Genomic DNA, 57,671 nt, shown 5'->3' on the forward strand with positions numbered 1-57,671 from the left:
AGCACGTAAGCGTCCGAGTCGAGCTCGGGCACGGTCTCACAGCGCTCGACGGCAAAGCCGTGGCAGGTGGTGCCGGGTACCAGCAGCGCGGCGGCAGCGGCGCGCGGGTCGGTTGAGGTGGTGGGCATATGCAGTCTCCTTTGACGCCCCAGCGGGGGCGAATCGAGTCGAATCCTCGAGAGTATACCCATATGGGGCCGCGGCTCTGCGGCGAACTGAAGACGATGCCGGCGGAATGGGTAAAGGCCCCGCGTGACCGCCGCGCGAGCGTGGAAATTCGGACACACGCCAAACGAGAGTGGATATTCGGACGGACGAGCGAGGATTTCCGGATACCTATCGAACGAGAGTGGATATTTGGACGGAATTTGCTGCAAAAGCCCCAAAAACCGTCCAAATATCCACTCTCGATATCCGACCGTCCGAAAATCCTCGCTCGTCCATCACTCGCGTATCTCTCGTCCCTCATTCGTCTCTAATATGAGAGATGACAGGAAGATGAGAGAAAAATATGAGAGATAACTGAGCAGCAAAGAGACAGGCAATCATGGTATTGTCTCAATACCAATTGTTCTACCAGCAAAAATATGTATAAATGAAGCAAATGGTAGACATTCCATCTCTATCTATCCCTTATCTCTAAGCCGAGAGATAGAGAGATAGATGAGAGATAATTTCGAGAGATAACTGAGAGACGAGGGAAATCTATCCGCGGCATTCTCCGCAGAACCGAGCGAAAGGACGTGCAGATGAACGAAAACGAACTGACCGGTCTGCTCGAGTCTTTAAGGCGCATGGGCTCGGACGATTTTAACGTCGAGGTCAAGGAGAGCGCCACGACGCTTTCCCGCGACGTATGGGAAACGGTCAGCGCTTTCGCAAACACCGCCGGCGGCATCATCGTACTCGGAGTGAGCGAGCGCGCGGGTTTTGTCCCAGTTGCAAACTTTGAGACCGAGAAAGTGCTCAACCAATTCGTGGCGGGCATGGGCGATGCCGGCGGTCGCGGAAAGCTGGCCAATCCGCCCAAATACACCATTGAGCGCGTGGAGCTCCAGGGCACCGTGGTTCTGGTCATCACGATTGAGGAGCTCGACCCGTCGAGCAAGCCTTGCTATGTCATAGAGCGGGGCGCTCAAGGTGGCAGCTACAAACGCATCGATGACAAAGATGTTCCGCTTTCGTCGACCGAGGTTTTGGCACTGTCGTCATATGAACGGACGAGTCCTAGCGATCGCGATGCGGTGCCCGGCACGAGTGCGGGCGATCTCGACGAGTCGCTGGTCGACCGCACGATAGAGCGTGCCTATTCGTTGACGCCTCGAGCGATGCGCGGTGCGGCGGACAAGAAGACAAAGATGGAGCGTCTGAATTTCCTCGACTTCCGGGGCAATGTCACCAAGGCTGGACTCCTGGTTGTGGGCACCTACCCTCAGCAGTTCTATCCCAAGCTCTTCATTGACGTGGCTGTCCATGCGGGAACTCAGAAGGGCATGGCGGGGTCGCTGAGGTTCATGGACCGCACAATCTGTGAGGGAACGTTGGGCGAGATGATCTCGGATGCCGTCGCAGCCGTCGCCAAGAATTTGCGGCGAACCTCGACCGTCCAAGGCGTCTCGCGTGTCGACTCGCTTGAGATTCCCGAGGAGGTTCTGCGCGAAGCAATCGCCAACGCCGTAATCCATCGAGAATACGGGGATCGGTTCTGTGGACAATCGATCGCCGTCGACGTCTTTGACGATCGTGTCGAGGTGACGAATCCTGGCGGCCTTTACGGGGGAAAGACTCGCGAGAACTTGTTTGACGGCAGCTCCCGATGCCGTAACGCGACGCTTGTGAAGCTCATGTCGATTGTCCCGCTGCCGGATGGCGCAGGTTCGCCGGCTGAGGGCAATGGCTCGGGCATCCCGATGATGATCGATGCCATGCGCGCGCATGGTCTGGCCGAGCCCCTGTTCTGCCCGGGGTTCGATCGGTTCAAGGTCGTACTTTACCGTTCAAAGATCGAGCCGGTCGATCATGGCGGGGGCTTAATTGTGACGGCACTCAAACACTACGGCGAGCTGGGGACGCGTGAGCTGGCAGAACGCACGGGGCTTACAATTTCCCAGGTTAGGTCGCGCGTCAACGCGCTCATTGCTCAAGGCGAGCTTGAGCCCACGGCGCCGGCGACGAGCCGCAACCGCAAGTATCGACTGTCAGAGCGCGTGGAATAAATGCGTTAGTGGACGAGGCGACCCAACAATCGACCCTCAATTGGCGCCCACTAAGGTAAAGCGGTTGTTGCTCAGTCGACGGTGATGCTGAAGACTCGGCTTACGCCGGCATGGCCCCGAACCCGTCCATCAAGAACAGCCTAAGAACCAGCTTGATGACATATCCCGGTTTGACTTCTGCCGCGTCAAAGACGTGGCGCTCGGCGAGTTCGCTGCGGTATGCATAGATGTCGCGGATAAGGTCCGCGCCCGAAAGCGTAAACATGTAGCCTGCGTTCGAAAGCGCATTGGGTGCGGCGGGCAACTTGGCCATGCGGCAGAACGTTTGCAGGTCGGGCGCCATAACATTCTGGTAGTCGAGGTGGCCGTTGGCATCCTGTTCGGCAAGCTCCAATTGGCGCACAAAATCCAGCGCCGCTGCTAACACAAAGCTCGGTGTAGGCGCATTGACGTCCTGAGTGGTCGCCACAAGCCTGCCCGCCGCCTGCGTGACAAGCCAAGCGACCTCGCGCTGGCAGCGCACGGCCTTGCGCGTAACCGGCTTGATGGACGAAGAAGAAACGCTCCCCTTAGGCGGATTCGAAGCAGCCATAAGACCCTCCCATGAACAATCCGGCCCAACAAGCCCGGATGAAACACGTGTTACATCAGTATACAGGGGAGTTGGATGGCGGGGTACAAGCGCGCCAGCGGCAAACCGAGAGCATCAACGATGTGCCGATCGCGGAATGAGATCTCGTAATAATTGACTCTCGGCCATATTATTGAGGGGTATGACTCGTGTTCGTATGGTTGTAGGTGCTGGCGATGAACGACATTGACCTTGCTGTTCCGTTGATGGATGGACCAAGCTATGACCGTGCCTGCAGTCTCGTTCCTTCTGAATACGTTGAGGCATGGGAGTGGTTTCTGGGTGAGGAGCAGCGCGGCGGCGTTTGGGCCAGCCTTCCGCACCACACCAAGGAAGATAGCCCTCAGTATCAGTATCGTTTGAGAATTGGCTCGGACTTCTTTCCCGTAACGCGGGATTCAGGGATCTTCTGGCCGGGCCAGGATCGGGTGAAGCAAGATCCCAATAAGATCTTTGCGCTTTCGGTCCATAACTCTAAAAAGAGCTTCTACACCGATGTGCCTCCGCTCTATTTGGACGATGGTACGTGGGTCATTAAGTACTCGGTTCAAGCGCCGGGTACCGTTGGTTTTCGAGACCAGAATTACAACCGTAAAATGCTCAACTGCATGGAATGTGGCGTTCCAGTCGGAGTCATATTTGCAACCGAGGTGGGCTATAAGGTGCTCGGCCTTGCGTTTGTTGAGCGGTTCGAGCCCGAAAACGGATGGTTTGTTCTGCACGGTCCTGTTCATAAAGGCGGACCGGACCCTCGTTTTGCGCCCGACATGAGTTATCTGAAGCACATGCCCGTCGATATTGAGTTTGCCGGACAGGGTACGACCGACGACGAAAAGGTCCGCTATGCGTTAAGGCGCGAGCGATTGGGGCAGCAATGGTTCCGCAAACAGCTCGTTGCCGCCTATGATGGCCGTTGCGCGGTGTCGGACTGCGGCGTCAGCGAAGCTCTGGAGGCTGCACATATCGAGAATTACTCGGGACCCAAATCGCAGGTTGCCAGCAACGGCATTCTGCTTCGGCGCGATCTTCATTCCCTATTTGATGCTCACCTGATTTCGTTTGAGCCTGTTTGCGGCGAATATCGGCTGTGCGGATCGTACCTGCTGGATAAGACCGACTACGTTTCCTTTGCGGGTGCGACGCTAAGGCAGCCGAATGAGCGTCAGTGGCGACCCAATACGGTGTTTCTTGAGGCCTATCGCATTGAGTTCGATCGCTCGGAAAAGAAGCGTGAAAAGGCGGGGCTTCTGCCGTATTAGCGTATTTGGCTTTGGCATTCTTTGACAATCGTGTTGTTTGATCGGATCGCGTGGCGATGCAATATCGCGCCCACCCGCCGGTGCATGCTCTTCCTGATTTGTATAGCGAGAGGGGAGCGTGTATGAGCTGGCGAGGCGATATTGCGATGGGGAAGTACGGAAAACTGCCGTGTGCCCTTATAGACAACAATATGTTTCCGAGCGTAGAGGTTGATTGCGGGTCGTTTGTCGTCACCTGCCCTTGCTGCGGCTCGCAAATACCGTGTCTCGACATTCGGTTCATCGATGCGCGCGACAGACTCAGCGACGAAGTGAGAAAACGGACAGGCGTTCATATGCCGGTGTATCCGGAGAAATGCCCTGTTTGTGGCCTCGATATCGTGTACGACGCCGGCGACGAGGGATAGGTGATGCGGAGGAGTTGGCTGTGAGTGTCTTTTGCCTCTACAAATAAATCCCCTCACCGAGCTGCTTGTGGAACTCGGCGTGATGGTCGCGTGCCCAGGTAAAGAGCGCCTGGTTAAAGTCGGTATGCGTGGCCGGGACGCCAAAGACGCCGGCAACTTCGACGCGCACAAACTCCAGTGCCGGCAGCTTGTTGATGGCAGTGAGGGCAAACGGGGACGAGGGCTCCTCGAACAGATAGCGGCTGCCTTGCAGCGCGTCGCAACTGGTGCACGTGTTGCCGAGTGACGGGGCTTTGGAGGTTCGCGCGCCTACGGGCTTGTAGCCGCAGCGCTTATAAAGATAGTCGCGGATCTCGCCTGGCACGCAGCCAAGAGCGGGCACGATGGCGAGTGCGTTGGCGTTGGCCGTGTCGATGGCAATGTGCCCGGCTTCGTTGGACGCGTGCGCGATGGCGATGCTCTCGTCGTTATCGGCTCGATAGGGAATGCCGAAGGCCGCGACCGAGGTCTCTTTGTGACACTTCCAGCACTCGCGCTTGCCCAGTACTAGATATATATACGGCGCTGAGGGGTCGGATCGGTCAACACCGGGCAGCCACTCGGCAAAAGGCTCGGGGTTGACGCCGCTGGGTACATACCAGATCTTCTTGATCCGGTCCCATTTGGCGCCCAGCGCCTTGGCTTCTTCTTTGTGCGAAAAGGGGACATCGAGCTCGGTGCGCATGGCGGCTCCTTGGTGCTGCAGGTGCAAGTGGCTCAAGGATACCGCAGGGCACAGACATCGCGGCGTTTTGCCGAGAAGTTGCGGTGCGGACTGATTGGTTATGCCGATGGATAGATCGGCAAGTAGATGGTCGGCTTTTGGCTGGTTGGACGGTTGGAACTGCCGGCGGATTTGGCGACATAAAACAAAACAGCCCAGAGGCATAGCCTCTGGGCTGCGAACATTTGGTGGGCGTTAGAAGATTTGAACTTCTGACCTCTTCCGTGTCAGGGAAGCGCTCTCCCCCTGAGCTAAACGCCCGATCAAGGGTGCGCAAGTGCGCAAGGGATAATATAACGGAGCTTGAACTCGGTGGCAAGAATATTTTTTAAAATCGCTAACGTTGTGGAATCAAAGGGCTTTGTCGCGCCCATTTTAAAAGAGCTCGCTGCCGCGATTTGGCTATCGCATAATGCAAAGCCGTTGCGATGCCGAACCATGGAAGAGACGTCTGCGGAATTGTCCTACCGATAAGCGGACAAGCCCCCAGCTGGCGCCTTCGCCGTGGTAAGGTAAGCCGAATTGTTTCCAGGCTGTTTCGGGGGAGTGGAATGAGCAAAGAGTGTGTCGAGCGGGTCGAAGGCGCAGGGGCTTCGGTGCCGATGACCGATATATCGAACATAGATGTGCCCGAGGGCACCGATGAGCTCAGCCGCAACACCCGTCGCGCATGGCGCGACCGCCTGAACAGCGCTTCGACGCGCAAGATGATCACGGGCGTCTTGGCTACGCTGGTGGGCGGTTCGTTTTGGGGCTTCTCGGGCACCAGCGCGAGCTTTCTGTTCGATACCTACCACGTCGACACCTTGTGGCTTATGAGCGTGCGTCAGATTCTCGCCGGTCTACTCTTTATGGCCGTGGTTGTTACGCGCGACCGCGAGCGCCTGATTAAGCTCTGGACCACACCCGCCGATCGCAAGCAGCTGCTGCTCTTTACCGCCTTTGGTCTGCTGTTCAACCAGTTTTGCTATCTTTCGGCCGTGCGCCTGACGAACGCCGGAACCGCGACGGTGCTCCAGTGCCTGCAGCTCGTTATCATCATGGGCTACACCTGCGTGATCGATCGCCGCATGCCGCGTACTCGCGAAGTCATCGGCATTGGCCTGGCTCTGGGTGGAACCTTTTTAATCGCCACCGGCGGCGACCCCACCAGCCTGAATATCTCGCCGCTTGGCCTGGCAGCAGGTCTTATGTGTGCGGTCAGCGCCGCGTGTATGGCGGTGATTCCCGCCAAGATCCTGCCCGAATACGGCAGCCCCATCGTCACGGGCTCGGCAATGCTCACGGCGGGCGTGATCTCATGTGTCTTCGTGCAGCCCTGGGCGCATATGCCGGCACTCGACGCTGCCGGCGTCGAGGCGCTCGCGGTGTTCGTGGTTATCGGCTCGTTTTTTGCTTACATGCTCTATATGCAGGGCGTTAAGGACATCGGCTCGGTGCGTGCGAGTCTCATCGGAACCGTGGAGCCCGTCTCGGCGACCATCACCAGCGCCGTTATGCTGGGCACGGTGTTTTTGCCGACCGACCTTATCGGCTTTGTCATGATCATCGTGATGATGTTCCTCACGGTGTAGCTGGCGCCGCCACCAAGACAGAAAAGGTGTTGTGCCGCATTTTCGCCAATTGATGTCCGTGTCTGGAGTTTAGCTGTCGATGCTCAAAATGCCATAAACTAGTAACGTTATGGACTTTTTCATTGCGACTCAATTGCGAGGATTTCTTTATGGCTGGTAATCACTTTAAGGGTAGCGATAGCGGCCGCCCTGCAGTTCCGCCGCGTCCGAACGGGGCTGGTAAGGCCGGCACGCCGGGCGGCGCTGGACAGGGCGGTTCCGGTAAGCGCGTGTCCCCGGGCGAGACGGCGATGTTTACCGCTCTGTACGAGCAGTCTCAAAAGGCAAAAAAGACCGGCCGTGCAAGAGGGAATGTCTTTGCGGGCGGTGCAACCTCCACGTCGCAGCCGAGCGGGGCTCCTTCGGTACCCGCGAACAACGCAGGTGCTGCCAACGCCGCGAATGGCGCCGGCAACGTTAATGCCGGCAAGGCCGCCAACAATACTCCCTCTGCCGGTGGCGCGGGGCTTACGGGTAACCTTGGCACGATTTACACCGGCGCCTCCGAGACTGGCACGTTCGCCCGCCTGGATGATAGCTGTGCCGAGTTTGCGGGCTCGGGTTCCAAGGAAGATTATTACGATTTTGGCTTGAACTACGGTAGCGACGCTTCGTCGAGTTCGACCTCTGACGGTCTGGTCCGTCATCGCCATCGCAAGGGCGAGCGCAAAAAGCGTCACACCGGCGCCATTATTGCCGCTGTAGTCGCGGTGCTTCTCGTTGCGCTTGGCGCAAGCGGCTTTATGCTGCTTAACTCGGCAAAGACCGTAAAGAGTGAAGCGAAGGAGGCTGTCGAGATCGTCGGTGGCCTTAAGGACAAGGTCACGTCGGGCGATTTTTCGACGCTGCCTGACGACGCGAAGAAGATCGATGAGCTCTGCGACAGCATGAAGGCGGAGACCTCGAGCTCGCTGTGGACGGCGGCATCGTTTATCCCGGTGTATGGCAGTGACATCAACGCAGCCCGCACCATGATTGATGCCCTGTCCGATGTCTCGAGCAACGCGCTGGTTCCCATGGCCGATAACCTCTCGCAGGCCACGCCCGGCAAGCTGTTCCAGGACGGCATGATTAACGTGTCCGCGCTACAGGCGGTCGCCGATTCGCTTTCCAGCAGCTCGAAGGTGTTCAAGAGCGCCAACGAGAAGGTCCAGGGCATTGGCGATACTCATATTTCCCAGGTGACCGAGCTGGTCGATAAGGCCAAGGACGGCTTTGCCACCCTCAACGGTGCGGTTGACGCGGCGGAGAAGGTCGCCCCCGTCCTTCCCCAGATGCTCGGCGCCAACGGCCAGACGCGCAACTACCTTATGTACGCCATGAACAACGTCGAGATTCGTGCTTGCGGCGGCTTTGGCGGTTCGCAGGGCCTGATTTCGGTCACTGACGGCCAGATGTCGATTGGCGAGTTTGTTCCCCGCATTGGACTCAGCGAGGATGAGGCAGTCGAGAGCGTCGACGAAGAGGATGAGGCGCTGTTCGGCAACCACAGTAACCTGTACAACTCGGGCAATACCTATTCGCCTGATTGGCCCCGCAACTCGCAGCGTGTCGCCGCGCTGTGGAAGTCCCAGTATGGACAGGACGTTGATGGCGTCATCGGTATCGACCCGGTGTTCCTGCAGTATCTGCTGGGCCTGGTCGGTAATGTCTCGCTGCCCGACGGAACGGTTGTCGACGGCACCAACGCCGCAAAGGTCCTCATGCACGATGTGTACTGGAACTATCCGGTCGAGGAGTCGGACGGCATCTTTGCATCCGTCGCCAGCGCTGCCTTCGACAAGATCCTTGGCGGTATCGGCGATGTCGATGTTACGAAGCTTGTCAGCGCCGTTGAGCGCGGTGCCGAAGAGGGCCGTCTGATCGCGTGGATGAGAAACGATGATGAGCAGAATGCCATCAAAGAGACGGGCATTGACGCTTCGCTGCTCGATCCGGATGACCCGAGTGCCGATCCTGTTGCCGGCGTTTACTTTAACAACCTGAGCTTCTCCAAGCTCGACTGGTACCTGAACGCCGATACGCAGATTGGCCAGGGCATCAAGAACGGTGACGGCACGTGCTCCTATCGCATCACCGTTACCCTGACGAACATCATGACGCAGGAGGAGGCTGGCAAGCTGCCCGACTACGTTGCGGCGAGCGCACCCGATGCCGCGCGTGACGACGAGCGTCTGAATGTCTCGTTGTTTGCCCCGACGGGCGGCAACATTACTGATCTGACCGTCGAGGGCACCCAGTTTGGTCTTGGCGCCGCCACGTGGCATGGAATCCCCTTCTATTCGGGCACCGTTGACCTGCATGCTGGCGAGACGACGACGATCACGTATACGCTGACCACGTCGGCCGAGGCGGGGGACAAGCCGCTTACGCTGCGTCAGACTCCTACATGCCAGGCGGCTCGCGACAGCGCGTCGGCGTAGGGTTTTTCTGGTAGCGCAGATAATCGAGTACCATTTTGGGGCGGACAGGCAATCTGTTCGCCCCTCTTTTGTAAGGAGAGCGCATGAAGTACTTTGGCACCGACGGCTTTCGCGGTGAGGCCAACGTTGGGCTGACGGTAGAGCACGCTTATAAGATTGGCCGTTTTGTGGGCTGGTATTACGGCGCCAACCGCGAGCGCAAGGCACGCGTGATCGTGGGCAAGGACACGCGTCGCTCGAGTTATATGTTCGAGGCGGCGCTGGTGAGCGGCCTGGTCGCGAGCGGTGCGGACGCCTATATGCTGCACGTGATCCCCACGCCGGGCGTAGCGCATCAGACTGTGGAAGGCTGCTTCGATTGCGGCATCATGATCAGCGCGAGCCACAACCCGTTTTGCGATAACGGCATTAAGCTCGTCAACAGCGACGGCTTTAAGATGGACGAGGACGTGCTGGAGCTCATCGAGGACTACATCGATGGCAAGAGCGAAGTTCCGCTGGCCACGGGCAACCACATCGGTGCCACGGTGGACTACATGCAGGGCCGCAACCGCTACATTGCTTCGCTCATTGCAAGTGCGAACTTTTCGCTGCAGGGCGTCAAGATCGGTATCGACTGCGCCAACGGCTCGGCTTCTTCGGTGGCCAAGCCGGTGTTTGACGCGCTCGGTGCCGACGTGCGCGTGATCAACGCCGCGCCCGATGGCTTTAACATCAACGTTGACTGCGGCTCCACGCATATGGAGCGCCTGCAGCGCCATGTGGTGGAGCAGGGCCTGGACGTGGGTTTTGCCTACGATGGCGATGCCGACCGCTGCCTGGCCGTGGATGAGCGCGGTCGCGTGGTAGACGGCGACCAGATCCTGTACGTGTGCGGCGTGTATCTGAACAAGCACGGTCGCCTTTCGGGCGGTACCGTGGTGCCGACGATTGCCAGCAACTTTGGCCTGGTCAAGTCGCTGGAGCTTGCCGGTCTGAGCGCCGTGACCAGTGGCGTGGGCGACCGTCACGTGTATGCCAAGATGCGCGAGGGCGGTTACAGCTTGGGCGGCGAGCAGACGGGCCATACGATCTTTGGCGATATCGAGCGCACGGGCGACGGCATTATGACTTCGCTGCGCGTGATGGAAGTGATTCGTGCCGAGCGCGAGACGCTCTCGCAGCTCACGGCTCCGTGCAAGCTGCTGCCGCAGGCGCAGGTGGCCGTGCACGTGGCGGACAAGGACGCCGCGCTCGAGAACATGGGCGTGCAGAACGCCATCGCCGAGGCCGAGGCTGCGCTGGCAGGCGAGGGCCGCGTGCTCGTGCGCAAGAGCGGAACCGAGTCGGTTATCCGCGTGCTGGCCGAAGCCCCCGACCAAGCCGCCGCCGACGCCGCCATGAAGCGCATCGCCAACGCGCTCGAGGCTTTATAGCTACGCGGTTTTACCAAACCGCGTAGCTGCTCGACGCTGCAAACGGCCCCAAGCGGCAATCTGACGTTCAATTTCAAGGGCGCGACCAGAAGGTCAGCGCCCTTTCATTTCACGTCACCTTGCTCGCTTGGGGCCGTTTTCGCTGACGTTGCCAAGACATTAGCGTCAACGAACTAGTCATTGGGTACCTAGTTATTGGGTGAAAAAAGGGGACGCTGCGGATTGGTTCCGCGGCGTCCCCTTTGCGTTGGCGTGTCGGTTATGCCTTACAGCTCGTAGAGCGTGGTGAACTTGTCCTGCAGGTAGCTGCAGTAGTAGCGGGCATCGAACGCCATGCCGCACGCGCCCTTGATGAGCTCCGGCGCGTCCTTGGCGCGGCCCCACTGCCAAATGTGCTCGCCCAGCCAGGCCCGGACGGGCGCCAGATCGCCGCTCGCGCAGGCACCGGTAAGGTCGATGCCGTCGCGGCACATGGCCGGCACGAACATGGCGTCGTAGGCGCTGCCCAGTGCATAGGTGGGGAAGTAACCAAACGAGCCACCGCTCCAGTGTGTATCCTGCAGGCAGCCGCGCGTGTCGTCGGGAACGGGAATGCCCAGGTACTCGTTCATAAAGCGATTCCAAAGTGCGGGGATGTCCTTGGCCGTGGCCTCGCCGGCAAACAGCATGCGCTCAATCTCGTAGCGCACCATAACGTGCAGCGGATAGGTGAGCTCGTCGGCCTCGGTGCGGATCAGCGAAGGCTGCGCGATGTTCACGGCGTGGTAGAGCGTGTCCTCGTCGACGTCGCCGTAGACCTCGGGTGCGTGGCGGCGCAGTACCTCGAGCAGCGGTCCCATAAAGGCGCGGCTGCGACCCACGGTGTTCTCAAAGAAGCGGCTCTGGCTCTCGTGGATGCCCATGGAGGTGCCACCTTCCAGGCACGTGCGCGCATAGGCGGGATTGACGCCCAGCTCGTACATGGCGTGACCTGCCTCGTGGATGATGCTGAAGACGTTGGAGATACAGTCGTTCTCGTAGATGTGCGTCGCGATGCGCGCATCGCCCACGGCAAAGCCCTCGCTAAACGGATGCTCGGTAAAGGCAAGCGTGGTGTTGTCCAGGTTCAGGCCGACGAGCTTCATCAGGTCGAAGCTCATGGCGCGCTGGGCGGCCTCGGGCACGCGGGCGTGCAAAAAGTCGGCATCGGGCTGCTGGCCGCGCTCGCCGATGGCGTGCACGAGCGGCACGACCGTCGCCTTGACCTCATCGCAAAACGCATCGAAGCTCTTGGCGGAAAGGCCACGCTCGTACTGGTCGAGCCAAACGTCGTATGGGTCGCGCTTGGGGTCCATGAGCTCGGCCTGATGCTTAAGTTGGGCGACGATTCTATCCACATAGGGCTCAAAGCTCGCCCAGTCATTGGCCGTCTTGGCCTTGTGCCACACGGCGTCGGCCTCGCAGGTGAGCCTGGTCCAGGCCTCGGCCTCCTCGGTAGGAATAACGCTTGCCTCGCGCTGGTCGCGGCCGAGCACGCGAATCTCGTCGAGCAGCTGCGGGTCGTCTACGTGTCCGCCTGCAACCGTCTCGCGCGCTAACGAGCGTACGAGCTCAACGGACTTCTCGCTGGTCAGTAGCTTGTGATGTTCGCCGGCAAGTGTGCCCATGGCGTCGGCACGGGCGGTAGCGCCGTTGGCAGGAGCAATCGTCGCACCGTCAAACTCGGCAATCTTGAGCAAGTACTCGCGAGTCCACAGCTTGCCCTCGAGTTTGCGGAACTTTTTGACGGCCTTGTCGACTTTGGCGGCCTTGACGCTCTTGGCAGCCTTTGCCACGGCGGCCTTGGCCTTCTTATCGAGTTTCTTTCCCATACCGCATCCTTAATCTCGCAGGCCGAGCGCCGCAGGCGGGTGCACGGCCAGTTTGCACAGCTACCTGCCTTGTACCCAGCGCGAACAAAACGGAACGCGGCGATGTGCTCGCGAAATGTGTTATCCTATAGCCCAATGCGTTGACGGAGAGGGTTTTGCCCGCCGTGTCGCCGGCAAGAGAGGGAAGGTCATGGGCTGCAAGCCTTCCTGCGGTGGCAAGGGCCAAGCGTTCACTCCCGAGCAGCGACCTCAACGGGCGCGCGGCCAGTGGCAGCAAAGCCTTAGTAGGGAAGCCGTGAGCCTCGCGACAAGAGGCGCAGAGTGGGCGCGGCGGGCCAGACATCCGCCGGGTCAAACAAGGTGGTACCGCGGAATTTAACCGTCCTTGGGCAATGCACATGCCCGAGGACGGTTTTTTGTTACCGAACCGGGCCGCGCATCCGCAGCATCGGGCAGCGTCAGCCGTCCCGGAGCGCGGATGCGCGAGAGACGAAAGGGAAGACATGAGTCTGATTGATGATCTGGTCAAACTCGAGGAAGAGGCCAAGGAGCTCGTCACTAGCGCCGACGACGCCGCCAAGCTCGAGGCTGCGCGCGTTGAGCTGCTCGGTCGCAAGGGCCGTATCACCGGCCTGATGCGCATGATGGGCAAGCTCGCCCCCGAGGATCGTCCCATGATGGGCAAACGCGCCAACGAGATGCGCCAGCTGATTGAGGGTATGCTCGACGAGCGCACCACCGAGATGAAGGCTGCCGCCCTCAAGCACACGCTCGAGCACGAGGCCGTCGACATCACGCTGCCGGGCATCCGTCCGCAGATCGGTCACCAGCACCTGATCAAGCAGATCATCGAGGAGGCCGAGGACATCTTCTGCGGTATCGGCTACACCGTCGAGTCCGGCCCCATGGTCGATACCTCCTACTACAACTTCACCGCGCTCAACGCGCCCATGGATCACCCGAGCCGCTCGGCTCGCGACACGTTCTATGTGGTCGACAACAACCCCGGCAGCGTCGCGCATCCCGAGGCTCACGCTCACGGCGAGTCCGACGTGCTGCTGCGCACCCAGACCTCGGGCGTGCAGATCCACACCATGGAGTCGCAGAAGCCGCCCATTTACATGATCTGCCCGGGCACCGTCTATCGTCCCGACACGGCCGACGCCTGCCACCTGCCGCAGTTCAACCAGATCGAAGGCCTGGTCGTCGACGAGGGCATCACCTTTGGCGATCTTAAGGGCACGCTCGACTACTTTGTTAAGTGCATGTTTGGCGAGGACCGCAAGACGCGTTATCGCCCGCACTTCTTCCCCTTCACCGAGCCTTCCTGCGAGGTGGACGTGAGCTGCCACGTCTGCGGCGGCAAGGGCTGCAACTTCTGCAAGCACAGCGGCTGGATCGAGATCTTGGGCTGCGGCATGGTCGACCCCAACGTCCTGATCAACTGCGGCATCGACCCCGAGAAGTACACCGGCTTCGCCTTTGGCATTGGCGCCGAGCGCGTCGCTGCCCTGCGCTACGACCTGCCCGACCTCAGAACGCTCATGACAGGCGATATGCGTTTCCTGAATCAGTTTTAAGCTGACCTGTCCCGGCGGCTTCCCGAGCCACCGCACCTTGCCCCTCAAACCGTCGCTTGCGTACCCAAGTACGCGGCGCTCCTCTTTCGGGGCAATCTGCGGCACCTCGGAAACCCGTCTCCGTAGCTGGAGTTTTCCGTCTGTTTATTGCAGACGTTACAGATGAAAGGAGACCAGTTAGATGCGTGTTTCTTACGACTGGCTCAAGACCATGATCGATATTCCGGAGGATCCCAAGACCCTTTCGGACGAATATATCCGTACCGGCACCGAGGTCGAGGCGATCGACACCGTGGGCGAGTCCTTCGACCACGTGGTAACCGCCAAGGTGCTTACCAAGACCCCGCACCCCGATAGCGACCATATGTATGTGTGCTCGGTCGACGTGGGTGACAAGAACCTCGACGCCGACGGCAACCCCGCTCCGCTGCAGATCGTCTGCGGCGCGCAGAACTTTGAGGCCGGCGACCACATCGTCACGGCCATGATCGGCGCCGTGCTTCCCGGTGACGTCAAGATCAAGAAGAGCAAGCTTCGCGGCGTCGTGTCCATGGGCATGAACTGCTCCGCGCGCGAGCTCGGCCTGGGTGGCGACCACTCCGGCATCATGATCCTGCCCGAGGATACGCCCTGCGGCATGCCGTTTGCCGAGTATGTGGGCTCGAGTGATACCGTGCTCGACTGCGAGATCACGCCCAACCGCCCCGACTGCCTGTCCATGATCGGCATGGCCCGTGAGACCGGCGCCATCTTCGACCGCGATTTCCACGTTGAGCTGCCCGCCATCAAGGCGGAGACCGGCCGCGCGACCGACGACGAGCTTTCGGTCGAGATTGCCGACGAGGGCCTGTGCGACCGCTACGTCGCCCGCATCGTGCGCAACGTGAAGGTCGGCCCCTCGCCCGACTGGATGGTCAAGCGCCTCAACGCCCTGGGTGTGCGCCCGCACAACAACATCGTCGACATCACCAACTATGTGATGATGCTCACCGGTCAGCCGCTGCACGCCTTTGACCTGGACACCTTTGCCGAGCGCGATGGCCATCGTCGCGTGGTGGTTCGCGCCGCCCAGCAGGACGAGAAGTTCACGACGCTCGACGGCGAGGAGCGCGTGCTCGACGCCGGCATGGGCCTCATCACCGACGGCGAGCGCCCCGTGGCGTTGGCCGGCGTTATGGGCGGCATGGATTCCGAGATTGAGGACGATACCGTCGATGTGATGGTTGAGAGCGCCTGCTTCAACGCCGGTCGCACCTCGCACACCAGCCGCGACCTGTCGCTGATTTCCGACGCCTCCATCCGCTTTGAGCGCCAGGTCGACGAGACCGGCTGCGTGGATGTCGCCAACGTTACCTGCGCGCTCATCGAGGAGATCGCCGGCGGCGAGGTCGCTCCCGGCTACGTTGATGTGTTCCCCGCGCCCAAGACCATCGACAGCATTAAGCTGCGCCTGGCCCGCGTGCATGCCATCTGCGGTGCCGACATCGAGCCCGACTTTATCGAGCGTTCGCTCACCCGTCTGGGCTGCACCGTCGAGCGCGACGGCGAGGACTTTATGGTCACTCCGCCGAGCTTCCGCCCCGACCTGCCGCGCGAGATCGATCTGATCGAGGAGGTCCTGCGCCTGTGGGGCATGGGCCGTGTGACGGCGACCATCCCGGCTGCCAAGAACCACATCGGCGGCCTGACCCGCGAGCAGAAGCTCACCCGCAAGGTCGGCGAGATCCTGCGCGCCTGCGGCCTCAACGAGACCACGACCTTTGGCTTTGCCGCCCCGGGCGACCTGGAGAAGATCGGCATGTCCACCGAGGGCCGCGGCTGCCCCGTGGTGCTCATGAACCCGCTGGTAGCCGAGCAGACCGAGATGCGTCGTTCGCTGCTGCCGGGCCTGCTGCAGTCCGTGGCCTACAACGAGGCGCACGGTACGCCCAACGTGCACCTGTACGAGGTCGGCAGCCTGTTCCACGGTCGCGAGAACGCCAGCCTGCCCAAGGAGACCAAGTCCGTGGCGGGCGTGCTCTCGGGCCAGTGGAGCGAGCAGTCCTGGAACATGAAGTACCGCAAGCTGCGCTTCTTCTTTGGCAAGGGCATTGTCGAGGAGCTGCTCGCCCAGCTGCGCATCGAGAAGGTTCGCTTCCGTCCCGTCGAGGGCGAGGGCTACGCTTTCTTGCAGCCGGGTCGTGCGGCCGAGGTTCTGTCCGGCGGCACCGTGCTGGGCTGGGTCGGCGAGATTCACCCCGAGGCGCGCGAGGCGATGGGCATCGATGAGGTCGTCGTTGCCTTTGAGCTCGATTTGGACAAGCTGATCAAGGGCGCCCGCAATCAGGAGAACTACCGCGAGTTCTCGCAGTACCCGGCTGTTGAGCACGACCTGGCTATCGTGGTCGACAACTCCGTGACCTGCGAGGACCTTGAGCGCCGCATTACCAGTGCCGGCGGCAAGCTACTCGAGGGCGTGCGCCTGTTCGACGTCTACCGCGATCCCATCCGCATCGGAGCGGGCAAGAAGTCCATGGCCTTTGCGCTTACGTATCGCTCCGACGACCACACGCTCACCAGTGAAGAGGTCGAAAAAGCGCACCAGAAGATCGTCACCAAGGTGTGCAAGGGCGTAAACGGCGAGGTCCGCGGCTAGGATTTGCGCCGGGTATAGGCCAGCGGTGGCTGCCGCCGAGTCCTACGTGACTGCTATGCTCGATATAAGGCGCTGCTGAGCCTGCATATATGACACGCGCATTACATAACGGCGTGCTGCTTTGTCGGCAGTGCGCCGTTTTGCTATGATAGCCCGCGGCGTGTTACGAATCTGACATTACGTAACACTGGAAAGGTGATTCAAGCGGCGTTGCAATTCCGTGCGCCGATAACCGGGAGGCGTACATGCACATTCCAGATAATTATCTGTCCCCGCAGACCGATGCCGTCATGGCAGTGGCGATGGTGCCCGTTTGGATCCACTGCATCAAGAAAGTGCGCGCCACGCTCGATCGCGAGCACATGGCTTTCCTGGGCATCTGCGCCGCGTTCTCCTTCCTGCTTATGATGTTCAATGTGCCGCTGCCCGGCGGTACCACAGGTCACGCCGTCGGCGGCGCGCTCATTGCACTGCTGCTAGGCCCCGAGGCCGCGGCTATCGCTGTCTCGGTTGCGCTGGCGCTGCAGGCGCTGCTGTTTGGCGACGGCGGCGTTCTGTCCTTTGGCGCTAACTGCTTTAACATGGCCTTCGTGCTGCCGTTTGCCGCTGCTGTCGTGTTCCGTGCGCTCAACAGCCGTTTGCACGACAAGAGCTGGGGCACCTCGGTTTCGGCCATCGTAAGCGGCTGGGTCGGCCTGTGCCTGGCGGCCCTGTGCGCGGCAATCGAGTTTGGTATTCAGCCGATGCTCTTTACCAACGCTTCGGGTGCGCCACTGTACTGTCCCTTCCCGCTGTCTATTGCTATCCCTGCCATGATGATTCCGCATATGCTGGTTGCCGGCGTGGTCGAGGGCGTGGCGACGGCCGCCATCTACGGTTTCATTAAGAAGACGGCGCCGAGCATTATTGTCGGGCCCGAGGCCGTCGATGGCCAGCTTGCTGCCGAGGGCACTGCCGCCAAGAAGACTTCCCTGATTCCCACGATCATTCTGGTCGCCGTGCTTGTCGTGGCTACGCCGCTCGGCTTGCTTGCCACAGGTGACGCCTGGGGCGAGTGGGACGCTGAGGGCGCCGCGACTGCCGTTCAGGAGGCTGGTGACGACAGTCTGCAGGCTTCGGTCGGCCTCGATAATCCGACCTTTGCCGACGCTCTGCCTACGGGTGATTACCTGCAGGCCTATTCCGAGGAACAGGGTCTTGGCTTTGCCGGTCAGGCTGCCATGTATATTCTGTCCGGCGTGATTGGCGTGGCGGTGCTCACCATCGCATTCCGTCTGATCTCGCTGACGGTTAAGGAAAGCGGTGCTCATGGCAATAGCCGAGCTGCCTAGCTGGCTTGCGGTCGAGCAGCGTTACGAGCCCGTGGGGGCTCGGCATCGTGTAATGCAACAGAATGTCCTGCACCTGGCGAGCCTGCTTGAGCGGGTTCGCCTTGGTGGGGGCGCGCACGAGGGCGGGTCGATGGTCGACCGCGCCCTTTCTTGCGTTTCGGCTCCGGTGCGCTTGGTGGGGATGTTCGTCTGCGTCCTGTGCGTGTGTCTGACACAGAGCCCGCTGTACCTCATGTTGATGGCGGCTATCGCGCTGGTGCTCGTTGCCGTGCGCCCTGTACGCGGGCTGCGCGCGACCTTTGTGCCGGCGCTTGGCGCTGCGGGGCTCGCAGTGGTCCTGGCGCTGCCTGCCCTGCTGCTGGGCGCTTCCGCTACGGGTGCCATGCTCAAAATTGCGCTTAAGACGTTCATTAACGTGTCGCTCGTGCTGGGTGTTTCGTGGACGCTCACCTGGAACCGCATGTCGGCGGCGCTCAAGACGCTACATCTGCCCGACGAGGTCATCTTTACGTTTGATATGGCGCTCAAGCACATCGAGGTGCTGGGCCGAACGGCGCACGATCTGACCGAATCGGTCATGCTGCGCAGTGTGGGTCGCGCGCCTGAGGGGTTTTCGCGCACCGACTCGGTCGCGGGTATCATGGGCATGACCTTTATCAAGGCGATGGAATGCAGTCATGCGATGGACGAGGCCATGCTCTGCCGTGGGTTTGCCGGCGTGTATCCGGCGCCTGCACGGAGCGGTTTTGGCTGGCGCGATGCGGTTTACGCGGCCGGCGTGGCGCTGCTGGCAGTGTTGTGCGCCGTGCTGTAGGCGCTGCTGGTTCCGGCTGGGGATGCAAATGGGGAAGGGCGACGTTTTGACGATCGATATGAATAGTGCGGCGGGCACGAACGGTGCGGGCGGCGCCGAGGTCGCGCCGCTCATCGAGCTGCGCGACGTGGTGTTCTCCTATGCGGGGCATACGGTTGTCGATGGCGTGTCGCTGCAGGTCGATCGTGGTGAACTCGTTGCCCTGCTCGGTCCCAACGGCTGCGGTAAGACGACGATTATGCGTCTTATTAACGGCCTTGAGTTTGCGGACGCGGGTGCGTACCTGTTCGACGGGCATGCGGTCGATGCAGCATATCTCAAGGATTCCGCGACGGCCCAGCGGTTCCATCAGCGCGTGGGCTTTGTGTTCCAAAACGCCGATGCGCAACTCTTTTGCGCCACGGTGGGCGAGGAAGTCGCGTTTGGCCCGGCCCAAATGGGGCTGCCGGCAGACGAGCTCGAGTGTCGCGTCCGCGATGCCATGGAGCTGTTCCAGGTTGCCGATCTGGTCGACGCCTCGCCCTATCAGCTTTCGGGCGGGCAAAAGAAGCGCGTGGCGCTGGCTGCGGTGGTGTCGATGAACCCGGATATCCTGGTGCTCGACGAGCCTACCAACGGACTTGACGAGGACTCGTGCGACATCGTGGTCAACTTTCTACTGGCCTATGTTGCTGCCGGCAAGACGGTCTTGATGAGCACGCATCATCAGGATTTGGTGCGGCGCCTGGGCGCCCGCGCCATCTATATCGATCGATATCACCATGTGGTCGAGGCGCCGGTGTCGTCGTATGGAACCGAGAGCGGCGCTGCGGAATAGTTGCTGCGTAGAGCGTGCGTAGCCGCCCGCGCGGCTTTGCCATGATGGTATAGTTATCCAGGTTTTTATGGGGGTGGCTATGCCAAGCTGGAACATTCATATCGCTCAGACGGAGCGTTTGCTGGAGCGCACCGGTGCGCTTGCCAATAGTGTGCGCGACCGCAATGCCTTTTTGTTTGGCTGCGTGGTTCCGGATATCTTCGTGGGCTATATGGTCCCTGGCATCGCTGACCCCATTCCGTATCGCATTACGCACTTTGCAAACCCCGAGCCTATCCCTAAGCCGCGCGAGCATGAGTTTTGGGATACCTATGTGGCGCCGCTGCTTAACGGCGCACCCGCGGGCGAACCCGCCGAGGCTACCTCGATTGTCGAGGAGCGCGAGCGACTGAATCGCGTGCACTATCCCCAGCGCTACAGGGATGCCGAGCCGGTTGTCGGTCCCGGCGCTCGTGAGTTCTCGCTTGCGTCCGAGGACGTGGCGCAGTCGTTGCTCGATTTGACATTGGGTGTCTGGTCGCATCTGGTGGCAGATACCGTATGGAATACGCGCGTGAATCAGTACCTGGAGGCGCACGGCGGCAAGCCGTGCGAGGAATTCCGCATTAAAAAGCAAGGCGACTTTGACTGGTTTGGCAAGACGCTCGGCATTGTTTCAATTCCGCGCGCGACCGATCGCCTGTATACTGCGGCGACGCGTTTTGGTCAGTATCCCATCCATAAGGAGTATGTGCTCAAGACCATCGGCGTTATGCACGAGATTGTACGCGAAAACCCCGGCGAGCCCGATCATCCGCCGTATCGCTTGCTAACCGAGGACTTTTTCGATGCAACGTTTACCGAGGTCATCGAGCTGACCGAGGCGGGATTTGCCGCCCGCGTCGCATCACCCGGTGCGCCCGCTCTGCCCCTGATCGCTAGCTGCTAGCCGGCCGGCTTGACGGTGAACGGCTCATCCCAACTGACTAACAGCTCCCGTCGCAGGGCGTAAACACGGCAAACGAGCTGCACATTTCATAGCATGCCATAAGCAGCTGGTTGCGTGTCATGCCGTGCAGGAGGCATCGACGTACAGAAAAAGGGCCCGGAAGGCGACGCCTTCCGGGCCCTTTGCAATGCAAATGTGCTTGCAAGTGCGTTTTAGCGCACCTGAGCGACGTAAGCGACGTTGGTCGAGGAGACCTTGTCCTCGAGCTGGACGCTCATGCGGGGGTCGCCGGCGGTGGCGACGGTCAGATCGCCGGCCTCGACGTAGCCGAGCTCCTTAGCGGTCTCGATCGCCTTGACGATCGTGCCGTTGACGGTGCCCTGGGTAATCTCGGCCTGGTGCGGGATGACGCCCCAGTACATAATCATCTGCTGGACGGCCCACTCGTGGCGGGAGAACGCGCAGATCGGCATGTTGGGACGGAAGTGCGAGATCAGGCGAGCGGTACGACCGGTGGTCGTCGGCACGGTGATGCACTTGGCGCCAACGGTGGTAGCCATGTTCACAGCGGACATACCCACAACGTTGTTGACGACGCGGGTGCCGTGAGCGTCAGCCGGAACCTCGAGCGGAGCGTGAGCCGGGAGGTACTTCTCAGTCTCGAGAGCAATGCTGGCCTGCATCTTGACGGCCTCGACCGGGTACTTACCGGCAGCGGACTCGCCAGAGAGCATAACGGCGTCGGTGCCGTCGTAGATGGCGTTAGCAACGTCGGCAACCTCGGCGCGCGTCGGGCGCGGGTTCTGCTGCATGGAGTCGAGCATCTGCGTAGCGGTGATAACGGGCTTGTAGGCCGCGTTGCACTTGGCGATGATCTCCTTCTGGATGTGGGGAACGAGCTCGGGCTTGATCTCGATGCCCAGGTCGCCACGGGCGACCATGATGCCGTCGGAAGCCTCGAGGATCTCGTCAAAGTTCTCGACGCCCAGGGCGCACTCGATCTTAGGGAAGATTGTCACGTGCTCGCCACCGTTCTCGCGGCAAAGCTTGCGAATGCCGCGGACGGACTCGCCGTCACGGATGAAGGAAGCGGCGATGTAGTCGATGTTCTCGGTCAGGCCAAAGAGGATGTCCTGACGATCGCGCTCGGTGATAGCGGGCAGCGAAATGTTGACGTTGGGCATGTTGACGCCCTTGCGCTCGCCGATCAGGCCGTCGTTCTTAACGACGCAGGTCATGTCCTGGCCGTCGACGGACTCGACCTCGAGGGCAACCAGGCCGTCATCGATCAGGATAAGGGAGCCCTTCTCGACCTCGGAGGGCAGAGCCAGGTAGTCGAGGGAGATGTGCTCAGCGGTGCCGTGGAAATCCTCGGACGTGGGCTGGGCGGTGACGACGATCTTATCGCCGGTCTTGACGGCAACCTTCTTGCCATCGACCAGAAGGCCGGTGCGGACCTCGGGGCCCTTGGTGTCGAGCAGGATGCCGACGGGCAGACCGAGCTCCTTGGAAATACGACGGACGCGCTCGATGCGACCGTGGTGCTCGTCGTAGGATCCGTGCGAGAAGTTAAAACGGGCGACGTTCATGCCCGCCTTGATCATCTCGCGGATGGTCTCGTCGCTATCGCAGGCGGGACCCATGGTGCATACAATCTTGGTGCGCTTGTACATTCAGACCTCCATCTGACATCGTCTTGCGCTGATAGATAAACCATAAGAAATAAAACTGAGATGATTATAACGAAATGCCGACCGAATACCCCAAAAAATCGACCGTATGCCGAATTAGAAGTTCATTTTTTGCGAATAAACGGTATATGCAAAAACTTTACCAACCGTTCTAACCGCTGCTATCTGGGCGATATTTCAGTTTGATGATGCACCGAAGAAAAAACGTTTTATCAATGTCGAACATCATACGGTCTGCATCGTTGCACTCGAGCCGTGTTTCCAATTGGAATGTTTTGGCTAGACGCGCCGCTTTGGGGTACCATAGCTCCACTATCAACTGCCGCTCAGCACGGCAGCCTTGATGAGCCCTTGCCCTTCTCCTGGGAATTATGATCGGGCATCAATCTGCTGAGTGGCCCGAATCCCAGGAGGGGACTCTATATGCAAAAGGAATACCTGTCCGCCGCGGCGGAGGTACTCAGCGACCAAGGTGTCGATGAGGACCTCGGCCTGAGCAACGACGAGGCGTCGTCGCGCCTCGCCAAGACAGGCCCTAACAAGCTCGAGGAAGCCGAGAAGACGCCGTTGTGGAAGCGCTTCTTTGAGCAGATGGCCGACCCCATGGTCATCATGCTGATCGTTGCCGCCGTCATCAGTGCACTCACGGGCATGGTCAAGGGTGAGGCGGACTTTGCCGACGTCGCCATCATCATGTTCGTCGTTATCGTCAACTCGGTGCTGGGCGTGGTTCAGGAGGCCAAGAGCGAGGAAGCTCTCGAGGCATTGCAGGAGATGAGCGCGGCGCAGTCCAAGGTTCTGCGCGACGGCAAGCTCGTGCACCTGCCGAGTGCCGAGCTCGTGCCTGGCGATGTGATCATGCTCGAGGCGGGCGACTCCGTCCCGGCCGACTGCCGCGTGCTCGAGAGCGCCACGATGAAGATCGAAGAGGCTGCACTCACCGGCGAGTCCGTGCCTGTCGAGAAGCATGCCAACGTGATCGAGCTCGCCACCGGCACCGACGACGTGCCGCTCGGCGACCGCAAGAACATGTGCTACATGGGTTCCACCGTGGTGTACGGTCGCGGTCGCGCCGTCGTGGTCGGTACCGGTATGAACACCGAGATGGGCAAGATTGCCGGCGCCCTGGCCGAGGCCAAGGAAGAGCTCACGCCGCTGCAGGTGAAGCTTGCCGAGCTCAGCCGCATCCTCACTATCATGGTTATCGTCATCTGCGTCGTCATCTTTGGTGTCGACATCATCCGCCACGGCGTGGGCAACGTTCTTACCGACCCGACCGCCCTGCTCGATACCTTTATGGTTGCCGTCTCGCTCGCCGTCGCTGCCATCCCCGAGGGCCTGGTCGCCGTCGTGACCATCGTGCTGTCGCTTGGCGTGACCAAGATGGCCAAGCGCCAGGCAATCATCCGCAAGCTCTCTGCCGTCGAGACGCTCGGCTGCACGCAGACCATCTGCTCCGACAAGACCGGTACCCTTACCCAAAACAAGATGACCGTCGTCAAGCACGAGCTCGCCGCACCTAAGGAGAAGTTCCTGGCCGGCATGGCGCTGTGCTCCGATGCCCAGTGGGACGAGGAGCTGGGCGAGGCCGTGGGCGAGCCGACTGAGTGCGCGCTCGTCAACGACGCCGGCAAGGCGGGCCTCACTGGCCTGACTGCCGAGCACCCGCGCGTGGGCGAGGCCCCGTTCGACTCGGGCCGCAAGATGATGTCCGTGGTCGTCGAGACCCTGGACGGCGAGTATGAGCAGTACACCAAGGGCGCGCCCGACGTGGTGATCGGCCTGTGCACCCACATCTACGAGGGCGATAAGGTCGTTCCGCTGACCGAGGAGCGTCGTGCCGAGCTCGTGGCCGCCAACAAGGCCATGGCCGACGAGGCCCTGCGCGTGCTGGCGCTGGCAAGCCGCACCTACACCGAGGTCCCGGCCGACTGCAGTCCCGCCGCGCTCGAGCATGACCTGGTCTTCTGCGGCCTGTCCGGCATGATTGACCCGGTTCGCCCCGAGGTCGCCGACGCCATCCGCGAGGCGCATGACGCCGGTATCCGCACCGTCATGATCACGGGCGACCACATCGACACCGCCGTGGCCATCGCCAAGCAGCTGGGCATCGTCGCCGATCGCAGCCAGGCCATTACCGGTGCCGACCTCGACCGCATGAGCGACGAGGAGCTCGACGCGCACATCGAGGACTACGGCGTGTACGCCCGCGTCCAGCCCGAGCACAAGACGCGCATCGTCGAGGCCTGGAAGTCGCGCGACCAGATCGTCGCCATGACCGGCGACGGCGTCAACGACGCCCCGTCCATCAAGCGCGCCGACATCGGCGTCGGTATGGGCATCACCGGCACCGACGTCACCAAGAACGTTGCCGACATGGTGCTTGCCGACGACAACTTCGCCACCATCATCGGTGCCTGCGAAGAGGGCCGTCGCATCTACGACAACATCCGCAAGGTCATCCAGTTCCTGCTTTCGGCCAACCTTGCTGAGGTGTTCTCGGTGTTTATCGCCACGCTCATCGGCTTTACCATCTTCCAGCCGGTGCAGCTGCTGTGGGTGAACCTGGTCACCGACTGCTTCCCCGCGCTCGCGCTGGGCATGGAGGACGCCGAGGGTGACATCATGAAGCGCAAGCCGCGCAACGCCAAGGACGGTGTCTTTGCCGGTCACATGGGCCTGGACTGCGTGGTCCAGGGTCTGATCATCACCGTGCTGGTGCTGGCGAGCTTCTTTGTGGGCGTGTACTTTGACATGGGCTACATCCACATCGCCGATATGATCGCCGGCAATGCCGACGAGGAAGGCGTGATGATGGCGTTCATCACGCTCAACATGGTCGAGATTTTCCACTGCTTCAATATGCGCAGTCGTCGTGCGTCGCTGTTCACCATGAAGAAGCAGAACAAGTGGCTGTGGGCTTCCGCCGCGCTGGCACTGGTGCTGACGGTGATCGTGACCGTGCAGCCGACGCTTGCCGAGATGTTCTTTGGCCCCGTGACGCTTGAGCTCAAGGGCGTTCTTGCCGCGCTGGGCCTGGCCTTCCTGATCATCCCGCTGATGGAGATCTACAAGGCGATCATGCGCGCGGTCGAGAAAGAGTAGGTCGAAAGGCCATCCTTCCCACCGGCCCGACCGCCTGCGGGGTTTCTTCTTCGCTGGTCCTCGCGCTTCGCGCTGCGGGATCGCTCAGAAGAAATCCCTCCCGGCGGTCGGGCCTTCGGATAACCTCTCGGGACCATAAGCTGAGGGAAAGTGTGTGAGTCGGTCGAGCAATTGCTCGACCGACTCTTTTTTGTGGGTAAAATACCTGCTCAGTTGTGATTTGTGGTGCTGGGAGGCGCTTGTGGGCAAGGCTAAGGCTAAGGCGAAGAAAAAGACGACGGGGGCGCGGGCTAAGCGCGATCGTCGTCGGAAGCTCGCGACCGAGGCTCCCGTATCTGCTGAGGAGCTGCTGGCAAGCGTGCCGGGGCTTGACGCGCTGCAGGACGTTCCGGCGTTTGATGACCTGCCAGTCGATGAAACCCAGCAGACTGCCTTTGATGATTTCTGCGCACATGCTGAGGAGCCCGAGCAGATGCAGCTTGGCGCCGTGGTGCGCTTAGATCGCGGGTTTCCGCTGGTGGTGACGGCCGACGATACCTTTCGTGCCGAGCATGCCGTGGGGTTTGCCAAGTCGCGCGGCGAGGACGAGGTGCTGCTGCCCGCCGTGGGCGACCGTGCGGCGGTGCGCCGCGCTCCCGGGCACGATATGGGCGTGATTGAGTGCGTTCTGCCGCGCCGTACGAGCTTTGAGCGTTGGCGCGGCCGTGCCCGCGGAGAGCGTCAGGTGCTCTGCTCCAACGTGGATAGCGTGCTGATCGTGCAGGCGCTCGGTGCCGGTGAGGTGCTGCTCGACCGCGTGGCGCGCTCGCTGGTGTTGGCGCTCGACTGCGATGCCGAGCCGGTGGTGGTGCTCACCAAAGCTGACCGCTGCGATGCCGAGGAGCTCGAGCGCGATCTGGACCGCGTGCGCCGCCTGGTGGGTCCGGACGTGCGCGTGATCGTGACGTCCTCTGCTGAGGGCCGCGGCCTGGACGAGGTCCGTGTCTGCGTGCCTGCCGGGAGCTGCGCCATGATTCTGGGCGAGTCGGGTGCCGGCAAGTCGACGCTGCTCAATGCACTGCTGGGCCACGATACGTTGGCGACTGGCGGTGTGCGCGAACGCGACGACCAGGGCCGTCACACTACCGTCGCGCGTGTGATGGTGGCGCTGCCGGGCGACGCCGGCGTGATCGCCGATGCCCCGGGCCTGCGCAGCCTACCGCTCGTGGGTCACGAGCGGGGTCTGGCGCGCGCCTTCCCCGAGATTGTCGAGGCATCGCGCGCGTGCCGGTTTGGCGATTGCACGCATACCCATGAGCCGGGTTGTGCCGTTCGCGAGGCCGAGGACGCCGGGCAGATCGACAGTCTGCGTTTGGAAACGTTCCAAAACCTGGCGTCATCCATGCGCGTGAGTGCTCAAATGCTCGATCCCGATGTCCATCTGTAATTGATTTTTCCTATGACAGCCGTCTCCCAACTGTTCGGGAGATGGCTTTTTTGCTGCGGAAAAGCCTCGAAACATGCAGTTTGCTGACGTGCTGGCCAAAACCTTGCCACGAGCTTGACGGGCTGGTCAGCTTTTGGTCAGCGATTGGTTTGGCATCGAAAACCAAGATCGCGATTGCGCCGCTTTGCGCTCTGACCGCCCAGACAATGGTGGTACGGGCATTCGCCCGGCACTGCCATGAGAGGAGCGGCCGTGAACAAGAGCAAGCGCATCGCCATCAGTCTGGTCGCGGGCGTGCTCGCTGCTCTGCTCTGCATGGTTTACGGCTCGTCGATCCGCTCGCAAGCCGAACAGGTCCAGGCTGAGACCTTGGCCAAGTACGGTGGCGATCGCGTCGAGGTATGCGTCGCGGCGCGCGATATCGATGTGGGCGAGACCCTCGATGAGACCAATGTCATAACCCAGGAATGGCTGACGAGTCTGCTGCCGCGTGACGCGGCGACCGAGCTGCGCCAGGTGCGCGGCGACGTGACGACTTCGCGTATTCCCAAAAACGCCGTGATCTGCAATGTCTACACCAAGGCCGAGAGCCACAAGCTCGAGGTGCCTAAGGGCAAGGTCGCCGTTTCGGTGGCGGTCGATGCCGAGCACTCGGTCGGCGGTGCCACGGGCGTGGGCAGCTATGTGGACGTGTACGTGCAAAAAGATGGCGTAACCGATCGACTGTGCGGCGCGCACGTGATCGATACCAGTGAGAATTCCGGTGCCACGCGCGAGGGCAAGATCGAATGGGTGACGCTGGCGGCTGACCCCGAAGACGTCAAGGAACTGCTGGGAGCCTCGGGCAAGGGAACGGTCAGCTTGACGATTCCCGCCACGGCGCGCGGCAAAAAGAGCGGAGGCGACGAGTGATGAAGGCGATCTGGCTTGCGTGCTGCGCGTGCGGCGATTACGGGCTGTTGCAGCAGGAAGTCGAGGGCCGTGATGCGGGTGCACAGGTGCTTCGCGTGGGTGACCTGGACGGGCTGGTTTCCATGGCGCGGGCGTTTCCGTCGCGCCGCGGGGCTGCCATCATCGCGGCGTCTCTGTTTGATATCGAAGATGTGCGCAAGACTGTTGCGCGCCTGACGGCCGAAGGCCGCGTGAGTCGCGTGGTCGTGTTGATAGAAGTGCTCGATCCGTCGGATATCGAGGGACTGTTTCGCGCGGGGGCGACCGAGGTCATCGCTGCGCACAGTACATGCGGCAACGGGCGCGCGGGCGAGGGAGCGGTTGATTCCGATCGGCGCATGACGATTGAGCCCGATGCTTTTGTTGATAGGGAACCCGGGGCGCCTCGCGCTACAAGAGGCCCGCGTGTTGATGATTATGGAAAAGCGGAAGCCGAGCATGGTCGGCGCCCCCGGAACCCCCTTGTATACGATGACGCTGGAGGGCCGGCACAGCATGCTGGCGACTCCCCGGCTGTAGATATGGGATACGTGCACGGCGTGAATCTGGCGGATGAACTCGACGAAGTTGAGGGCTTTGCCGGGTGCGGCGAGTTGTCGCTGATGCAGCATGAGCAGATTGCACAGAACGAGCCTGCCTTGCAGACCGAACAAGCCGCCATGCCGGCTTGGACGCAGCGTGTGGTTGCGGCGGGGGAGACGGGGACGCTGTCGCCGACGCCCGCCCCGCCGCCTCCGATGCCGCCGGCAGACGCTGCCGCTCCGCAGCATCGAGCTCCGGTCATCTGCGCCATTTCGGGTTCGGGCGGTTGCGGCAAGTCGACGATCGTTGCCACCATGGCACACACATCGTCGCTGTTGGGCTTGCGTGCCGCCGTGCTCGACCTGGACCTGATGTTTGGAAACCTTTACGACTTGTTAGGCGTCGATGCTCCGCGCGATATGGCGGCACTTATCGAGCCGTCGGCGGCGGGCGCGCTCACCGAGCCGGATATCGTAGCCACATCGATGCGCGTGGCGCCGGGCGTTACGCTCTGGGGTCCCGTCGCGGCGCCCGAGCAAGCCGAGCTCATGGCACGTCCGGTGGAGCTATTGCTTGATGTCCTGCGTCGCGAATCCGACGTGGTCTTTATCGATACCTCGGTCTTTTGGGGCGATGCCGTGGCGGCTGCGGTGGCGGCGAGCGACCGTTGCCTGGTCGTTGGCGATGCGGCGGTGTCGTCCGCGACATCGGCGTCGCGCGTCATTGAACTGGCAAGTCGAGTAGGTGTGCCGCGCACGCGCATGAGCGCCGTGTTCAACCGGTTCGGTGCGCGCGGGGCAGACGAGGACGTCGCCATGCGCTTTGAGATTGCCTGTGCGTTGAGCTCCAAGATTCGTATCGCCGATGGCGGGCAGGATCTCGCCGCGCTCATGGCGTTTGGGCGCGCTGACGAGGCAGTGGGGCAGACCAGCGCTTTTGCGACCAGCGTGCGCGAGGCCACGCGCGAGATGCTCGTGGAACTGGGATGCGCCGTCGGCCCTTGGAGCGATATGGTCGCCGACCGTGCAATGCGCACCGAACGCCCGCGTATTCGCCTTCCCTGGTCGCGCGAGGGTGATCAGCGATGAGCCTGCAAACGAGGATTAAGGCTGCTGGCGCTGCAGCGGCGGCAGCGCCTGTAGATGCGGGGCGTCGCCGCGCGGTGAAACGACGCACCAAGCGCGCCGTGATGGACCGCATGGGTTACGACGAAGTGGCGCGTATCAGCGCCTATATCGACCCGGCACTTGCCCGCTCGGAATTGCGTCCTGCGGTGGAGGCGGCGCTCAATGTTGAGGAGCCGACCGATCTCGCGACGCCCGAGCGCGAGACTATCATCGACGAGATTTTGGATGACGTGGTGGGCTTGGGGCCGTTGCAGCCGCTCATCGAGGACGACACCGTTACCGAAATCATGATCAACGGCTGCCGCTCGGCTTTCTTTGAACGCGGCGGCGTCTTGTATCCCATCGAGCATGCGTTTGAGGATGATGAGCAGATCCGGGTGCTTATCGACCGCATCATCTCGCCACTTGGCCGCCGTATCGACGAGCGCAGCCCCATCGTCAACGCCCGCCTCAAAACGGGCTATCGCGTCAACGCGGTGATTCCGCCTGTGGCGATTGACGGACCGATTCTCACCATCCGAAAGTTCTCGGACCGTATCTGCTCGCTGGACGAGCTTGTGGGGCTGGGGTCGCTGCCGCTTTGGTATGCGCAGCTGCTGTCGTGCGCGGTGTCGCTGCGACAGGACCTGGCGGTTGCGGGAGGCACGGGATCTGGTAAGACCACCCTGCTCAACGCGTTGTCATGCGAGATCTCCACCGGCGAGCGCATCGTGACGATCGAGGACTCTGCCGAGCTCAAGTTTGCGCATCATCCGCACGTGGTGCGTCTAGAGGCGCGCGAGGCTTCAATTGAGGGCGAGGGCGCGGTGACGATCCGCGACCTGGTGACCAATGCCCTGCGCATGCGCCCCGACCGCATCGTGGTGGGCGAGGTGCGCGGTGCCGAGTGCTGCGACATGTTGCAGGCCATGAACACGGGCCACGACGGGTCGCTCACCACACTTCATGCGGGCTCAGAACAGGAGACCGTGGTGCGTCTGACGTTGCTTGCACGTTATGGCATCGATCTGCCGAGCGAGCTCATCGAGGAGCAGATTGCCATGGCGCTCGACGGTATCGTGATGTCCGAGCGCCACGCCGATGGCAGGCGTTTCGTCTCCTCGTATTCGGGGGTGCGTCGCGCCGCGTCGGGCGGCGTAGAGCTCGAGCGCTATGTGACTTTCGATGCCGCCGAGCGCACCTGGACGCTTGACCGCGAGCCGCCGTTTATTGCAGAAGGCCTGCGGTCGGGGACGCTCACACAAGAGGAGGTGGACGAATGGAGGTCGCTGTGCCCCTCGTCGTAGGGGGTTTGGCAGGGTTTTCTGTTGCGACGGCGTGCGGGGCGGAACCTCGTGTGCCGCAGGTGCCGCCGGCGGAGCTGGCGCGTCAGGCGCTCGAGACGGCGGCAGAGAAGCTGCCGCGTGAGCTGGTGGAAAACGATCTGCTGAAAAAGATCGCCCGTTCGTGGGCATCGCTGGCTCCGGCGCATCGCCTTGGCCTCGTGATCGAAGATGCTTCGGGGCGTTTGGCGTTTCTGCTGCTATCGAGCGGTGTCTGCTGCGTTTTACTAACGATGGTGTCGTTATCGCCCCTCGGATTTGCCTTGGGACTTGTTGCTCCGATTGCCGCTGGCGCCGCTCGGGATGGCTTTGAGAGCCGGCGCGAGCAACACGATGCAGAAGAGGCCATGCCCGAGGCGTTTACCGCACTTTCCATGTCGCTTGCCTCGGGACATTCGCTGGCCCAGGGCATGCGCTTTGTGGGCGCTCATGCGCAAGAGCCGGTGCATACCGAGTTTTTGCGGGTGGCGGCGGCGATCGATTGCGGCATCTCGGCGACCGATGCGCTCGATGACTTGCTCGTGCGCATCGACGCCCCCGGTCTTTCGCTTGTGACCTTGGCGCTTAAGGTGTCTCAGCGCACCGGTGCTCCGCTTGCCGACTTACTGTCCGAGGCGTCGAGCATGGTGGGGGAGCGCATTGAGCTCAAGCGCCGCCTGGATGTCAAGACGTCGCAGGCTCGCATGTCTGCGCATATGGTCGCGGCGATGCCGGCGGGCATGTGCGCGGTGTTGGCGCTGCTTTCGGCAGATTTTCGTCGCGGTCTTGCGACGCCTGCCGGCGCGGGCGCTGTGGCGCTGGGTCTTGCCCTCAACGCCGTTGCCCTGGTGGTTATCAGGCGCATTATGCGGGTGGAGCTGTGAGCGCCCTGGTTGCAGTTGCGGCTTGCCTGTGCGCTCTGAGTGCATTTGTCGCGACGGGTTTGGATCGGGCGGATGCACGCAAGATCGCAGAGGCCTGCAAGCGCGAGGCGGTGCTGGTCGCTGCCGCGGGTCGCTCGGTGGTCGATGCTCTGACCGCGCGAATGAAGGGCGCGGTTGGAGCGGGCGGCCCGGCGCGAGTATCGCTCGGCGAAGTGTCCGAGATGATCGATGTTGTGCGCTTGGGTCTTTCGGCCGGTCTTTCGTTTGATGCGGCGCTTGAGATTTTCTGCGCCAACCGCCGGTCAGTGCTGGCTCTTCGACTTGAGCGGGCCTGCATGGCATGGCAGGTGGGCGTGGGCACGCGTGAGGACGAGTTGTTGGCCGCCGCACGCGACCTGGACGTGCGAGCGCTCGAGACCTTTGCCATCACGGTGGGGCAGGCGCTCGCTCTGGGTGCCCCACTTGCCGAGACACTGGCCGCTCAAAGTCGCGAGATCCGTGCGGCTCATCGCGCCGCGGTCGAGCGCGAGATCGAGCGTGCGCCCGTCAAGCTGCTGATTCCCACCGGCACACTCATCTTGCCGGCGTTGCTTCTGTCCATATTGGGCCCGCTGTTGGGAGCAGGCGGGATGATGTAGGGAGGAATACATGAACACGATGACTGACGTTGCTGGCAAGGTCTGGAGCTGGGCTGTTTGCCAGTCAATTCGCGCTCGCCAGCATGCCGGGGAGCTGCTGCAGGAGGAGAGTGCGCAGGGCACCACCGAATACGCCATCTTGGTCGGCGTGCTCGTGGTGATCGCCATCATTGCCATTGTCGCATTTAAGGGCAAGGTCCAAGATCTATGGAACGCTATCAGCGAGGGCATCAACAGCCTGTAGAGGGTAGGCGGCCTGTCGGCGCACTGCTGGTGTTTGCCTGTGTGGTTGTGGCGGTGGCAGTGGCGGTTTGGGGGCTAAACGCCGCGCGGCAGCAGCGTCCTGGGGCCGCCTTCGATTCGGGCTCAGATTCGGCGGTGGCGTCTCAAAAAGATGAGATGCGAGATGCGGACGATTCGGATGTCGCTGTCACGGCGCAAACCTTTCTGCGGATGCTCGACAAGCGGTCTGGCACTGCGACGGATTCGCCTGAGGACAACGCGATTGCGGTCCGGCTTGCATGGTCCGAGGACCGACCGATGACCGAGGCAGCGGCGGATATGTTACGCGCCTACCGCGAGGTGCCAACGGCCCAGCTCGCCCTGAGCGGCTATCTCGATATTAAGGGTAACGTATGGGGCGCCATTGTGCGCGATGGGCGCGGCTGGGTCGATATGGTGACGGTTGCCGCGGATACTGGCGATGCTTCGTGTCGTCTGCGCGCGGTGCGCCTGGCCCCGCAAACAATAAGCTCAAAGGAGGGGTCGTGAAATGCATGACGTCCTGCGCGAGGAATCTGCCCAGGCGACGGTCGAATACGCCATCGTCACGGTGGCGCTGTTATCGATCGTGCTGGCGATTGCGGGGCTTTGGCGTGCTGGCACCGATGGGCACTTGGCGGCGCTGGTTGAGCGGGCGGCATCCCATGGCGTTGCCTCGACGTCGGTTATCGACGCCGCTGCGGGCGCTAAGGACATCGCGTTGTATTGATATCGCGCGCGAGGACCGGGCGCAGTCTACGGTCGAGGCTGCTTTTTTGCTGCCGACGTTTCTGATGCTCATTCTTCTCGCACTGCAACCGGTGTGTTTGCTCTATACGCGCGCGGTCATGGAGTCTGCCGCTGCCGAGACCGCGCGGCTCATGACCACGACGACGGCGGAGGACGACGATCTTAAGGAGTTCACCCGCCGCCGGCTTGCCGCAGTGCCCAACGTTTCGATCTTTCATGCCGGCGGGCCGTTGTCGTGGGATATCGAGCTTGGCCGGGCCGGTGCGGGTGGTGTCTCGTCCGTGTCCGTTTCCGGCGAGGTCAAGCCGTTGCCTGTGATCGGTGCGTTTGCGCAGGCTATGGGTGGTACCGCCGAGGGCGGCTACGTTGAGCTCAAGGTCGATGTCTCGTATCAATCGCGTCCCGAATGGCTGGAGGGAGATTATGATTCGTGGATTGCTGCATGGGATTAAGCGTTTCTGGTCTAGATGCGTTTTGACGCGCCGTCCGAGCTGCCATCGCAAGCGAGGCGGCTTTATGGGCCGCGCCGGTATCGACCTGTTTATCGAAGACGGTGCCTACACCACGCTTTCTTCTGCCGTGGTCATCCTAGTGGTGCTCACGTTGTTGTTTTCGTCGACCGCGGCGATATGGAGCATGTCGCGTGCCGGGGATACCCAGGTGGCGGCCGATAGCGGCGCGCTGGCGGGTGCCAACGTGGTGTCGTCCTATCACACGGCTGCCACGGTGGTTGATGCGAGCATCTTGAGTCTGGGGCTAGCGGGGTTTGCCACAATCGGGACGGGCCTGGTTGCCATTCTCATCCCAGGTGCCGAACCAGTTGCCGGCAATATGGTCGACACCGGGATTGAGATCATTAAAACGCGCAACAAGTTTGCCAAAAGCGCATCGGAAGGCTTGCAGAAAATCGAGACGGCTCTGCCGTATCTGATTGCCGCGCGTGCCACGCAGGCGGTGTCGGCGCAGGATACCGATAGTGTGGCCTATACCGGTACGGCGCTTGCCGTGCCCAGGACATCCGAGTCGGACTTCGCTGCGCTCAAAGGGTCAGAGATCTCGACCGATACCATTAAAGACACATCAGATGATTTAGAGCGTGCGGCCGAGGAGCTGCGGAAGGCTTCTGAGGACACGGCGAAGGCTAAAGAGCGCGCTTGGCTGGCGGATTGTGGCGGGTCTGACAAGGGCTCGGTCAGCAGCTGTTCTTGCATGTGGGAGCGTGTGAAAAGTCTAACGGATCTCTCTGGTGCTCAAAATCCGCATTACGCTTCGAGCGTTACGTGGGAACCGCAAGTGGCGCTCGATCGCGCGAAGGCCTACTATCGCCAGCGCCTGGCAAATGAGAAACCGCTTGGCGAGGGTCCGGAAAAACAGGCAGATTCTGCTGCACGAAAGGTGTTCTTCGCTTATGCGGGCGAAGAAGTCGAGCGGGCATATATAACTGAAAAGGACGGCAAAGTTTCCGCCCGCATCCCTTTCCTTCCGCGAAATCCAGATGAGGCGCGGACGACTGAACTCTATACCGATGCGCGTTGGCCCACGAGTGAAGTAGATAAAGTTACCTATTTGCATTATGGGACTGACTGTCCAAATTACAAAAAAGGAAAGCCGGGTGGGCTGGCATCCGTCGCAGATTTTGACGGTCACGAAACGTGTAGCGAATGCCATTTCGGTGTGTCGTCTTTAGGGTACGTTGCGATTGCAACGACTTCTGTCGAAAGGGGCTTCGAGTACCACTTCGATAAGTTCAAAGAGGCTCTGGAAGACTACGTCGAATGCCGCAACAAAGAACTCGAACTTGAGCGTCAGACCGAGGATGAGGCCGACCGTGCGGGCAATGCGTTTGACCAGGCCATTAAAGCGCTTTCCGGCGAGCGCCCGCGTATCGCCCCACCTGGCCGCAACGGCGTGGTCGCCTTTGCAGTTTCGGGTGACATTACCAGCCCCGATCAACTTAACTCCTCGTTTAACGCGGCAGTCAGGCTTGGCGATCGCGGTGCTATCTCTGCCGCGGTGCTGGCGTCCGATGAGGCGACGGCGCAAAACAACGTGCTTTCGCGATTTTTCTCGACATTGAAGGAACGCTCGGGCGGCGTTGCCGGCGTGCTCGACGGCGTCATGGATGTTTGGGGACGGCTACTCGTGGGATACGGTGATATCCAAGGCTCAGCCGACGAACTTATGGACGAGATGATTAAAGGCCTAGGAGGGGGCAGCGGCGCGTTGGGCTCCATCGCATCGTGGCTCGGCGATACCGTTTCGGCGTCCGTGGCGGCGCTGGGTTTGGAACCGTGCGACTTGCGCCTGCGAAAGCCGGTGCTGACCGATTCCGCCAATATCATTAAGAGTCCGGGGTCTGACATTGCGGGTCTCTCTCAAGCGCAAGACAAACTGCGAAGTATTCCGTTGGGCGTGACCGATCCCAAGGCGCTTTGCGAGGCGTTGGAATATCAAGTCGAACGCACCATTAGCGGTACGGTGTTCACACTTGCGGAGATTCCTCTGCCCGGCGGCGGCTCCATCCCGCTCACCGTCGATGTCGCCACGCTGGTTGGCGCTCTGGGCGGTGGGTCGTAATGAGTATCCGCATGCGTCTGCGCGAGGAGCGCGCCCAAGCGACGGTGGAGATGGCAGTGGTTACGCCCGTTTTGCTGGTGCTGGCACTCATCGTGTACAACGTCATGATCTTTGCCAGCGCTGTCGCGCGCTTCGACCGCGTGGTGCCCGACATCGTGCTAGCGCATGCCGTGGCGTCGGAGGGGGAGGGCGACGAAAGCTCTGCCGATGCCTCGGCGACGGTTCAGACTCAAATTCTGAATGCCATGGAAGGCTATGACTTACAGATCGAAGTGTCGAGCGAGCAAGGCGCGAAGGCATCGGATGGTGGCCTGCTCTCCCTATCCGGTACGTTTAGGACCTACACCTGCACCATGCACTATGAGCCGTGGCCGACTTTTCTCAGCATCGCTGGCGTTTCGCTGGGGGCGCCGACAACGTTGTCGCACGAGCGTGCGGTGACGGTCGATCCATGGCGTCCGGGGGTGGTCATGTGACCGCGGTCTCGTCCTACATCGTCTACGCGCGGGCACTCAACAGACTGGGTTGGACGCCGGCCGAGTTTGTGGTGGCGGAGTCGTTTGTCGTGCGCCTGCGCGGCATGCTGGGACGGCGTCCGGTTGCCGCCAACGGCCTGCCGCTCGTCATGGCGTTTCCACGCTGCTCTTCGGTCCATACGTGTTTTATGGCCTATCCCATCGACATCGCCTTCATCGATCGCGACGGCAATATCCTCGCGCGATACGAAAACGTTCGTCCTTGGCGCATGTGCTCCCACCCATGCGCCTGGGCCGCACTAGAGCGTCCTTCAATCATTGTTTCGACCCCTGCTCTCCAACGCGTGCCGGCTTAAGAATTGGCGACTGCGGACTTTCGTCATACGAAATTTGGTAAGATGGAGGAGAAGATGCATGGATGTTGAGATCCATCCGAACGCCAAAAAACACTTGACGGAAAAGCAAGTGCTAGGTGCCTGGTTCGCGGTTACTGAGTGCATTCGCCGCGAGCCGGAGGACGAGCCGCCGAGATGGCTTGCCATTGGATGGCTTCCAGACGGACGAAGCGTGGAGCTTGTCGCGGTCGAGCTTGTCCGTGGGTGGCTTATCATTCATGCCTTGTCTCCAGTCCAGAAGAAATTTTGGCAGGAGATTGAACAGGCTCGGCAAAGGGGTCGATGATGGGCAAGACGTATACGGCCGCTAATGGTCAGGTTGTAACGGATGAAATGATTGACGCGTGGTGCGAGTCGTACGAGCGCGGAGAGTTTCCGGATGGCGAACACACCGTTGGTGGGATCGTGCGTGGACGGCCCCCGCTCTCAGGTGAGGGGACGGCAACGCTGTCGGTCAAGATTCCTCTGGGAATGAAGGAGGCCATTCGTCGACGGGCGGCTGCCGAGGGGATGACGCCAAGTGAGTTTGCCCGTGCGGCTCTGAGTGAAAAACTTCTTGCTGCCGGCTGATGCCTCTGACGTGCCGATTTATAGAACCGAGGCTGTGCTCAAAAACTTTTTTAAAATTCTCGGTTGACCGGAACGCGTCCTTGGTTATACTAATCAAGCCTTGAAACAAGGCACAACTCAAATGGCTGGGTAGCTCAGTTGGTAGAGCAGAGGACTGAAAATCCTCGTGTCAGGGGTTCGATTCCCTTCCCCGCCACCTTGAATTGACTAGGACCTCTGCAAAGGGGTCCTTTTCTTTTATACAGCCCCCACATGGAATCGAACCCCGTGAGGGCGCGGAGCTGAGTAAACGCGTAAGCGTTTGCCAGCGCAGCTCGCAAGGCGCGTAAGCGCCACAGCGGTCCGTCCGCGCAGCGCGCGGACGCGATTCCCTTCCCCGCCACCTTGAATTGACTAGGACCTCTGCAAAGGGGTCCTTTTCTTTTATCGAGGGCTCTGCGGAAACTGCGTCCCGGAATTTGGCTTCAGAGTGGGATGCGTTTTCCGGCGCTTACTTCCGACGTGCGTGCACATCTCGGGCCCGCCCGCTCAGACATTCCTCCCGCTTTTGCGCCACTTTACAGACCGTTCGGTCGTCTGTCCGCACGCGCGGGTATACTCAAAACGATACTTTTCCTATGCAATACGATGCAGGCTCGGCCTGCACGATCCGAAGGGGGCAGTGATGGAGAGGATACTCGGCGTTAATCTCTCTGGCTGGTTTATTCCCGAGCCTTGGGTGACCCCGTCGCTATACGCGGCGACCGGTGCATCCAACGCGGCCGAGCTGCAGGAGGCCATGGGCACCGCCGCCTATAACGAGCGCATGCGCCGTCATTACGAGACGTTTGTGAGCGAGGACGATTTCCGTCGCATGGCGCAGATCGGCCTCAACGCCGTGCGCCTGCCGGTGCCTTGGTATGCCTTTGGCTCACAGGAGTCCGATGCCTCCTACATCTCGGTTGTCGATTACATCGACCGCGCGATTGAGTGGGCTGCCAAGTACAACATTCGCGTGCTGCTTGACCTGGCGACTGTGCCCGGTGGCCAGGGCGATTCCAACGATTCGCCCGCCACGCCGGAGGCTGTTGCCGAGTGGCATTCGTCCACCAACGGTCGTCATGTCGCACTCGACGTGCTCGAGCGCTTGGCCGATCGCTACGGCGAGGCCGAGAGCCTGCTGGGTATTGAGCTGCTGGATACGCCGCAGATGAGTGTCCGCAAGAGCCTCTTCACCATGACGGATGGCATTCCTGCTCACTACCTGCGCAATTTCTATCGCGATGCTTACGAGCTCGTCCGTTCGTATATGCCCGAGGATAAGATCGTCGTTTTCTCGTCGTCGGGGCATCCCAGCGAGTGGAAGCATTTTATGCGCGGCGCCAAGTACAAGAACGTCTACATGGACCTTCACCTGTACCATTACCGCGACGAGCATGCGCTCGACATCACGAGCCCCCGCGGGCTGACGACGGCGATTTCGCGTAACAAGCGCGAGCTTAAAGAAGCGATTTCAACTGGGTTCCCCGTGCTGGTGGGCGAATGGTCGGGCGCGGCGATCTTTGCCAACTCGTCGGTTACGCCCGAGGGCCGCAATGCCTACGAGCGCGTGTTTATCGCCAATCAGCTGGCTTCGTTTGCGCCGGCTGCCGGTTGGTTCTTCCAAACGTGGAAGACCGAGAAGCGCATTGCAGCATGGGACGCCCGCGCGGCGCTCGGCACGCTCGAGCGCGGCATGATTGAATAGGTTGATATGACGCAAAACAGCGCCCATACGGGCAAACTCTATGTGGTCGGCACGCCCATCGGCAACCTGGGCGACCTGTCCCCACGCGTTGGCGAGGCCTTTGCCGCCGCCGATGCCATCTGCTGCGAAGACACGCGTGTGACGTCAAAGCTGCTGATGCATCTGGGCATTTCCAAGCCGCTTGTCCGTTGCGACGAGAATGTGATCGCCAGCCGCGCCACCGGCCTGGTCGACCGTCTGCTGGCGGGGGAGACCCTCGCCTTTGCCTCGGACGCCGGCATGCCGAGCGTGTCCGATCCCGGCCAGGCGCTGGTCGAGGCGGCGCGTGAGGCCGATGTGCCCGTCGAAGTTGTTCCCGGGCCCTCTGCTTGCGTCACGGCGCTCGTTTCGTCCGGCATTCCCTGCGAACATTTTTTCTTCGAGGGCTTTTTGGGCCGAAAGCACGGCGACCGCGTGCGTCGTTTGCAGCGCCTTGCCGTGGTTCCCGGCGCACTCATCTTCTACGAGTCTCCACATCGCATCGTGGCGACGCTCGAGGCCGTGGCAGAGGTTTTTCCCCAGCGTGAGGTTGCCGTCTGCCGCGAGCTCACCAAGCTGCACGAGGAAGTCTTGCGCGGGCCCGCTGCCCAGCTTGCTGAGGAGCTGCGTGCTCGCGGCGAGGTAAAGGGCGAGATTGCGCTGGTCATCGCGCCGCCGAGCGAGGATGAGGAGGCCGGTATCGTGCCGGTTGGCGCCGCGGCAGCGGATCCCGACGAGGCCCTGCGCGAGGATATCCGCGCCGCGCTCGAGGAGGGGGAGCCCGTGTCTGCGGTGGCCAAGCGCCTGTCTCAGAAGTATTCGCGCCGCAAGCGCGATGTCTATGCCATGGTGCTCGATATGCAATAGATGGAGGATATCCAGCCCTTGCGCTAGAATCATCCTCTGTATGCAACGTTTTTCTGGAGGACAAACCCCATGGATCAAAGCAAGCCTTCGTTCTTTATCACGACGCCCATCTACTACGTCAACGCCGATCCGCACCTGGGCACGGCTTATTCCACCATCATCGCCGACGTTCAGGCTCGCTATCGCCGCTCCGCCGGCTATAACGTCAAGTTCCTGACCGGCATGGACGAGCACGGCGAGAAGGTCGCCGAGGCCGCAGCCAAGCACAACATGACGCCTCAGGAGTGGACCGACAGCCAGGCTCCGCACTTCAAGGAGCTTTGGAACAAGCTCGAGATCTCCAACGATGACTTCATCCGCACCACCGAGCCGCGCCAGCACCATGCCGTGCAGTACCTGTGGGAGCGCATGAAGGAGTCCGGCTACCTGTATAAGGGCAGCTACGATGGCTGGTACTGTGTGCCCGACGAGACCTACTTCACCGATACGCAGGTCCAGAAGGGCGACGAGGAGTACGGCAGCGTCGGCCAGCACCTGTGCCCCGACTGCCACCGTCCGCTGGAGCGCGTGCAGGAGGAGTCCTACTTCTTTAAGCTTTCCGCTTTCCAGGACAAGCTGCTCAAGCTTTACGACGAGCACCCCGACTTTGTCGAGCCTGCGTTCCGTATGAACGAGGTACGCAGCTTTGTCGAGGGCGGCCTTAACGACCTTTCCGTGAGCCGCACGAGCTTTGACTGGGGCATTCAGGTCCCGTTTGACGAGGGCCACGTGACGTACGTGTGGTTCGATGCGCTGCTCAACTACATGACGGCCGTCGGCTACGGTGTGGACACCGACGAGGCGCGTGCCGAGCTGGCCTATCGCTGGCCCGCGCAGTTCCACATCGTGGGTAAGGACATCATCCGCTTCCACTGCGTCATTTGGCCCGCCATGCTCATGGCCATCGGCGAGGCCCTGCCCGAGCACGTCTTTGCCCACGGCTTCCTGACCGTGCGCAATGCCGAGACTGGCAAGGCCGAGAAGATGTCCAAGAGCCGCGGCAACGCCATCGCTCCGCAGGACGTTATCGACATGCTGGGCGTCGAGGGCTATCGCTACTACTTCATGACCGATGTGGTCCCCGGCACCGACGGCGCCATCAGCTTCGATCGCATGGAGCAGGTCTACAACGCCGACCTGGCCAACAGCTGGGGCAACCTCATCTCGCGTTCGCTCAACATGAGCGGCAAGTACTTTGACGGCTGCGCGCCCGCCAAGCCCGCATCGTTCGATGCGTTCGACAACCCGCTGGCAAAAATTGCCGATGGCCTGGTCGATCGCTATATGGCCAAGATGGACGTGCTCGATTACGGTGGAGCTAAGGACGAGGTCATGGAGCTCATCCATGCTGCCAACCACTACATCGAGGACTCCGAGCCCTGGGCGCTTGCCAAGGACGAGGCCAAGGCTGACGAGCTGGCATTTGTGATCTACAACCTGCTCGAGGCCATTCGCATCGCCGCTCACCTGCTGATGCCGCTCATGCCCCAGACTTCTGCCGAGGCTCTGCGTCGCCTGTCCTGCGAGGACGAGGCCACGAGCGACGACCTCAAGGGCATTTGCGCTTGGGGCCTGCTTGCTGGTGGCCAGCCCGTCGAGAAGGGCGAGCCGCTGTTCCCGCGTTTGGGCTAAGCCGCTGCGCGCCATATCGGCAATTTGCTGTTTAGATGTAAGGGCATGGCCGCAACGGTCCATGCCCTTTTGCTTTACGATGCAGCCACCATGTTAAGGAGGCAACCATGACAACTTCGCCTTTGGCAAACCCCACGGCAACTAGGGAGCTGCTAGAGGAGTTTGGCCTTGCGACCAAACATCGCCTGGGCCAGAACTTCCTGATCGACAACCATGTGATCGAACGTATCTGTGAGCTCGCTGAGCTTGCGGGCGATGAGCGCGTGCTCGAGGTTGGCCCGGGCGTTGGCACGCTCACGCTTGCGCTGCTGCGGGAGGCGGCGTGCGTCACGTCGATCGAGGCCGATCCCGAGCTCGAGCCGGTGCTCGATGCTCACGCCGCCGACTATGCCAACTTCCGCTTTATCATGGGCGACGCGCTCAAAGTGACGCCGGAGCAGATTGAGCAGGCCGCCGGTGGTGAACCTACGGTGTTTGTCGCGAATCTGCCCTATAACGTGGCGGCAACGATCATCCTTCAGTTCTTCCAGACGATGCCCGCGCTTAAGCGCGCTGTCGTCATGGTGCAAAAGGAAGTTGCAGATCGTATTGCCGCAACGCCGGGCAACAAGACCTATGGCGGCTATACGGCAAAGCTCGGCCTGTATGCGCAGGTTACGGGTCGCTTTGAGGTGCCGCCGCGTTGCTTTATGCCGGCGCCGCACGTGGACTCGGCCGTCGTGCGTATCGACCGTGTTGACGGCGTGGTGCCCGAAGGACTCGACCGCGAGTTTGTGGCCCGCGTGATTGATGCTGCATTTGCTCAGCGTCGCAAGACCATTCGCAACTCCATGAGCGCCAACGGCTTTGCCAAGGACGTGCTCGATGCCGCCTTTGAGGCTTGCGGTATCGCATCCACCACGCGCGCCGAAACGCTTGATGTTGCCGACTTTGTCCGCCTGGCCCAGGAGCTAATCCATGACGCTTAATGCCGAACGCATGACGTTTACCAAGAAAAAGAAGACGGTTGCTTGTCCCGTGCCCTTGGCGCCGCTTGCCGACACGCATGCGCATCTGCTTTCGTTTTGGGGCAAAGAAGTGCCCGAGACGCTCGTGCGCGCCAAAGCCGCGGGCGTCGACCTGTTGGTGACGATGTTCGACCCCATCGCTGACAAACGCAGCGTGACGGACTATAGCGACTGGCTCGTGCGCGAAATTCTGCCGATGCAGGATATCCCTCAGATCAAGTATCTTGCCGGCGTGCATCCGTATGGTGCGCCGGACTATACCGGCGACGTTCACGCGCAGGTCGTTGCCGCACTCGATGACCCCTTATGCGCCGGTATTGGCGAAATCGGCCTGGACTACCATATGGACTATGACGACGATATCGCGCCGGCACCCCATAACGTGCAGATTGACTGCATGGCGCGTCAGCTCGAGCTTGCCGTGTGCCGTAACGTGCCGGTGGAGCTGCATCTGCGCCACGAGGACACGGACCATGAGCGTACCTCGCATGTGGACGCCTACAACGTGCTTCGTGAGGTGGGCGTGCCCCAGGCCGGTTGTGTGCTGCACTGCTTTGGCGAGGACCGCGCCACGATGGAGCGCTTTGTGGAGCTGGGCTGCTATATCGCCTATGGTGGTGCGGCTACCTTTAAGCGCAACGACGACGTGCGCGAGGCATTCGCGGCAACCCCACTCGATCGAATTTTGTTTGAGACGGATTGCCCGTATATGGCTCCGGAGCCCATCCGCGGTCTTGAATGTGAGCCCGCAATGATTTCCATTACGGCAAACGCGCTGGTTAACGACCGTGTCGATCGCACAGGTGAGGACGCCGAAACAATCGCGCAAGCCGCTTGGGAAAATGCCTGCAAACTTTTTCAAAAATAGTTCTTGCGTTCGCGGTGGCGCTCCGTTATTCTAATTCCTGCACGCGGGCGTGGCGGAATTGGCAGACGCGTACGGTTCAGGTCCGTATGGGGGCAACCCCATGAAGGTTCAAGTCCTTTCGCCCGCACCATTAAATAAAAGAGCTCCCAGCAATGGGAGCTTTTTTTGTTATGGGCCCATCACAGGGACTTGAACCTGCGAAGGAGCGAGCGTAAAGAAAACGCGGAGCGTTTTTAGCGAGCTGGCGAGGACGCCGGCAGGCGGCCGAAGCCGGTGCGGATACGCGGACGTCCTTTCGCCCGCACCATTAAATGAAAGAGCTCCTAGCAATGGGGGCTTTTTTGTTATGCACGATCTCCTTGGACGGGTATCCTAGTGCCAACGTATGCCTATCAGAGGAGAGACCATGCTGTTGTCCGGTATCATCGCCGCCCTTACCAGCCTTTTGATTCCCATCATCATTTTGTTGTTACTGCTTCCCAACGCCTGCTATGTCGTTGAACAACAGCATGCCGTGATCATCGAGCGTCTGGGCAAGTTTAACCGCATCGTCAACGCGGGCTTCCACATGAAGGTGCCCGTGATCGACCGCAAGGCCGCCACGGTGAGTCTGCGCACCATGAAAAACGGTTTTGGTATCGACGTTAAGACCCAGGACAACGTGACCATCGGCCTTGAGGTCTCTGCTCAGTACCACGTGAGCTATGACATGGGCGCCGGCCCGGCAGATTCGGGTATCTACAAGAGCTACTACATGCTGCAGGAGCCCGTCGACCAGATGCGTGACTTCATCACCGACGCCCTGCGCTCTTCGATCCCCGTCTACACACTCGATGAGGTCTTTGCCAAGAAGGATGACATCGCCAAGGATGTCAACGCTACCGTTTCCGAGCAGATGGCCGCCTACGGCTTCACCCTCGTGTCGACGCTCATCACCAAAATCGCACTGCCGACCGAGGTTGAGAACTCCATGAACGACATCAACGCTGCCCAGCGCAAGCGCGCTGCGGCACAGGAGCTCGCTGAGGCCGACCGCATCAAGCGCGTCACCGAGGCGACCGCCGAGGCCGAGGCAATGGAAAAGGCGGGTGAGGGCATCGCCAACCAGCGCAAGGCCATCGCACTGGGTATCAAAGATTCGCTCGAGATCATCCAGGAGACGGGTGTCGGCAATGACGAGGCCAACCAACTGTTCATGTTTACGCAGTGGTCCGAGATGATGACGGAGTTCGCTCGCACGGGTAAAACCTCGACGGTTGTGCTACCGAGCGACTTCTCGCAGTCGGCCTCTATGTTCGAGCAGATGCTGGCTGCCGGTAAGGTTCAGAACGATTCGAAGGAGTAGACGCGCGTGAAATACACCGTCGTTTGCGTCGGTAAGCTCAAGGAGCGCTTTTGGAAGGACGCGTGCGCTGAGTACACCAAGCGTCTGGGCGCCTATGCCAAGGTTGATATCCGCGAGGTGGCCGATATCGACCCGGCTAAGGCGGGCGGCGTGGATGCCGCGCGCGACAAGGAGGGGGTGGCGATTCTTGCTGCCTTGCCGTCTCGAGCGCATGTGATCCTGCTGGCCATTGAGGGCAAAGAGCGCTCAAGCGAGGAGTTTTCGGCGCGGCTCGATGATCTTATGCTGCGTGGTAACAGCGACATCGCCTTTGTGATTGGCGGATCGGACGGCGTGAGCGATAACGTGCGCGTACGAGCCGACGAGATGCTCAGCTTTGGACGCATTACCTTGCCGCATAACTTGGCGCGCGTGGTGCTGCTAGAGCAGATTTACCGTGCCTGCAAGATCAGTCGTGGCGAGCCGTATCACAAATAGGTCGGCAATAGGAAACAATGGCGTGGGACAATACCTTTCGTTTTGAGGAATGTGTCTGAAAGGACTATGTGATATGAAGATCGGATTTGTCGGTTTTGGCAATATGGCGAGCGCTATGGCCGATGGCTGGATTGCCGCCGGCGTGGCAGCGGGCGACATGTGCGCTTGCGCAGGCCGCTACGATGCTCTGGTTGAGCGTTGCGAGGCGCGGGGCATGGCTGCCTGCCACGATGCGGCGGAGGTTGTTGCCGCGTCCGATATCGTGGTTGCGGCGGTCAAGCCGTACATGATCGAGAAGGTATTCGCCCCGCTCAAGGATGCTCTTGCCAAAAAGGTCGTACTGTCGGTTGCCTGGACCTGGGACAGTGCCAAGTGGGAGCAGGTCCTGCCGGGCGTCGCGCACATCTCGACGGTGCCCAACACACCGGTTTCGGTGGGCGAGGGCGTCATCGCTTGCGAGAAGGCTTCCACGCTCAGTGATGAGCAGAGCGCAGTGGTGCTTGATCTGCTTGGCAAGCTCGGTGCGGTGGTCGAGCTCGATACGAGCCTGCTGTTTGTGGGCGGCACGGTGGGTGGTTGCGCTCCGGCATTTGTCGCTATGGCAATCGAGGCCCTGGGCGATGCGGCGGTCAAGCACGGTATCCCGCGTGCCGATGCCTATCGCATTGTGAGCCAGATGGTGCTGGGTACGGCAAAGCTGCAGCTTGCAACTGGCCAGCATCCTGCGGCGATGAAGGATGCCGTATGCTCGCCCGGTGGCGCCACCATCAAGGGCGTCGTTGCGCTCGAGGACGCCGGCATGCGCAGCGCCCTGGTCAAGGCAATTGACGCAACTCTCCAATAAAACCGACCAAAAAAGACAGGTTAATTTTGGCAGGTTTTTCCTGCGGTTTTGTCACATGTACGAAAAGCGCCCCGCAACTGGCTCAATTCCAGTTGCGGGGCGCTTGCATTTGCCCAGATAAAACCGACCAAAATAAACCTGTCCCTTTTTGGCAGGTTAGTCCCAGAAGCTGTCTTCCTCATCCTCGGACTTGGGTCCGCGGTCGACGTACATCTTATGGGTACGCTTCTCCATTACAAAGGCAAGAATCGCAAATAACAGGATGCCGCCGGCGAAAAGGATGGCAAAACCGGTGCGGGTGCCAAACAAAAAGGAAAAAACTGCGTCCATTGGGTGCCTTCTTGCGTAGTTGAGTTGGGTCGTAAACGCTCATAAGTATATACTTGCCCATACATGTACAAGGTTGCAACCTAAATGGAATGTATATCGCCGGAGGATCTAATGCTTGATATCAAGTTTGTTCGCGAGAACCCCGATGCCATCGATGTCGCCATGGCTAACCGCCAGACGTCTTGGGATCGCGAGAAGTTCTTTGAGCTCGACGACGAGCGCCGTGCCGTCATCACCGAGGTCGAGGAGCTCCAGGCTACGCGCAATGCCGAGTCCAAGAAGATCGGCGCCCTGATGAAGGAGGGCAAGAAGGAGGAGGCCGAGGCCGCCAAGGAGGCCGTGCGCGCCGTCAACGAGAAGATTGACGGTCTGGCCGAGCGCCGCACCGCTCTCGAGCAGGAGCAGTACGACTTCATGGCTCACCTGCCCAACATTCCGTGCGAGGCCACCCCGTACGGTAAGGACGAGGACGAGAACATCGAGCGTCGCCGCTGGGGCACCCCGCGCGAGTTCGACTTCGACTTTAAGCCGCACTGGGATCTGGGCACCGATCTGGACATCCTCGACTTCGAGCGTGGCAATAAGCTCTCCGGCAGCCGCTTTACCGTTCTCGGTGGCGCCGGCGCCCGCCTGGAGCGCGCCCTTATCAACTTCTTCCTCGATACGCACACCAGCCGTGGTTTTAAGGAGTGGTGGCCGCCCATCGTCGTCAAGCGTCAGACCATGTTTGGCACGGGTCAGCTGCCCAAGTTCGAGGACGACGCCTATCACGTCTCGGGCGACAACTTCCTGATCCCCACCGCCGAGGTCGTGCTTACCAACCTGCACGCCGGCGAGGTCCTCGATGCCGACACTCTGCCGCGCCGCTACACCGCCTTCACCCCCTGCTTCCGCGAGGAGGCCGGTTCCGCCGGTCGCGACACCCGCGGCATTATCCGTCAGCACGAGTTCGACAAGGTCGAGATGGTCAAGTTCGCTAAGCCGGAGGAGTCTGACGAGGAGCTCGAGAGCATGACCGCCGAGGCCGAGTACCTGCTGCAGCAGCTGGGCCTTCCGTATCGCGTGATTAGCCTGTGCACCGGTGACTTGGGCTTCTCTGCCCGTCAGACCTACGACGTCGAGGTCTGGCTGCCGAGCTACAACGCCTACAAGGAGATCAGCTCCTGCTCCAACTGCGGTGACTTCCAGGCTCGCCGCGCCAACATCAAGTATCGCGACCCCGAGAACTTCAAGGGTTCGCGCTACCTGCACACGCTCAACGGTTCCGGCCTGCCGGCCGGCCGCACCATGGCCGCCATTCTGGAGAACTACCAGAACGCCGACGGCACCATCACGATCCCCGAGGTCCTGCGTCCTTACATGGGTGGTCTCGAGAAGATCGAGCCGGTCGCGTAAGTTGGCTGCATAGGGGATATGCAAGGGCGCTCCTTCGGGGGCGCCCTATTTCGTGCGCAGGTCCATACCATGCCGTGCGGACAGCTCAATAGAAAACACACGAACAACTGTTCTGTATACAGCCATCTACCTGCTATGCTTTTGCTAAATAAGAGCGAGAGAAAGGGGACGCGATGGAGCTGTTTGATGATCGGGTGGTTTTGTTTGAGAGCGACGAGGGCGGGGAGTACCTGCTTGTAACGTGTGAGCCGTCTGGCATGGGCGGCCTGGTGGTTCGGCAGACGAGCGAGGGTCCGTTGACACAATGGTGCTTTGAGGAGTCGCCGCATGTGGTCGAGACCTTTGTGATGCACGAGGGACTTGTGGTGCTGGAGCACTTCTATGGAGTTGGGACTTCCAACCAGGTCGCGCGCATGCTGAGCATCTCGTTTGCCGATTATGACTGTGCCCAGCGGGTGAGATCGCTCCTGAGGGAACTTGATGCTAAGTTTGACGTAATCGAAAAGCCAATCGATCGTACGGGGAACAGCGGTATATGCGGAGCAGCATGACAAAACTGCGTTCCACAAAAAAGTTTGAGATTGAGCTTGACTCCAATAAGCTAAAGTGGTTTTATATGTCTTGCGCTGCGGCGTTACCTCAGCTGGATAGAGGGTCTGACTACGAATCAGAACGTCATAGGTTCGAATCCTATACGCCGCACCAATTGAACTTGAAGCCTCCGGCGACGGAGGCTTTTCTTTTATGTCGCCGCTGCATGGATTCGAACCTCGGTCGAGGCGCGAGCGCCAAGAAAACGCGGAGCGTTTTTAGCGAGCGGGCGAGCACGCCGGCAGGCGGGCGAAGCCGGTGCGGATCCGCGCAGCGGATGCGCGGAATCCTATACGCCGCACCAATTAAAATCGAAAGCCTCCGGCAACGGGGGCTTTTCTTTTACGCCGCCGCTGCATGGATTCGAACCTCGGTCGAGGCGCAGGCGTCTTAATCAGCACTCCGTAAAATTTTTCCAAATTGTCGCTTGACCCATCGAGGGGTCACGTGCATAATAATCCGTGCGTTGCGGCGTTACCTCAGCTGGATAGAGGGTCTGACTACGAATCAGAACGTCATAGGTTCGAATCCTATACGCCGCACCAATTGAGTTTTAAGCCTCCGGAAACGGGGGCTTTTTTATATCGCGATGCGTCGAAGATCGCATCAAGTGGTCAAAATGAGTAAAAATCAAATTCAATAACTTTTTTTGAAAAACGCTTGACCTTTATTCAGTCCATGTGCATAATAATCAACAAGTCGCGGCGTTACCTCAGCTGGATAGAGGGTCTGACTACGAATCAGAACGTCATAGGTTCGAATCCTATACGCCGCACCATTTGAGATTAAAGCTCCCGGCAACGGGGGCTTTTCTTTTACGTAAGCACCGCATGGATTCGAACCTCGGTCGAGGCGCGGGCGTAAAGCGGACTATTTCCTGTCGACTCGTGTAAGATTTCGAGTAGGTGTCGCGGCCCATCCGTGACCACTCCTTCTTCAAGCGACCGATCAGGGTGATACTTCGTGGCAGAGCGTCCGACATACAAGCTCAGGTTTCTCGATCCCAAGAAGCGCTTTCCGGCGATGCCCGAGCAGCCCGCGGGGCGCTCGTATGGTGTTGTCTGGAAAGTCTTTGGCGAGGATCAGCATGAATCTTGTTATGTCGTCGAATTCGTTGGCAAAAGCCATGTGTCGCTTTTGGGCTACGTAAGCGTTTCGGGTGAGGTGTACAAGGTGGACCGCCCCGTTAGCGAGGCTCCGCTGCCCAACGATCCCGACATGGAGCTGGTCCTTGACGAGTCGGATTCCAGTATTGGTGAGATTATGGTAAGGGAAGCCAACGGTGCAATGCGTACGTGTGCGCAAACTGCCGGCTCTCCCGAAGGCCCCATGCGCGAGCAGTCCGACCACGAGACATGGAATTCGGCCCGCTCCCTTCCTTACGGCGAGTTCATGGCGTCGATGTTCCTGCGCTACGTGATATTTGCCAACTCCGAAAGCGCTATTGCGAACACGGCGGGCGTCGACGGTCTCGATGCGGACATGCAAAACGTTGTCGACAAGATCAAGCTCGTAAAGTTGCCCGAGCCGGTCGAGGTGTTTTTGGGCTTTAACACGTCACCGCTCCCCGATGCTATCGAGACGCTGCTTTACCGCGTTGACCATGCCGAGAATCCGAGCGGTATCGAGCGCTATGCCGCCACCCTTATGAGCGAAATTGACTTGCCCCGTCTGCGCACCATTGCCGCCAAGTCCGAAATGAGCCTGGCGCGCATCGACCGGTCAAAGCTGTTTTATCTCAATTTTGATCGTAGCTTGCTGGACCAGGACGAGATTGACATGCTGCTTGCCATCGAGTGCCGTCTCAACCGCCTCTCCGGCATCCTTGAGCGCATCGGGGCCGGATTGGTCCCTGCGGCATCCTCGCCGAGCCTTGAGGGCTGCGCGCTCTTTGATTCGTGGCATATCGCCAAGACGACCAACGATGTTCCCCGACTGCTCGATACGGCCTCGAGCGATAACCCGTGGGGCAAACCGGGTACGGTGGCTTGCCAGCCGGGCGGTGAGTGGGATGTGCGTACCCGCTTCGCGCGTATCGTCGAGGCACTTAACGTTGTCACACGGCTCGACTATACCTATCGGGCAAACGTTGCCGAGGGGATTATGCTCGTTCGGTTTGGGCAGTCTGTCGTTGATGCCATGCCGCAACGTGAATACGACGCTCAAGATGACGCCTGGCGCGAGCTGGACGAGGACACGCGCGCGGTCTGGGCCGCGGAACACGATGCGCGCGTGGCACTCACGCTTGCGGCAGCGTGTTTTGCCGCGGGCACCTGCATCACGCGCTGCTATGTGCAGATTGCTGCTCCCGACAGTGAGCAGGGCGAGCGCGTTGTCGCAACGTATTTCTTTGGGCGCGCGGCCTATCTGGCCGATTGCGTGCCTGTCGCCAAGGATCTTGAGAGCATGGACATGGACGATATGCCGTGCAAGCGTGTACTTGAGGCGTATGAGTCAACTGCTCCGGAGACGATTGAACCTGCGGAGGTTCATGCTCGTCCGCGTGATGACCATCGCACGCTTCCGCCGGCGCTGCGCGATTTGCTGCTTGCCGATACGGCTGACGAGTTGGAGGTCATGGAAGAGGACGACGACCCATACGTGGCCCGTGTTGTTGAATTGCGCGAGCAGGCAAAAGTCGACCGTACAGGTGCTTTTGAAGGCTTTTCCCGTCTTGTTGAGGAGTTGGAGGCTAAGTGCGCCGTTGCCGAGCTTTTGGCGACAGGTCCGGTTCAAACGCAGTTTTGCGATAACCAGCTGGTGCGCATGGTGCTACCGGTGTTGGAAGAAGACCGCTCTGTGCGAATCCTTCGTGCGCCCGATGCGCTGTACTTTGCCCAGCACGAGATCTGCAGCTTTTACGTCGAGCAAGAGGACTTTGAACGAGCACTGCCCGAGGTGCGCCATCTTTACGATCTGGCGCGCTCGTCCATGCAATCGCACTTTGCGCTCATCAACGTTCTTGCGCGTCTGGAGCGCTTTGACGAGATTATCGAGGTGGCGCGCCACGGCCTACGTATTGCCAGCGATCGCTCTGCAATCGGCTACCTGTTCTATCGCCTGGCGTTTGCCTATTGGAATTGCGATCAGCTCGACCTGGCGCTGGCTTGTTACCGTCTGGTGCCACGCGGCGAGGAGTCGGGCAGCAGCGCGCTGGAAGAAATGCAGGGCCTTATGAACGAGATGGGCGTCAGCGAGCCTCCGACGTTCGAGGAAGCGGTCGAGACCATTCGCAAGGCTGGACTCGAGCTGCCGCCAGTGTCCGCCGTGACGAATCAGCTGGCAGATGCCGCTGTTCAACTGGTCGACAACGGCTTCTTTTTCCTGGCACGCGGTTGCATCTTCCAAATGTGGCGCACCATGGGCAACGACGAGCTCGGCTCCCTCAACCGCTCGCTGGGGTAGGGGCGATATAGAGGGGCCGCACCGCGCTATTTGTATCGGCGCGGGCGGGAGGACCCGGCAGGATCAGTAAGGCATAAAGCCGCCGAGCCTGCTAAAACTGTTAAACTCTGCTAAAGTTGCTAAACTTTGTTAAAGTTGTTAAAACTAGTAGAGGAGGGCAGAATGACGAAAGCTGTTAACCCCTTTAAGCCAACGGCGGGCATGAATCCGCCTGAGCTTATCGGACGGGACACTGTTTTGGATGACTTTGCCGAGGCTCTTGAGAATGGTCCTGGTGCCCCCGATCGACTCATGCGCATCTCGGGCGTCCGAGGCACAGGTAAAACGGTGCTCCTTAATGCATTGGGTGACCTTGCACGCAAAAAAGGATTCGAGGTCGTTGACGTTGCCTCCAATGCTGGTTTTTGCAATAGAATCCTCGAGGCTCTGCAGCGAAACGTTCGTCTTGAATCAATCTCGATTTCCCCATCGATTTTAGGGGTCAGCCTTGGCTCCATGGAGATGTCGAAGTCGGCCTCTCATCTGGGCGAGGCGATGTACGATGCTGCGAAGCGCGGTGGTCTGCTCATTACGCTCGACGAGATCCAGGATGCCTCAACTGAGGAAATGCGCGAGCTAGGCAATGAGATGCAGCTCTTGATCCGCCAAGGAGCGAATGTCGCTTTCGCTTTCGCCGGGCTGCCGACATCGGTAGATGGCGTGGTGGTGGATGATACGTTGACGTTCCTTCAGCGAGCCAAACATGTTGAACTTACTCGGCTTTCCGATTTTGAAGTTGGCGGATCGTTTGAGGATACGATGAGACGAGCGGGCAAGGAGCTCGACAAAGGTGCCGCTGAGCTATTAACAAAAGCTTCGGCAGGCTATCCCTTTATGGTCCAGCTGGTCGGATATTACGCTTGGCAGGTTGCTGCGCGCAGTGGGGCGGAGAGCGTGAGCGAAGAGGCGGCTCGTAAGGGTATCCAGGCGGCTCTTGATAGCTTTAATGCTATGGTGATTGCCCCAGCGCTGCGCAGGGTGTCGGAACGGCAGTTTCAGTATCTCGCGGCGATGGCTCAATGCGAGGGCGTCGATATCGCCAACGGCGATATCGCCAAGAAGATGGGTTTGTCGGCGAACAAAGTTGGGTCATATCGCAAGCGTCTGATCGATGCGGGGTTGATTGAGCCCGCGGGCTATGGCTGTGTTTCGTTTGCAATTCCGTATATGCGCGACTATTTGTTGGAGGCGGTGCGGGAAAGGTAAAAATGGAATCGCTCCAAATTCCCTCTTGCCCATCCTCGACTGTTTGGTTACTATAGAACGGCTGTTACGGAGAGCTGACCGAGAGGCCGAAGGTGCTCGCCTGCTAAGCGAGTATGCCCCAAAAGGGCATCTGGGGTTCGAATCCCCAGCTCTCCGCCAGTTTAACTTTAAAGAAGGGTCCCATCGGGGGCCCTTTTTTATTATCGAGAAAGGGCGCTGGGGATTCGAACCCGAGAGGGCACGGGCGTTAAGCAAACGCGAAAGCGTTTGTAGCCCGTGGGCGAAAAGCCGCCAGGCTTTGAAGCCGGAGGGCATGCGTAGCATGCCCGGACATCCCCAGCTCTCCGCCAGTATGAATTGAAAGAAGGGTCCCATTCAGGGCCCTTTTTTGATTAGGAGAATGTTAACTGGGGATTCGAACCCTCAAAAAATGAGGCGCCCCGTTGGACGCCTCCTTTCAGCGAGCGTATTGTTCTTCGACCCTACACCTCGGGTGCCTTGGCTACGGTCTCGCTCTCTGCCGTGAGTGGCCGGTTGTCGATGCGGCGGCCCAAGCGATCGAGCTTCACAAGGAGCCATTCAATGGGATTCGGCCCTGCACCTTCCTCGTCGGCAACTAGGTCCATGACGGCGATCTTGGTGTCGTCCTGCTTGAGCGTAACGCTGCCCACCTTGTCGCCCACATGCACCGTGCCCGAAAGATCGTCGTAGCTAACCTTTTCGGTCACCTCGCCGGCAAGGGAAAACACGGTCGCTTGCGCCGTAGGATCGGCGAGTGTGGCGTCGATCGTCTTATCCGTCCAGTCGGTTTGGCCAATGCGCGCCATAAGCGGGTTGCCGTTGGCGGTCTTTTCCTGCGTGTTGGCGATCGCGACCGTCACCTTGTGACCGTAGTACCAATTGGCAAGGGTTGCGGTATCGGTAAAGCGCTGGTCGGTGGTGGTGGAGTTCAAAACGACGGTGTAGATCTCGTCGCCATCGCGGTTGTAGGCACTCGTAAAGCAATAGCCTGCATCGTCGGTGGTGCCGGTCTTGCCACCGATGTTGCCATCTTGGCCCAGCAAATAGTTATGCGTGTCCATGGAGTGCGAATGGTCGGTGCCGTCGGCGCCCGTGACCTCGATCCAAGAATCCTCGCTCGCTACGACCTCGCGGATCGTGTCGTTTTTCATGGCCTTCTGCATCATTAGCGCTACGTCATGTGCGGTTGAGTGCATATCGCCAGCCCACTCATCAAAGTCCAGACCATGCGGGTTTTCAAAAAGCGTACCGGTGCAGCCGAGCTTCTTAGCGCGCTCGTTCATGGCCTTCACAAATGTGGCCTCGGCGTCTTTGGTCTTAGGGTCGATCTTCTTGCCCACATATTCGGCGAGCACGATGGCGGCGTCGTTGCCCGAGGGAATCATCAGGCCGCGCAGTGCCTGCTCCACGGTAAGCTCGTCGCCTTCGAGCAAGCCGGCGGTCGAATTACCCACGGTGGCTGCGGCGTTGCTTACCGTGACCTTCTCGTCCATCTTGCAATTCTCGACGGTTAGGATCGCGGTCATGACCTTGGTGATCGAGGCGATCTTGACCTGCTCATCGGCGCCACGGGCATAGTAGACGGTGCCGTCTTTGCCCATGACGAGGGCATTGGTCGCATCGATATCGGGCAGGTTTTCGGCCGTGATGCCGCGCGCATCGGCGGTTTTGCCGCAAACATTGTCGGTCGTGAGCACTTGGGCGCCGGCGACGGTGGGCACGCCAGCGGCAAGGGCGATAGCGCAGACAAAGCCGGCGGCAAGCTGGGCTGAGCGCTTTGCAAAAGAGGTGAGGGACTTCACGGATTTCGCTTTCGACGGGATGGTCTCTTCTGGAACTAGAGTATATCGTTTGCCGGCGTCGGCGATCATCGCGTGCGTGCGTGGCCCACATCCGCGCCCGAACGGGCACAAGGGTGCTTAAGGCCGACTTAATCACCCACGCTTGTTGTGTGTGGCATGCGTCGCCTCGGGCATAATGGAGCGCGAGAGGAGCACGCATGAACGAGCGCATTTTGGTAGTTGATGACGAAAAGGCCATCGCCGACTTGGTTGGTATCTACCTTACAAAAGAGGGCTTTGATGTCCAGATTGCCTATAGCGGGGCCGATGCGGCCAAGGCAATCTTGGAGCAGGAGTTCGATCTGGCGCTGCTGGATGTCATGCTGCCCGATATCGATGGGTTTGAGCTGCTGCGTACGATCCGTTCCAGCCATACCTATCCCGTGATCATGCTGACGGCGCGCGATGCCCAGCAAGACAAGATCGAGGGTCTTTCGCTTGGCGCGGACGATTACGTGGTTAAGCCGTTCCGTCCGCTGGAGCTCATCGCGCGCGTGCACGCTCAACTTCGCCGCTACACCAGCTACGGTAGCCGCGCACAGGCGGCCGAGTCGCTGACCCTCCAGCTCGACGGCCTGGAGATCAACCGCGATGCTCGTTCCGTGACAGTGGACGGTTCACCGGTTCGCCTCACGCCCATCGAGTATTCCATCTTGCTGTATCTGGTCGAGCATCGCGGCAGCGTGGCGGCCGTGGAGGACCTGTTCCGCGCGGTGTGGAACGAGGACTTTATGCCCGGCTCCAACAATACGGTGATGGTGCACATTCGCCACCTGCGCGAAAAGATCGGCGACGACGCACAAAAGCCGCGCTTTATCAAAAACGTCTGGGGCGTCGGCTACATAATCGAATAGCGCCTTTGATGGTGGGGAAGTGGATATGACAAAAGACGATAGGCAGGCATTCGAGGTGCCCGATCGACTCTTTGAATACGTGAGGTCGGTCGTCGACAACCGCGCGCTTGCAACGGTGCTGCTCTTTTTGCTGAGCCTGCTGCTGATTGGCATCGATAACATCGCCGGAATCTTGGCGGTGCTGCTTATCGGCTTTTTGCTGATCGATCGATTCGAAATCGTTCGCCGCTGCGTGGTGATTGGCGGCGCCGCGTGGGCCATGACGTTGGCGATTGGCGCCATGGCGCTCGGCGGCATTGAAGGGCCGGTGCTGTTCGATGCCGGCTTTGTATTCAACATGCTTGGCTTTGTGCTGGCGCTTGCCGTGTGCGTGCTGTTCTTGTGCGGCCGCGCCCTGTACTACCAGGGCTACGAGCAGGGCGAGCAGCATGCCGATTGTGTGCTGGCCGCTCGTATTCAAGATCGCCTGATCGATCACCCCGACACCTGGGACAACATCGACGGCGACTTCTTGGAGGCCGAGGGCGCCCTTAACCGCGTGCGTGACCGTGAGCGCAAGGTGCAGCAAGCTCTGCGTGACGAGTCGCATCGCAAGGACGATCTGGTCACGTACTTGGCACATGACCTGCGCACCCCGCTTGCCAGCGTGGTGGGCTATCTTTCGCTGCTGCAAGAGGCTCCCGAGCTGCCGGTTGAGCAACGTACGCACTTTACGGGCGTGGCGCTCGACAAGGCGCACCGGCTCGATGCACTCATCGAAGAGTTCTTCGATATCACGCGCTTTGACTTCCACGATATCGTGCTCACGCGCGGCTATGTTGATCTGGGGTTGCTGCTGGCTCAGGTGACTGACGAGTTCTATCCCATCCTCAACGAGCAGCATAAGGAAGTCCAAGTTGATATTCGCGAGGACCTGACGGTGCTCGTGGATGGCGACAAGATGGCCCGCGTGTTTAACAACATCATGAAAAACGCCGTCGCCTATAGCTATGAGGGCTCGACTATCACGATCGAGGCCGGGCGCCAAGACGATGGCGGCGTGCGCGTGCGCTTTATCAATCAGGGCGATCCTATCCCTGCGGCTAAGCTCAAGGTGATCTTTGAGAAGTTCTATCGCCTGGATGCGGCGCGTGCGACCAATCGCGGTGGTGCCGGTCTGGGCCTTGCTATTGCCAAGGAGATCATCGCGGCACACGGCGGTACCGTTGCATGTGAATCGACGCCCGAACACACGATATTCACCATCGAGCTGCCCGCCGCATAGCCAGCGTGCCCTTACAAACACTTGACAATGCGCTCACGTGCATATGAGCCGCGATTTCTACTATCGATACTGCTGAATTGATATCGATGTGGAGGTATGCGGTATGACGGCTGCTGCGGCTGTGGAGCCCACGGAGCTTGAAGAACTCATGAAAGCGCAGGCCGAGGCCGCGCACGAGCGCGAGGTTGGGGATGCGACTCGCCCCACGGCAGAGGATCTTGCCGCCTCGCCGACGCGCATCGACGTCGAGGGCCTCGACCTGTTCTATGGCGACCATCATGCGCTCAAGGACGTGAATATCAAGATCCGCGACAAGCAGATCACCTCGTTTATCGGGCCTTCGGGCTGCGGAAAGTCCACGTTGCTGCGCTGCTTTAACCGCATGAACGACGGCATCAAGGATTGCCGCATCGAGGGCAAGATTGCGCTCGATGGTCAAGATATCCTGGGCGATTACGACATCTGCCGTTTGCGCCAGCGCGTGGGCATGGTGTTTCAGCGCCCCAACCCGTTTCCCATGAGCATCTACGACAACGTCGCCTACGG

Annotated in this window: 49 protein-coding genes and 7 tRNA genes (2 of these 56 cut by a window edge); 48 read left to right on the forward strand and 8 right to left on the reverse strand. The window is 60.4% G+C overall.

The window, feature by feature from the left end:
- On the reverse strand, positions 1–128 hold the 5' end (the start) of the coding sequence (locus tag AAA069_RS04290; protein WP_349127658.1) for an insulinase family protein. The gene continues 2,917 nt to the left of window position 1, outside the view; only the first 128 of its 3,045 coding nucleotides appear in the window; it begins with the start codon at positions 126–128; its stop codon lies beyond the left edge, outside the window.
- A 621-nt stretch (positions 129–749) separates the two neighbouring features.
- Between AAA069_RS04290 and AAA069_RS04295 the strand changes: the two genes are divergently transcribed.
- Positions 750–2,216: an ATP-binding protein gene (locus AAA069_RS04295; RefSeq protein ID WP_349127659.1), complete on the forward strand. Its 1,467-nt coding sequence runs from the start codon at positions 750–752 to the stop codon at positions 2,214–2,216.
- 100 nt (positions 2,217–2,316) lie between these two features.
- On the opposite strand, the gene AAA069_RS04300 is transcribed toward AAA069_RS04295, so the two are convergent.
- Positions 2,317–2,808, reverse strand: coding sequence for a hypothetical protein (locus AAA069_RS04300; protein ID WP_349127660.1), 492 nt, complete (start codon positions 2,806–2,808; stop codon positions 2,317–2,319).
- 215 nt (positions 2,809–3,023) lie between these two features.
- On the opposite strand from AAA069_RS04300, the gene AAA069_RS04305 reads away from it, so the two are divergent.
- The gene (locus AAA069_RS04305) at positions 3,024–4,106 is read left to right on the forward strand and encodes an HNH endonuclease signature motif containing protein (RefSeq protein ID WP_349127661.1); all 1,083 of its coding nucleotides are present in this window, start codon (positions 3,024–3,026) and stop codon (positions 4,104–4,106) included.
- A 444-nt stretch (positions 4,107–4,550) separates the two neighbouring features.
- On the opposite strand, the gene AAA069_RS04310 is transcribed toward AAA069_RS04305, so the two are convergent.
- Together AAA069_RS04310 and AAA069_RS04315 are read right to left on the reverse strand one after the other, a co-directional pair.
- Entirely contained in the window at positions 4,551–5,237 is a 687-nt protein-coding gene (locus tag AAA069_RS04310) for a DUF5710 domain-containing protein (RefSeq protein WP_349127662.1), read from the reverse strand.
- 225 nt (positions 5,238–5,462) lie between these two features.
- Positions 5,463–5,537: transfer RNA gene (locus AAA069_RS04315), tRNA-Val, on the reverse strand.
- 290 nt (positions 5,538–5,827) lie between these two features.
- Between AAA069_RS04315 and AAA069_RS04320 the strand changes: the two genes are divergently transcribed.
- The 3 genes from AAA069_RS04320 (at position 5,828) to glmM (ending at position 10,727) form a co-directional block, all read left to right on the forward strand.
- Complete coding sequence (locus AAA069_RS04320; RefSeq protein ID WP_349127663.1) at positions 5,828–6,850, forward strand: EamA family transporter; 1,023 nt, start codon at positions 5,828–5,830, stop codon at positions 6,848–6,850.
- A 149-nt stretch (positions 6,851–6,999) separates the two neighbouring features.
- Positions 7,000–9,312, forward strand: a complete 2,313-nt coding sequence (locus tag AAA069_RS04325) for a DUF4012 domain-containing protein (protein ID WP_349127664.1) — start codon at positions 7,000–7,002, stop codon at positions 9,310–9,312.
- 83 nt (positions 9,313–9,395) lie between these two features.
- Complete coding sequence (glmM, locus tag AAA069_RS04330; RefSeq protein WP_117821123.1) at positions 9,396–10,727, forward strand: phosphoglucosamine mutase; 1,332 nt, start codon at positions 9,396–9,398, stop codon at positions 10,725–10,727.
- Positions 10,728–10,993: 266 nt separating this feature from the next.
- Here the strand turns inward: glmM and AAA069_RS04335 are convergent, their stop codons facing one another.
- Complete coding sequence (locus AAA069_RS04335; RefSeq protein ID WP_349127665.1) at positions 10,994–12,577, reverse strand: carboxypeptidase M32; 1,584 nt, start codon at positions 12,575–12,577, stop codon at positions 10,994–10,996.
- Positions 12,578–13,080: 503 nt separating this feature from the next.
- Here AAA069_RS04335 and pheS point away from each other — a divergent pair.
- From pheS to AAA069_RS04365, 6 genes are all read left to right on the forward strand, one after another.
- Complete coding sequence (gene pheS / locus AAA069_RS04340; RefSeq protein ID WP_349089153.1) at positions 13,081–14,157, forward strand: phenylalanine--tRNA ligase subunit alpha; 1,077 nt, start codon at positions 13,081–13,083, stop codon at positions 14,155–14,157.
- A gap of 181 nt (positions 14,158–14,338) precedes the next feature.
- Positions 14,339–16,792 (forward strand): phenylalanine--tRNA ligase subunit beta, encoded by a 2,454-nt coding sequence (gene pheT / locus AAA069_RS04345; protein ID WP_117736240.1) that lies wholly within the window; start codon positions 14,339–14,341, stop codon positions 16,790–16,792.
- Between the two features lie 245 nt (positions 16,793–17,037).
- Positions 17,038–18,123, forward strand: coding sequence for a cobalt transporter CbiM (gene cbiM, locus AAA069_RS04350; protein ID WP_349127666.1), 1,086 nt, complete (start codon positions 17,038–17,040; stop codon positions 18,121–18,123).
- On the forward strand, positions 18,101–18,937 hold the full coding sequence (locus AAA069_RS04355; RefSeq protein ID WP_349127667.1) for an energy-coupling factor transporter transmembrane component T: 837 nt from the start codon (positions 18,101–18,103) through the stop codon (positions 18,935–18,937). Before cbiM ends, AAA069_RS04355 begins: the two co-directional genes overlap by 23 nt.
- A gap of 46 nt (positions 18,938–18,983) precedes the next feature.
- Positions 18,984–19,754: an ABC transporter ATP-binding protein gene (locus AAA069_RS04360; protein ID WP_349127668.1), complete on the forward strand. Its 771-nt coding sequence runs from the start codon at positions 18,984–18,986 to the stop codon at positions 19,752–19,754.
- A gap of 79 nt (positions 19,755–19,833) precedes the next feature.
- Positions 19,834–20,682: a hypothetical protein gene (locus AAA069_RS04365; protein WP_349127669.1), complete on the forward strand. Its 849-nt coding sequence runs from the start codon at positions 19,834–19,836 to the stop codon at positions 20,680–20,682.
- A 212-nt stretch (positions 20,683–20,894) separates the two neighbouring features.
- Here the strand turns inward: AAA069_RS04365 and pyk are convergent, their stop codons facing one another.
- Complete coding sequence (gene pyk, locus AAA069_RS04370) at positions 20,895–22,355, reverse strand: pyruvate kinase (RefSeq protein WP_089572705.1); 1,461 nt, start codon at positions 22,353–22,355, stop codon at positions 20,895–20,897.
- A gap of 441 nt (positions 22,356–22,796) precedes the next feature.
- Here pyk and AAA069_RS04375 point away from each other — a divergent pair, with 441 nt between their 5' ends.
- From AAA069_RS04375 to proC, 26 genes are all read left to right on the forward strand, one after another.
- Positions 22,797–25,478 carry a cation-translocating P-type ATPase gene (locus AAA069_RS04375; RefSeq protein WP_349127670.1) on the forward strand — a complete coding sequence of 894 codons (2,682 nt, stop codon included), beginning with the start codon at positions 22,797–22,799 and terminating at the stop codon, positions 25,476–25,478.
- A gap of 241 nt (positions 25,479–25,719) precedes the next feature.
- The gene (gene rsgA, locus AAA069_RS04380; protein ID WP_346979005.1) at positions 25,720–26,904 is read left to right on the forward strand and encodes a ribosome small subunit-dependent GTPase A; all 1,185 of its coding nucleotides are present in this window, start codon (positions 25,720–25,722) and stop codon (positions 26,902–26,904) included.
- A gap of 252 nt (positions 26,905–27,156) precedes the next feature.
- Positions 27,157–27,816 (forward strand): Flp pilus assembly protein CpaB, encoded by a 660-nt coding sequence (gene cpaB / locus AAA069_RS04385; RefSeq protein WP_227790272.1) that lies wholly within the window; start codon positions 27,157–27,159, stop codon positions 27,814–27,816.
- On the forward strand, positions 27,816–29,465 hold the full coding sequence (locus tag AAA069_RS04390; RefSeq protein WP_349127671.1) for a P-loop NTPase: 1,650 nt from the start codon (positions 27,816–27,818) through the stop codon (positions 29,463–29,465). Before cpaB ends, AAA069_RS04390 begins: the two co-directional genes overlap by 1 nt.
- The gene (locus AAA069_RS04395) at positions 29,462–30,790 is read left to right on the forward strand and encodes a CpaF family protein (protein WP_006235095.1); all 1,329 of its coding nucleotides are present in this window, start codon (positions 29,462–29,464) and stop codon (positions 30,788–30,790) included. Before AAA069_RS04390 ends, AAA069_RS04395 begins: the two co-directional genes overlap by 4 nt.
- Positions 30,763–31,689 carry a type II secretion system F family protein gene (locus tag AAA069_RS04400; protein ID WP_349127672.1) on the forward strand — a complete coding sequence of 309 codons (927 nt, stop codon included), beginning with the start codon at positions 30,763–30,765 and terminating at the stop codon, positions 31,687–31,689. The genes AAA069_RS04395 and AAA069_RS04400 overlap by 28 nt, the downstream gene beginning before the upstream one ends.
- On the forward strand, positions 31,686–32,327 hold the full coding sequence (locus tag AAA069_RS04405) for a type II secretion system F family protein (protein ID WP_346979010.1): 642 nt from the start codon (positions 31,686–31,688) through the stop codon (positions 32,325–32,327). The genes AAA069_RS04400 and AAA069_RS04405 overlap by 4 nt, the downstream gene beginning before the upstream one ends.
- Before the next feature lie 10 nt (positions 32,328–32,337).
- Positions 32,338–32,571, forward strand: coding sequence for a hypothetical protein (locus AAA069_RS04410; RefSeq protein ID WP_006235091.1), 234 nt, complete (start codon positions 32,338–32,340; stop codon positions 32,569–32,571).
- 296 nt (positions 32,572–32,867) lie between these two features.
- Positions 32,868–33,098: a hypothetical protein gene (locus tag AAA069_RS04415; RefSeq protein ID WP_195239548.1), complete on the forward strand. Its 231-nt coding sequence runs from the start codon at positions 32,868–32,870 to the stop codon at positions 33,096–33,098.
- 1 nt (position 33,099) lies between these two features.
- Positions 33,100–33,318, forward strand: coding sequence for a hypothetical protein (locus AAA069_RS04420; protein ID WP_055285909.1), 219 nt, complete (start codon positions 33,100–33,102; stop codon positions 33,316–33,318).
- Positions 33,254–33,790, forward strand: coding sequence for a TadE family protein (locus tag AAA069_RS04425; protein ID WP_082421851.1), 537 nt, complete (start codon positions 33,254–33,256; stop codon positions 33,788–33,790). Before AAA069_RS04420 ends, AAA069_RS04425 begins: the two co-directional genes overlap by 65 nt.
- Positions 33,762–35,915, forward strand: coding sequence for a hypothetical protein (locus AAA069_RS04430; RefSeq protein ID WP_349127673.1), 2,154 nt, complete (start codon positions 33,762–33,764; stop codon positions 35,913–35,915). The genes AAA069_RS04425 and AAA069_RS04430 overlap by 29 nt, the downstream gene beginning before the upstream one ends.
- Positions 35,915–36,391, forward strand: coding sequence for a hypothetical protein (locus AAA069_RS04435; RefSeq protein WP_349127674.1), 477 nt, complete (start codon positions 35,915–35,917; stop codon positions 36,389–36,391). Before AAA069_RS04430 ends, AAA069_RS04435 begins: the two co-directional genes overlap by 1 nt.
- Positions 36,388–36,747 carry a DUF192 domain-containing protein gene (locus tag AAA069_RS04440; protein WP_349127675.1) on the forward strand — a complete coding sequence of 120 codons (360 nt, stop codon included), beginning with the start codon at positions 36,388–36,390 and terminating at the stop codon, positions 36,745–36,747. Before AAA069_RS04435 ends, AAA069_RS04440 begins: the two co-directional genes overlap by 4 nt.
- Before the next feature lie 58 nt (positions 36,748–36,805).
- Positions 36,806–37,072: a hypothetical protein gene (locus AAA069_RS04445; protein ID WP_349127676.1), complete on the forward strand. Its 267-nt coding sequence runs from the start codon at positions 36,806–36,808 to the stop codon at positions 37,070–37,072.
- Positions 37,072–37,356, forward strand: a complete 285-nt coding sequence (locus AAA069_RS04450; RefSeq protein WP_099432624.1) for a ribbon-helix-helix domain-containing protein — start codon at positions 37,072–37,074, stop codon at positions 37,354–37,356. Before AAA069_RS04445 ends, AAA069_RS04450 begins: the two co-directional genes overlap by 1 nt.
- Before the next feature lie 123 nt (positions 37,357–37,479).
- Positions 37,480–37,552 (forward strand) — tRNA-Phe (locus AAA069_RS04455).
- Positions 37,553–38,020: 468 nt separating this feature from the next.
- Positions 38,021–39,082 carry a cellulase family glycosylhydrolase gene (locus tag AAA069_RS04460; RefSeq protein ID WP_138113978.1) on the forward strand — a complete coding sequence of 354 codons (1,062 nt, stop codon included), beginning with the start codon at positions 38,021–38,023 and terminating at the stop codon, positions 39,080–39,082.
- A 6-nt stretch (positions 39,083–39,088) separates the two neighbouring features.
- On the forward strand, positions 39,089–39,967 hold the full coding sequence (rsmI, locus tag AAA069_RS04465; protein ID WP_349127677.1) for a 16S rRNA (cytidine(1402)-2'-O)-methyltransferase: 879 nt from the start codon (positions 39,089–39,091) through the stop codon (positions 39,965–39,967).
- 69 nt (positions 39,968–40,036) lie between these two features.
- Positions 40,037–41,638 carry a methionine--tRNA ligase gene (metG, locus tag AAA069_RS04470; protein ID WP_349127678.1) on the forward strand — a complete coding sequence of 534 codons (1,602 nt, stop codon included), beginning with the start codon at positions 40,037–40,039 and terminating at the stop codon, positions 41,636–41,638.
- 107 nt (positions 41,639–41,745) lie between these two features.
- A complete protein-coding gene (rsmA, locus tag AAA069_RS04475) occupies positions 41,746–42,606 on the forward strand; it encodes a 16S rRNA (adenine(1518)-N(6)/adenine(1519)-N(6))-dimethyltransferase RsmA (protein WP_349127679.1) in 861 nt (286 codons plus the stop codon).
- On the forward strand, positions 42,596–43,513 hold the full coding sequence (locus tag AAA069_RS04480) for a TatD family hydrolase (RefSeq protein ID WP_349127680.1): 918 nt from the start codon (positions 42,596–42,598) through the stop codon (positions 43,511–43,513). Before rsmA ends, AAA069_RS04480 begins: the two co-directional genes overlap by 11 nt.
- A 43-nt stretch (positions 43,514–43,556) precedes the next feature.
- Positions 43,557–43,643 (forward strand) — tRNA-Leu (locus tag AAA069_RS04485).
- 276 nt (positions 43,644–43,919) lie between these two features.
- A complete protein-coding gene (locus AAA069_RS04490) occupies positions 43,920–44,858 on the forward strand; it encodes an SPFH domain-containing protein (RefSeq protein ID WP_117746891.1) in 939 nt (312 codons plus the stop codon).
- 6 nt (positions 44,859–44,864) lie between these two features.
- Positions 44,865–45,335 (forward strand): 23S rRNA (pseudouridine(1915)-N(3))-methyltransferase RlmH, encoded by a 471-nt coding sequence (gene rlmH / locus AAA069_RS04495; protein WP_349127681.1) that lies wholly within the window; start codon positions 44,865–44,867, stop codon positions 45,333–45,335.
- A 73-nt stretch (positions 45,336–45,408) separates the two neighbouring features.
- Positions 45,409–46,179 carry a pyrroline-5-carboxylate reductase gene (proC, locus tag AAA069_RS04500; RefSeq protein ID WP_349127682.1) on the forward strand — a complete coding sequence of 257 codons (771 nt, stop codon included), beginning with the start codon at positions 45,409–45,411 and terminating at the stop codon, positions 46,177–46,179.
- Between the two features lie 156 nt (positions 46,180–46,335).
- Here the strand turns inward: proC and AAA069_RS04505 are convergent, their stop codons facing one another.
- Entirely contained in the window at positions 46,336–46,509 is a 174-nt protein-coding gene (locus AAA069_RS04505; protein ID WP_006235069.1) for a DUF6724 family protein, read from the reverse strand.
- A gap of 111 nt (positions 46,510–46,620) precedes the next feature.
- Here AAA069_RS04505 and serS point away from each other — a divergent pair, with 111 nt between their 5' ends.
- The 8 genes from serS to AAA069_RS04545 all read left to right on the forward strand — a co-directional run bounded on the left by serS (position 46,621) and on the right by AAA069_RS04545 (position 53,304).
- Positions 46,621–47,904, forward strand: coding sequence for a serine--tRNA ligase (gene serS, locus AAA069_RS04510; protein WP_035136826.1), 1,284 nt, complete (start codon positions 46,621–46,623; stop codon positions 47,902–47,904).
- A gap of 173 nt (positions 47,905–48,077) precedes the next feature.
- Positions 48,078–48,455 (forward strand): hypothetical protein, encoded by a 378-nt coding sequence (locus AAA069_RS04515; protein ID WP_349127683.1) that lies wholly within the window; start codon positions 48,078–48,080, stop codon positions 48,453–48,455.
- Positions 48,456–48,532: 77 nt separating this feature from the next.
- A tRNA-Arg gene (locus tag AAA069_RS04520) sits at positions 48,533–48,609 on the forward strand.
- 354 nt (positions 48,610–48,963) lie between these two features.
- Positions 48,964–49,040, forward strand: a tRNA-Arg gene (locus AAA069_RS04525).
- Positions 49,041–49,196: 156 nt separating this feature from the next.
- Positions 49,197–49,273, forward strand: a tRNA-Arg gene (locus AAA069_RS04530).
- A 185-nt stretch (positions 49,274–49,458) separates the two neighbouring features.
- Positions 49,459–51,900 carry a hypothetical protein gene (locus AAA069_RS04535; RefSeq protein WP_349127684.1) on the forward strand — a complete coding sequence of 814 codons (2,442 nt, stop codon included), beginning with the start codon at positions 49,459–49,461 and terminating at the stop codon, positions 51,898–51,900.
- A gap of 162 nt (positions 51,901–52,062) precedes the next feature.
- Entirely contained in the window at positions 52,063–53,145 is a 1,083-nt protein-coding gene (locus tag AAA069_RS04540; RefSeq protein ID WP_349127685.1) for an AAA family ATPase, read from the forward strand.
- Between the two features lie 68 nt (positions 53,146–53,213).
- A tRNA-Ser gene (locus tag AAA069_RS04545) sits at positions 53,214–53,304 on the forward strand.
- A 323-nt stretch (positions 53,305–53,627) separates the two neighbouring features.
- Here AAA069_RS04545 and AAA069_RS04550 read toward each other — a convergent pair.
- Complete coding sequence (locus AAA069_RS04550) at positions 53,628–54,968, reverse strand: D-alanyl-D-alanine carboxypeptidase family protein (RefSeq protein ID WP_158556993.1); 1,341 nt, start codon at positions 54,966–54,968, stop codon at positions 53,628–53,630.
- A 197-nt stretch (positions 54,969–55,165) separates the two neighbouring features.
- Between AAA069_RS04550 and AAA069_RS04555 the strand changes: the two genes are divergently transcribed.
- From AAA069_RS04555 to pstB, 3 genes are all read left to right on the forward strand, one after another.
- Positions 55,166–55,861: a response regulator transcription factor gene (locus AAA069_RS04555; protein WP_117848144.1), complete on the forward strand. Its 696-nt coding sequence runs from the start codon at positions 55,166–55,168 to the stop codon at positions 55,859–55,861.
- Positions 55,862–55,886: 25 nt separating this feature from the next.
- Positions 55,887–57,125, forward strand: a complete 1,239-nt coding sequence (locus AAA069_RS04560; RefSeq protein ID WP_117848142.1) for an ATP-binding protein — start codon at positions 55,887–55,889, stop codon at positions 57,123–57,125.
- A gap of 103 nt (positions 57,126–57,228) precedes the next feature.
- Positions 57,229–57,671, forward strand: partial view of a phosphate ABC transporter ATP-binding protein PstB gene (gene pstB, locus AAA069_RS04565; RefSeq protein WP_229026348.1) — the 5' portion only. 433 nt of this gene lie beyond the right edge of the window; 443 of the gene's 876 nt are visible here — the first part of the coding sequence; its start codon is at positions 57,229–57,231; its stop codon lies beyond the right edge, outside the window.

Source organism: Collinsella sp. CLA-SR-H006 (genome assembly GCF_040097075.1).
In the GTDB taxonomy this organism is placed as follows: domain Bacteria; phylum Actinomycetota; class Coriobacteriia; order Coriobacteriales; family Coriobacteriaceae; genus Collinsella.

Coding starts and splice junctions, on each gene's coding strand:
- AAA069_RS04425 (WP_082421851.1), top strand. CDS start 33,254: ATGGCGTTGCCTCGACGTCGGTTATCGACGCCGCTGCGGGCGCTAAGG.
- metG (WP_349127678.1), top strand. CDS start 40,037: ATGGATCAAAGCAAGCCTTCGTTCTTTATCACGACGCCCATCTACTAC.
- AAA069_RS04300 (WP_349127660.1), bottom strand. CDS start 2,808: ATGGCTGCTTCGAATCCGCCTAAGGGGAGCGTTTCTTCTTCGTCCATC.
- cbiM (WP_349127666.1), top strand. CDS start 17,038: ATGCACATTCCAGATAATTATCTGTCCCCGCAGACCGATGCCGTCATG.
- AAA069_RS04560 (WP_117848142.1), top strand. CDS start 55,887: ATGACAAAAGACGATAGGCAGGCATTCGAGGTGCCCGATCGACTCTTT.
- AAA069_RS04555 (WP_117848144.1), top strand. CDS start 55,166: ATGAACGAGCGCATTTTGGTAGTTGATGACGAAAAGGCCATCGCCGAC.
- AAA069_RS04515 (WP_349127683.1), top strand. CDS start 48,078: ATGGAGCTGTTTGATGATCGGGTGGTTTTGTTTGAGAGCGACGAGGGC.
- glmM (WP_117821123.1), top strand. CDS start 9,396: ATGAAGTACTTTGGCACCGACGGCTTTCGCGGTGAGGCCAACGTTGGG.
- AAA069_RS04450 (WP_099432624.1), top strand. CDS start 37,072: ATGGGCAAGACGTATACGGCCGCTAATGGTCAGGTTGTAACGGATGAA.
- AAA069_RS04490 (WP_117746891.1), top strand. CDS start 43,920: ATGCTGTTGTCCGGTATCATCGCCGCCCTTACCAGCCTTTTGATTCCC.
- AAA069_RS04400 (WP_349127672.1), top strand. CDS start 30,763: ATGGAGGTCGCTGTGCCCCTCGTCGTAGGGGGTTTGGCAGGGTTTTCT.
- pyk (WP_089572705.1), bottom strand. CDS start 22,355: ATGTACAAGCGCACCAAGATTGTATGCACCATGGGTCCCGCCTGCGAT.
- AAA069_RS04505 (WP_006235069.1), bottom strand. CDS start 46,509: ATGGACGCAGTTTTTTCCTTTTTGTTTGGCACCCGCACCGGTTTTGCC.
- AAA069_RS04375 (WP_349127670.1), top strand. CDS start 22,797: ATGCAAAAGGAATACCTGTCCGCCGCGGCGGAGGTACTCAGCGACCAA.
- AAA069_RS04445 (WP_349127676.1), top strand. CDS start 36,806: ATGGATGTTGAGATCCATCCGAACGCCAAAAAACACTTGACGGAAAAG.
- AAA069_RS04430 (WP_349127673.1), top strand. CDS start 33,762: ATGATTCGTGGATTGCTGCATGGGATTAAGCGTTTCTGGTCTAGATGC.
- AAA069_RS04410 (WP_006235091.1), top strand. CDS start 32,338: ATGAACACGATGACTGACGTTGCTGGCAAGGTCTGGAGCTGGGCTGTT.
- AAA069_RS04395 (WP_006235095.1), top strand. CDS start 29,462: ATGAGCCTGCAAACGAGGATTAAGGCTGCTGGCGCTGCAGCGGCGGCA.
- pheT (WP_117736240.1), top strand. CDS start 14,339: ATGCGTGTTTCTTACGACTGGCTCAAGACCATGATCGATATTCCGGAG.
- AAA069_RS04390 (WP_349127671.1), top strand. CDS start 27,816: ATGAAGGCGATCTGGCTTGCGTGCTGCGCGTGCGGCGATTACGGGCTG.
- AAA069_RS04460 (WP_138113978.1), top strand. CDS start 38,021: ATGGAGAGGATACTCGGCGTTAATCTCTCTGGCTGGTTTATTCCCGAG.
- rsmA (WP_349127679.1), top strand. CDS start 41,746: ATGACAACTTCGCCTTTGGCAAACCCCACGGCAACTAGGGAGCTGCTA.
- serS (WP_035136826.1), top strand. CDS start 46,621: ATGCTTGATATCAAGTTTGTTCGCGAGAACCCCGATGCCATCGATGTC.
- AAA069_RS04365 (WP_349127669.1), top strand. CDS start 19,834: ATGCCAAGCTGGAACATTCATATCGCTCAGACGGAGCGTTTGCTGGAG.
- proC (WP_349127682.1), top strand. CDS start 45,409: ATGAAGATCGGATTTGTCGGTTTTGGCAATATGGCGAGCGCTATGGCC.
- AAA069_RS04320 (WP_349127663.1), top strand. CDS start 5,828: ATGAGCAAAGAGTGTGTCGAGCGGGTCGAAGGCGCAGGGGCTTCGGTG.
- AAA069_RS04415 (WP_195239548.1), top strand. CDS start 32,868: ATGACCGAGGCAGCGGCGGATATGTTACGCGCCTACCGCGAGGTGCCA.
- AAA069_RS04310 (WP_349127662.1), bottom strand. CDS start 5,237: ATGCGCACCGAGCTCGATGTCCCCTTTTCGCACAAAGAAGAAGCCAAG.
- AAA069_RS04355 (WP_349127667.1), top strand. CDS start 18,101: ATGGCAATAGCCGAGCTGCCTAGCTGGCTTGCGGTCGAGCAGCGTTAC.
- pheS (WP_349089153.1), top strand. CDS start 13,081: ATGAGTCTGATTGATGATCTGGTCAAACTCGAGGAAGAGGCCAAGGAG.
- AAA069_RS04480 (WP_349127680.1), top strand. CDS start 42,596: ATGACGCTTAATGCCGAACGCATGACGTTTACCAAGAAAAAGAAGACG.
- AAA069_RS04435 (WP_349127674.1), top strand. CDS start 35,915: ATGAGTATCCGCATGCGTCTGCGCGAGGAGCGCGCCCAAGCGACGGTG.
- AAA069_RS04335 (WP_349127665.1), bottom strand. CDS start 12,577: ATGGGAAAGAAACTCGATAAGAAGGCCAAGGCCGCCGTGGCAAAGGCT.
- rsmI (WP_349127677.1), top strand. CDS start 39,089: ATGACGCAAAACAGCGCCCATACGGGCAAACTCTATGTGGTCGGCACG.
- AAA069_RS04295 (WP_349127659.1), top strand. CDS start 750: ATGAACGAAAACGAACTGACCGGTCTGCTCGAGTCTTTAAGGCGCATG.
- AAA069_RS04420 (WP_055285909.1), top strand. CDS start 33,100: ATGCATGACGTCCTGCGCGAGGAATCTGCCCAGGCGACGGTCGAATAC.
- AAA069_RS04325 (WP_349127664.1), top strand. CDS start 7,000: ATGGCTGGTAATCACTTTAAGGGTAGCGATAGCGGCCGCCCTGCAGTT.
- AAA069_RS04305 (WP_349127661.1), top strand. CDS start 3,024: ATGAACGACATTGACCTTGCTGTTCCGTTGATGGATGGACCAAGCTAT.
- AAA069_RS04540 (WP_349127685.1), top strand. CDS start 52,063: ATGACGAAAGCTGTTAACCCCTTTAAGCCAACGGCGGGCATGAATCCG.